At 70.4% G+C, this 57671-nt stretch carries 42 protein-coding genes and 3 pseudogenes (1 of these 45 only partly in view); 20 read left to right on the forward strand and 25 right to left on the reverse strand.

Going from position 1 to position 57671, the window contains the following annotated elements:
- Positions 1-151: 151 nt before the first annotated feature.
- A pseudogene (locus PV734_RS04225) lies at positions 152-1061 on the forward strand (S1 family peptidase).
- Between the two features lie 872 nt (positions 1062-1933).
- Here the strand turns inward: PV734_RS04225 and PV734_RS04230 are convergent.
- Entirely contained in the window at positions 1934-3364 is a 1431-nt protein-coding gene (locus tag PV734_RS04230; protein WP_319098504.1) for a family 43 glycosylhydrolase, read from the reverse strand.
- Positions 3365-4137: 773 nt separating this feature from the next.
- Here PV734_RS04230 and PV734_RS04235 point away from each other — a divergent pair.
- The 8 genes from PV734_RS04235 (at position 4138) to PV734_RS04270 (ending at position 17242) form a co-directional block, all read left to right on the forward strand.
- A complete protein-coding gene (locus tag PV734_RS04235; RefSeq protein WP_319098503.1) occupies positions 4138-5136 on the forward strand; it encodes a LacI family DNA-binding transcriptional regulator in 999 nt (332 codons plus the stop codon).
- Between the two features lie 204 nt (positions 5137-5340).
- Entirely contained in the window at positions 5341-6642 is a 1302-nt protein-coding gene (locus PV734_RS04240) for an ABC transporter substrate-binding protein (RefSeq protein WP_319098502.1), read from the forward strand.
- Positions 6643-6692: 50 nt separating this feature from the next.
- On the forward strand, positions 6693-7577 hold the full coding sequence (locus tag PV734_RS04245; RefSeq protein WP_319098501.1) for a sugar ABC transporter permease: 885 nt from the start codon (positions 6693-6695) through the stop codon (positions 7575-7577).
- A gap of 6 nt (positions 7578-7583) precedes the next feature.
- Positions 7584-8480, forward strand: coding sequence for a carbohydrate ABC transporter permease (locus PV734_RS04250; RefSeq protein ID WP_319288790.1), 897 nt, complete (start codon positions 7584-7586; stop codon positions 8478-8480).
- Positions 8477-11086, forward strand: coding sequence for a family 78 glycoside hydrolase catalytic domain (locus PV734_RS04255; protein WP_319288791.1), 2610 nt, complete (start codon positions 8477-8479; stop codon positions 11084-11086). The genes PV734_RS04250 and PV734_RS04255 overlap by 4 nt, the downstream gene beginning before the upstream one ends.
- Positions 11087-11121: 35 nt before the next feature.
- A complete protein-coding gene (locus PV734_RS04260; protein ID WP_319288792.1) occupies positions 11122-12552 on the forward strand; it encodes a family 43 glycosylhydrolase in 1431 nt (476 codons plus the stop codon).
- Between the two features lie 227 nt (positions 12553-12779).
- Positions 12780-16244, forward strand: coding sequence for a DNA polymerase III subunit alpha (locus PV734_RS04265; protein ID WP_319288793.1), 3465 nt, complete (start codon positions 12780-12782; stop codon positions 16242-16244).
- A complete protein-coding gene (locus PV734_RS04270; RefSeq protein ID WP_319288794.1) occupies positions 16241-17242 on the forward strand; it encodes a DNA polymerase thumb domain-containing protein in 1002 nt (333 codons plus the stop codon). The genes PV734_RS04265 and PV734_RS04270 overlap by 4 nt, the downstream gene beginning before the upstream one ends.
- Positions 17243-17423: 181 nt before the next feature.
- Here PV734_RS04270 and PV734_RS04280 read toward each other — a convergent pair whose 3' ends face one another.
- The 5 genes from PV734_RS04280 to PV734_RS04300 form a co-directional block, all read right to left on the reverse strand.
- Complete coding sequence (locus tag PV734_RS04280) at positions 17424-19136, reverse strand: sulfate permease (RefSeq protein ID WP_319288795.1); 1713 nt, start codon at positions 19134-19136, stop codon at positions 17424-17426.
- A 183-nt stretch (positions 19137-19319) separates the two neighbouring features.
- Complete coding sequence (ppk2, locus tag PV734_RS04285; protein ID WP_319288796.1) at positions 19320-20123, reverse strand: polyphosphate kinase 2; 804 nt, start codon at positions 20121-20123, stop codon at positions 19320-19322.
- Positions 20124-20310: 187 nt separating this feature from the next.
- Positions 20311-20967, reverse strand: coding sequence for a response regulator transcription factor (locus PV734_RS04290; protein WP_319098490.1), 657 nt, complete (start codon positions 20965-20967; stop codon positions 20311-20313).
- The gene (locus PV734_RS04295) at positions 20964-22301 is read right to left on the reverse strand and encodes a sensor histidine kinase (protein ID WP_319288797.1); all 1338 of its coding nucleotides are present in this window, start codon (positions 22299-22301) and stop codon (positions 20964-20966) included. The genes PV734_RS04290 and PV734_RS04295 overlap by 4 nt, the downstream gene beginning before the upstream one ends.
- A 163-nt stretch (positions 22302-22464) precedes the next feature.
- Entirely contained in the window at positions 22465-24726 is a 2262-nt protein-coding gene (locus PV734_RS04300) for an MMPL family transporter (protein ID WP_319288798.1), read from the reverse strand.
- Between the two features lie 334 nt (positions 24727-25060).
- On the opposite strand from PV734_RS04300, the gene PV734_RS04305 reads away from it, so the two are divergent.
- Positions 25061-25969, forward strand: coding sequence for an esterase/lipase family protein (locus tag PV734_RS04305; protein ID WP_319098485.1), 909 nt, complete (start codon positions 25061-25063; stop codon positions 25967-25969).
- Between the two features lie 63 nt (positions 25970-26032).
- Here the strand turns inward: PV734_RS04305 and PV734_RS04310 are convergent.
- Both PV734_RS04310 and PV734_RS04315 read right to left on the reverse strand, forming a co-directional pair.
- Positions 26033-26804: pseudogene (locus PV734_RS04310) on the reverse strand (lytic polysaccharide monooxygenase).
- A 155-nt stretch (positions 26805-26959) separates the two neighbouring features.
- Entirely contained in the window at positions 26960-27094 is a 135-nt protein-coding gene (locus PV734_RS04315) for a hypothetical protein (RefSeq protein WP_319098483.1), read from the reverse strand.
- A 137-nt stretch (positions 27095-27231) separates the two neighbouring features.
- Here PV734_RS04315 and PV734_RS04320 point away from each other — a divergent pair, with 137 nt between their 5' ends.
- Positions 27232-27819, forward strand: coding sequence for a class I SAM-dependent methyltransferase (locus tag PV734_RS04320; protein ID WP_319288799.1), 588 nt, complete (start codon positions 27232-27234; stop codon positions 27817-27819).
- Positions 27820-27842: 23 nt separating this feature from the next.
- On the opposite strand, the gene PV734_RS04325 is transcribed toward PV734_RS04320, so the two are convergent.
- Both PV734_RS04325 and PV734_RS04330 read right to left on the reverse strand, forming a co-directional pair.
- A complete protein-coding gene (locus tag PV734_RS04325) occupies positions 27843-28343 on the reverse strand; it encodes a DUF402 domain-containing protein (protein ID WP_319098481.1) in 501 nt (166 codons plus the stop codon).
- Positions 28324-29253 carry a GNAT family N-acetyltransferase gene (locus PV734_RS04330; RefSeq protein ID WP_319288800.1) on the reverse strand — a complete coding sequence of 310 codons (930 nt, stop codon included), beginning with the start codon at positions 29251-29253 and terminating at the stop codon, positions 28324-28326. The genes PV734_RS04325 and PV734_RS04330 overlap by 20 nt, the downstream gene beginning before the upstream one ends.
- Before the next feature lie 71 nt (positions 29254-29324).
- Here PV734_RS04330 and PV734_RS04335 point away from each other — a divergent pair, with 71 nt between their 5' ends.
- On the forward strand, positions 29325-29693 hold the full coding sequence (locus tag PV734_RS04335; RefSeq protein ID WP_319098479.1) for a GntR family transcriptional regulator: 369 nt from the start codon (positions 29325-29327) through the stop codon (positions 29691-29693).
- Positions 29694-29902: 209 nt separating this feature from the next.
- Here PV734_RS04335 and PV734_RS04340 read toward each other — a convergent pair whose 3' ends face one another.
- Positions 29903-30997: a DUF5925 domain-containing protein gene (locus tag PV734_RS04340; RefSeq protein WP_319198848.1), complete on the reverse strand. Its 1095-nt coding sequence runs from the start codon at positions 30995-30997 to the stop codon at positions 29903-29905.
- 175 nt (positions 30998-31172) lie between these two features.
- Here PV734_RS04340 and PV734_RS04345 point away from each other — a divergent pair, with 175 nt between their 5' ends.
- Positions 31173-32600: a GH39 family glycosyl hydrolase gene (locus PV734_RS04345; protein WP_319094233.1), complete on the forward strand. Its 1428-nt coding sequence runs from the start codon at positions 31173-31175 to the stop codon at positions 32598-32600.
- Between the two features lie 66 nt (positions 32601-32666).
- On the opposite strand, the gene PV734_RS04350 is transcribed toward PV734_RS04345, so the two are convergent.
- From PV734_RS04350 to PV734_RS04380, 7 genes are all read right to left on the reverse strand, one after another.
- Entirely contained in the window at positions 32667-36455 is a 3789-nt protein-coding gene (locus tag PV734_RS04350) for a lipopolysaccharide biosynthesis protein (RefSeq protein ID WP_319094232.1), read from the reverse strand.
- Positions 36448-37248, reverse strand: a complete 801-nt coding sequence (locus tag PV734_RS04355; protein ID WP_319094231.1) for a polysaccharide deacetylase family protein — start codon at positions 37246-37248, stop codon at positions 36448-36450. The genes PV734_RS04350 and PV734_RS04355 overlap by 8 nt, the downstream gene beginning before the upstream one ends.
- Positions 37245-38252, reverse strand: a complete 1008-nt coding sequence (locus tag PV734_RS04360) for a glycosyltransferase family 2 protein (RefSeq protein WP_319288801.1) — start codon at positions 38250-38252, stop codon at positions 37245-37247. Before PV734_RS04360 ends, PV734_RS04355 begins: the two co-directional genes overlap by 4 nt.
- Positions 38249-39088: a glycosyltransferase family 2 protein gene (locus tag PV734_RS04365; RefSeq protein WP_319288802.1), complete on the reverse strand. Its 840-nt coding sequence runs from the start codon at positions 39086-39088 to the stop codon at positions 38249-38251. The genes PV734_RS04360 and PV734_RS04365 overlap by 4 nt, the downstream gene beginning before the upstream one ends.
- 395 nt (positions 39089-39483) lie before the next feature.
- A complete protein-coding gene (locus PV734_RS04370; protein WP_415924149.1) occupies positions 39484-40623 on the reverse strand; it encodes a GNAT family N-acetyltransferase in 1140 nt (379 codons plus the stop codon).
- A 1-nt stretch (position 40624) separates the two neighbouring features.
- Positions 40625-40954 (reverse strand): hypothetical protein, encoded by a 330-nt coding sequence (locus PV734_RS04375; RefSeq protein WP_319288803.1) that lies wholly within the window; start codon positions 40952-40954, stop codon positions 40625-40627.
- 335 nt (positions 40955-41289) lie between these two features.
- A complete protein-coding gene (locus tag PV734_RS04380; protein WP_319288804.1) occupies positions 41290-42501 on the reverse strand; it encodes a S8 family peptidase in 1212 nt (403 codons plus the stop codon).
- Positions 42502-42822: 321 nt separating this feature from the next.
- On the opposite strand from PV734_RS04380, the gene PV734_RS04385 reads away from it, so the two are divergent.
- Complete coding sequence (locus PV734_RS04385; RefSeq protein ID WP_319094226.1) at positions 42823-43629, forward strand: SGNH/GDSL hydrolase family protein; 807 nt, start codon at positions 42823-42825, stop codon at positions 43627-43629.
- Between the two features lie 21 nt (positions 43630-43650).
- Here the strand turns inward: PV734_RS04385 and PV734_RS04390 are convergent, their stop codons facing one another.
- From PV734_RS04390 to PV734_RS04405, 4 genes are all read right to left on the reverse strand, one after another.
- Positions 43651-45309: a serine/threonine-protein kinase gene (locus tag PV734_RS04390; protein WP_319288805.1), complete on the reverse strand. Its 1659-nt coding sequence runs from the start codon at positions 45307-45309 to the stop codon at positions 43651-43653.
- 92 nt (positions 45310-45401) lie between these two features.
- Positions 45402-47192: a sulfite exporter TauE/SafE family protein gene (locus PV734_RS04395; protein WP_319288806.1), complete on the reverse strand. Its 1791-nt coding sequence runs from the start codon at positions 47190-47192 to the stop codon at positions 45402-45404.
- A complete protein-coding gene (locus PV734_RS04400; protein ID WP_319094223.1) occupies positions 47189-48967 on the reverse strand; it encodes a tetratricopeptide repeat protein in 1779 nt (592 codons plus the stop codon). Before PV734_RS04400 ends, PV734_RS04395 begins: the two co-directional genes overlap by 4 nt.
- Before the next feature lie 157 nt (positions 48968-49124).
- The gene (locus tag PV734_RS04405; RefSeq protein WP_319094222.1) at positions 49125-50666 is read right to left on the reverse strand and encodes a DUF4331 domain-containing protein; all 1542 of its coding nucleotides are present in this window, start codon (positions 50664-50666) and stop codon (positions 49125-49127) included.
- A 237-nt stretch (positions 50667-50903) separates the two neighbouring features.
- Here PV734_RS04405 and PV734_RS04410 point away from each other — a divergent pair, with 237 nt between their 5' ends.
- The 3 genes from PV734_RS04410 (at position 50904) to PV734_RS04420 (ending at position 52690) form a co-directional block, all read left to right on the forward strand.
- Complete coding sequence (locus tag PV734_RS04410; protein WP_319288807.1) at positions 50904-51446, forward strand: sigma-70 family RNA polymerase sigma factor; 543 nt, start codon at positions 50904-50906, stop codon at positions 51444-51446.
- On the forward strand, positions 51443-52294 hold the full coding sequence (locus PV734_RS04415) for an anti-sigma factor (RefSeq protein ID WP_319094221.1): 852 nt from the start codon (positions 51443-51445) through the stop codon (positions 52292-52294). The genes PV734_RS04410 and PV734_RS04415 overlap by 4 nt, the downstream gene beginning before the upstream one ends.
- Before the next feature lie 126 nt (positions 52295-52420).
- The gene (locus PV734_RS04420; protein ID WP_318320545.1) at positions 52421-52690 is read left to right on the forward strand and encodes a hypothetical protein; all 270 of its coding nucleotides are present in this window, start codon (positions 52421-52423) and stop codon (positions 52688-52690) included.
- A gap of 79 nt (positions 52691-52769) precedes the next feature.
- Here PV734_RS04420 and PV734_RS04425 read toward each other — a convergent pair whose 3' ends face one another.
- The 3 genes from PV734_RS04425 to PV734_RS04435 all read right to left on the reverse strand — a co-directional run bounded on the left by PV734_RS04425 (position 52770) and on the right by PV734_RS04435 (position 55837).
- The gene (locus PV734_RS04425) at positions 52770-53972 is read right to left on the reverse strand and encodes a CaiB/BaiF CoA transferase family protein (RefSeq protein WP_415924150.1); all 1203 of its coding nucleotides are present in this window, start codon (positions 53970-53972) and stop codon (positions 52770-52772) included.
- Between the two features lie 120 nt (positions 53973-54092).
- On the reverse strand, positions 54093-54845 hold the full coding sequence (locus PV734_RS04430; RefSeq protein ID WP_319094256.1) for an ABC transporter permease: 753 nt from the start codon (positions 54843-54845) through the stop codon (positions 54093-54095).
- A 47-nt stretch (positions 54846-54892) separates the two neighbouring features.
- Positions 54893-55837 (reverse strand): ATP-binding cassette domain-containing protein, encoded by a 945-nt coding sequence (locus tag PV734_RS04435; RefSeq protein WP_319094219.1) that lies wholly within the window; start codon positions 55835-55837, stop codon positions 54893-54895.
- Between the two features lie 64 nt (positions 55838-55901).
- Between PV734_RS04435 and PV734_RS04440 the strand changes: the two genes are divergently transcribed.
- The 3 genes and pseudogenes from PV734_RS04440 to PV734_RS04450 all read left to right on the forward strand — a co-directional run.
- A complete protein-coding gene (locus tag PV734_RS04440; protein WP_319094218.1) occupies positions 55902-56615 on the forward strand; it encodes a TetR/AcrR family transcriptional regulator in 714 nt (237 codons plus the stop codon).
- A gap of 70 nt (positions 56616-56685) precedes the next feature.
- A complete protein-coding gene (locus tag PV734_RS04445) occupies positions 56686-57261 on the forward strand; it encodes an IS607 family transposase (protein WP_319094255.1) in 576 nt (191 codons plus the stop codon).
- Positions 57254-57671 (forward strand): annotated as a pseudogene (locus PV734_RS04450) (IS200/IS605 family accessory protein TnpB-related protein); it runs 1214 nt beyond the window's last position. Before PV734_RS04445 ends, PV734_RS04450 begins: the two are co-directional and overlap by 8 nt.

The following is a 57671-nucleotide window of genomic DNA, read 5'->3' on the forward strand; positions in this document are numbered from 1 at the left end:
CTTGCGTCGACCGGTCGAACGGCCGAATACTCCCACCCAGCGCTTGTCAGGGTCACAGCATGTCCGGAATCCGGGCAGAACGGTCCCCGACTGCGCCTCACGGGCCCCGACCCCACGCGGGCCCCCGACTTCCCATGTGGAGGAACGACAAGTGAGGATCAAGCGCACCACCCCCCCGCAGTGGCATCACGAGACGGACCCGGCTGATCGCCGTCAGCACCGGACTCGTGGCCGCAGCCGCCATCGCCATCCCCAACGCGACAGCCGCCGACGTCACCACCTTCAGCACCGCCCAGCTCAACAAGGCGAGCGGCTCGGTACTCAAGGCCGATGTCCCGGGCACCGCCTGGGCCGTCGACGCCAGGACGAACCGCGTTGTCGTCACCGCCGACAGCACGGTCTCCAAGGCGGAGATCGCGAAGATCAAGCGGCAGGCGGGCAGCACCGCCGACGCCATCACCGTCAAGAGGACCCCGGGCAAGTTCAGCAAACTGATCTCCGGCGGCGACGCCATCTATGCGAGTAGCTGGCGCTGCTCCCTGGGCTTCAACGTCCGCAGCGGCTCCACCTACTACTTCCTGACCGCCGGTCACTGCACCGACGGCGCGGGCAACTGGTGGTCCAACTCCGCTCGTACGACGCTGCTCGGCGCGACCTCGGGCTCCAGCTTCCCGACGAACGACTACGGGATCGTCAAGTACGCGAGCAGCTACCCCGTCAGCTCGATCTCGGGCACCGTCGGCAGCGTCGACATCACCAGCGCCGCCACCCCGTCCGTGAACACCACGGTCTACCGTCGCGGTTCCACGACCGGCATCCACAGCGGCCGGGTCACCGCGCTGAACGCGACCGTCAACTACGGTGGCGGCGACGTCGTCTACGGCATGATCCAGACCACGGTCTGCGCCGAGCCCGGCGACTCCGGCGGCCCGCTCTACTCCAACAGCGGTGTCGCCTACGGTCTGACCTCGGGAGGCAGTGGCAACTGCTCCTCCGGAGGTACGACCTTCTTCCAGCCCGTCACGGAGGCCCTGAGCGCCTACGGCGTCAGCGTCTTCTAGGGCCTGTCCCACTGGGCCGCCCCACCGGCCCGTCGCACGGGTCCGCCCCACGGGTCCGTCACAGGGATCTGTTCCACGGCACCATCGGTTTTCGCACGGTCCGATCCTGCAGCCGGCCGGCAGCAGTCGGGCGAGCCCCCGCACGCGACTCGCGTGCGGGGGCTCGCCCTTGTCCGCCCGGCGGAGTCAGCTTCGAGGTACGGGAAGAAGTACAAGGGCTCGTCAACTGATGGCGGACACCGCGGACACCGCGGCCGAGTGCCGTCTGGACCCGGTGCCGGACCTCGGGCTCGGCGCCCGGCACTTCCCGGAACCGTCACTCTTCGGCGCCGGGCCCGGAGCGGACGGGGCCGCACAACTCCTGAAGTGCACGGTGCGGTTCAGACCGACCGAGGGTTCCGCCGAGGCGACAGCGGCGAGCTCGGTTCCGGTGCGGCGTCGAAAGCGGGTAGGCGCCGGGAGCCCTCCAGGAGTCTGTCGCGCAGCGCGACATCGTGCACCGCCTGGGCGATGGCGCACAGCCCCACGTGTGTTTCACGAGTCTCTTCGGCAGCCATCCCGCTCACGGTGCGGGCGAAGGGGCCTCCGAGGCCTGTTGACGTCTCAGCCGCCGATCCACCGCGTCCCGTGGGCGATTGCCATCGCCAACTGTCGCGTGGCGCGGACCGTAACTCGGTCGCGCTCCCTGTACGGCGCCGGGCGCGCGTGGCGCCGTACAGCACCCGCCGCGCCGCGCCGCGCCGTCGACGGCGACAGCGGGGTGGACGTGTGCGACGGCGGCAACCCGGGCGGGCGGAGCTGTCCCCGCCCGCCCGGGTTCGCACGTCTGGCAACGGCGGGGTGGCGTCCGGGGACGTTGCCCGCTGGAACTGTCAGACGACCATCCACTGGTGGTTCGTGCTGGTGGCGCAGGTCGACTGGTCCAGGGCCGCACCGTTGTCGCCGGACGCCCCGGCGACCTCCAGGCACTTTCCGCTGTTGACGTTGGTGAAGGTGACATAGCCGCCGATCACCGGGGTCTTCTTCCACAGCTGGTGGGAGGCGCCGGTGCACGTCGACTGGACGACCGCCGCGCCCTCGGCGGTGGAGGCGCCGGAGACCTGGAGGCACTTGCCGCTGTTGACGTTGACCAGTTCGTAGTTGCGGCCCACAGGGGTCGACACCCACTGCTGGTTGGCGCCGGAGTTGCAGTAGCCGGAGTTGACCGATGCCTCGTCCGCCGTGCTCAGGTACCAGACGTCCGCGCACTTGCCGGTGTTGCGGTTCAGCAGGTGGTTGTCGGTGGCTCCGAGCGGACTCGCGATGACCGGCCAGCCGCGCGCGAAGGTGACCCGACGGATGTCGAGGGTCTCCTGCCCGGAGTTGTCACCGTCGTAGTAGTGGTAAGCGAGGAAGTCGGACCTGCCGGCTTCGAAGGCGTCGGCACCACCCGCGGCGACCTTGGGGTAGGCGCCGGTGAGGACGGTGGTTCCGCCGTTGGCGGCCATGTCCGTGCCGCTCTGGTCGAGGTAGGGACCGGTGATGCTGGTGGACCGTCCGACCACCGTGTAGTAGGTGCTGTTGACCCCGCTGCAGCACCAGCCCTTGGAACCGAAGAGGTAGTAGTAGCCGCCGTTGTGGATGATCGTCGGGTTCTCGATGTTGATGGCGATGTGCGAGAGCTTCTTGTCCTTGGCGGACAGCTTGCCGGTCCTGGGGTCCAGGGCGTGCGTGTAGGTGCCGCTGCCGGTCCAGGAACCCCATGAGATGTACAGCCGTCCGTGGGATCCCTTCTCGACGTTGGGGTCGATCGGGTAGTTGACGTCGGTGACCATGCCCTGATCGGTCCACGGACCCTCGATGTGCTTGGCGGTGGCCAGGCCCATCACCGCGTAGTTCGTGCCCCATCGTGAACCGGCGTAGTACAGGTGGTACTTGCCGTTGAAGTACGCGATGTCGGGGGCCCAGATGTTCGGCGGGGTCGCGCCGAGCTTGCTGGTGATCCAGGACGGGGTCGTCTCCCAGACGTTGCCGACCTTCGTCCAGCCGGACGCCGCGGTGCGGCCGCACGTCTTGCGGATGGTGACGGACCCGCTGGGGTTGAGCGGGTCGTTCTCGAACCCGGTGGAGAAGCCGTAGTAGCAGTGCCCCACCTTGATGACGCTCGGGTCGTGCATCCGGATGTCACCGCTGAGCGCCTTCGCCTGGCCGGCGGTGACCAGCCCTATGACGGCCACGAGGGCGGCCAGGATCGCGGCAAGGGTGGGCGAGGCGCGACGTCTACGGACTTCGGGGTAGGCGCCTCCGGCGTGGTGGCTGTTCATACGAGACTCCTTTGTGTCGCTGATGGATGGGTGCGACCGCGCGGCCGGTGTTCGGCCGCCGGCTCACGGGCGTCCACAGCCCGGTGCGGCCCCGATGCGTGCCTGTCTCTTCACCGCCGCTCGGGCGTGGGGGACCCGGGCGGCGGTTGTCTGTACGAGCGACGGAGGGGTCGGCAGACGGTTCGGGGTGAGACGTCGGCGCCGGTTGTCATGGCTTCGCGACTGCCTCGGCGGTGAGAAGGACGGCGGGTGGGGCTCATGTGCGCGGGGGCCGACCATGTGCTCCGCCGCAGAGCCGGAGCACATGGTCAGGCCTGTGCATGGCCGGTACGGCTGCGGGGAGTTCGCCGCGTGGGCCAGCATTCAAGAGCCGAAGGGCGGATTGATACGCTTCAATCGCTTCAGCGGTGTGAGGCTGACACTGTCCGGGCCGGACGTCAAGGGCTCCCGCAGCATCCTGCAGACCGCGGCAAGTCCAGTGCCTGGCCACCGTTCCTGTGGTCGGACTCGCCGAGTAGGGGCTGCCCAGGAGTCCGGCAGCTCGGGGGGCGTATCAGCGAAACGCCGTGAACTGGCTGTATGTACTCGCATCCACCGAGTGTCGGGGCGCGCGGGCGTGCAGGCGTTGGAGCGCTTTAACGCAGACGTGTATCCTGCGTGTGTTCACAGCGGCTGGGCCCTGTCAGTGACGTGTCCAGTTCGAATGAGACCGGAAGCCGAGGAGCGTCGTGGCAGCCGCAGGTCCACGGGCAAACGGACATGCCGGTCCGAGCATGCAGGATGTCGCGAAGGCGGCGGGTGTCTCGCTCGGCACGGTTTCCAACGTCCTGAACCATCCGGCCAAGGTCAGCCCCGTGACGGCGCAGCGCGTACGTGAGGCCATAAGCCGACTGGGTTTCGTGCGCAACGACGCGGCCCGCTCGCTTGCCTCGGGGTCGAACGACAGCGTCGGCATGGTGCTCGCGGACATCGAGAACTCGCTGTTCATCGACATGGCGCACGGAGCGCAGGAGGCGGCCCGCGCGGCCGGCCTCAACCTGCTGCTCGCGAACACGACGTGCGACATGGGACTCCAGAACGACTACCTGGACGTGTTCGACGAGGCCCGGGTGACCGGCGTGCTGCTGGCTCCCATGGAGGACTCCACCGACGGCATCGCCCGGATGCGCTCGCACGGACGTCAGATCGTGCTCCTCAACTTCGCGCCCAGACCGGGCACATGCTGCTCGGTGCTGGTCAACAACGAGCACGTGGGATATCTCGCGGCCCGCCACCTCATCGACACGGGACGCACCAGGCTGGCGTACGTGGTCGCGCACGACGACTACCAGCCCGTGCGTGACCGGCGCAGAGGAGTACGCGCGGCGGTCGAGGAGGCCGGCGGGCGCGTGGCGCTGGAGGAGATCGACAGTGCGGGCCTGACCACGGCGCACGGGCACCTGGTCGGCCGGGCTCTCGCCGGACGCGAGCCGGACGACCTGCCGGACGGCCTCGTCGTCGTCGCCGACGAACTGGCCAACGGCATCATCCACGAACTGCACACGGTGGCGGGCATCGGCGTACCCGACCGGATCGCGATCGTCGGGTGCGAGAACAACCGGACAGCCGGTTCCGCCGCCGTTCCCCTGACCGCGGTGGACCTGCCGGGGCGGGCGATGGGGCAGGAAGCGATGCGGCTGCTGATGGACGAGGTGGCCTCGGGCGCGCAGCACCGACATGCCACCGTCGTACTCGAACCGGAGCTGATCGTCCGGGCCAGCGCACCGCGCTGATTCGCCGTACCGAGCACGCAGACCCGTCCCCCGGATCCGACTTGGGGGGACGGGTATGCGTGCTCGCCCGATTTCTGGCGCGGTGGGCACATTGCGGTTCGGAAATACCGGCGAATCATCCTTGACATGGTCGCGTAGCGGGCCGTAGGTTCCGGGGCAACATTGAAGCGCTTCAATGCGCTGTGCACCGCGAGGAGCAACCCCGTGCACCACACCCTCAAGCCCCGCAGTCTTGCCGTCCTGGCGACCGCCACCTCCGCCGGTCTTCTGCTGAGTGCATGCGGCGGCGGTTCGAACACGTCGAGCGGCGGCGCCAAGGACTTCAGCCTCACCATCAACGACGACAACCACATCGTGCAGCAGGAGCTCACCACCCTGGGCAAGGGCGCGTGCAAGACGCAGAACACGGCCCTGCCGCTGAAGATCCAGACCCTGCCGATCGGCAACGTCGACCAGAAGGTGCAACTGCTGGCCGGGCAGAACGCCCTGCCGGTACAGTTCGCGGCCGGCGGCACGCCTCAGCTCACCAAGACCCTGGACAAGGCGGGCCAGGTCCTGGACCTGGAGAAGACGCTCAAGGGCCTCGGCGTGTGGGACGACCTCCAGCCGGCGGCGATCAAGACGGTCGAGAACCTGTACGGCAAGTTCAACGTGATGCCGTACCAGTTCAACATCGAGGGCATCTGGTACAACAAGAAGCTCTTCGCCGAGCACAACGTCGCCGTCCCGACCACCTACGACGAACTGGTCGCAGCGGCGGCGAAGTTCAAGAGCGCCGACATCACCCCGTTCTCCGCGGACGGCAAGGACGGCTGGCCCCTGACCCGCCTCGTCAGCGGATACCTCTACCGCGACCTCGGCCCGGACGCCCTCCAGGACGTCGCGGACGGCAAGGCCAAGCTGACCGACCCGGCCTACGTGAAGGCCGCGCAGGCCATCGCCGACCTGGGAAAGGCGGGCTACTTCGGCAAGGGCGTCGGGTCGATCGACTACGACACCGCGACGCAGCAGTTCCTCACCGGCAAGGCCGCCATGTTCTACATGGGCAGCTGGGCGCTCGGCGACTTCAACGACAAGACCAAGAACAAGATCGGCGCGGACAACGTCGGCTTCATGCCGTTCCCGGCCGTCGCGGGCGGCAAGGGCAGCGCGGACCAGATCCCGGCCAACGTCGGTCTCCCGGTCGCCGTCTCCGCCAAGTCCTACGACGCCAAGGTCGGCGACTGGCTCTCCTGCATCACCAAGAACTACGGCGCCGCCTCCCTGAAGGACCAGGGCACCGTCTCCGGGTTCAAGCCCAACGGTGACACCGGCACCCTCCCGCCGCTCACCCAGACCGTCCAGGACACCATCACGAGGACCACGACCAGCACCCTCTGGTTCGAGGCGCTGTTCAACACCAAGGGCACAGAGACCAGCCAGACGAACGCCGCGCCGCTCGTCAACGGATCCCTCTCGGCCAAGGACTTCATGCAGAAGATCCAGACCGATCTCGACAACGGCTGATCCCGCCGCACCACCGCCGTCCGCACCGAACCCTTCGTGAGAGAGCCGTCATGCGTTCAGTTCTGGGAGACCGCCGTGCCATCGCCGTCCTGCTGGGCCCGGCGCTGCTGGTGTACACCCTGGTGATGCTGGTCCCGATGGGCTGGTCCCTCGGGTACACCTTCTTCAAGGGCAACGTCATCGAGGGCTTCACCTTCGGAGGGTTCGGCAACTTCGACAAGCTCTGGCACGATGCGCAGGCGCACTCCGCCCTGTGGTTCACCTTCAAATACGCGATCGCCGTCAGCGTGGGGCAGGTCCTCTGCGGCTACCTGCTCGCCCTGCTCTACGTGTTCGTCCTGCGCAGGTCGTCCGCGACCGTCCGGACACTCGTGTTCTTTCCCGTGATCCTGCCGACCGTCGCCGTCGCCCTGATGTTCCAGAAGCTCTTCGCCGTCGCGCCGCAGAACGGTCTGGCGAACGCGGCCATCGAGGGGCTCGGCCTGCACCACGGCGACTGGTTCGCGAGCGCCGGCGGGTCCTTCGCCGTCCTCGTCGTCATGGACGTATGGCGCTCCATGGGCTTCTACGGTGTCCTCATCTTCGCCGGGCTGCTCGACATCCCCGAGGAGACGCTCGAGTCGGCGCGGCTGGACGGCGCCACCGGCTGGCGGCTGATCCGGCACATCGTTCTGCCGCTGTCCGCACCGGTGCTGCTGTCCTCGGTCGTGTTCAGCATCAACGGCACGCTCAAGGTGTTCGACTCGGTCCTCGCCCTGACCAACGGCGGACCGGGCAGCGACACGACGCCCCTGACCCTCTATATGTTCCGCACCGCGTTCTCCTACGGCGACTACGGCTACGGCAGCACCATCGCCTCCCTGCTCACCGTGGTCTGCCTCGGCGTCACCCTCATCATCTTCCGCTTCTCGCGACGCGACCTGACCAAGGGCTGAACCCCCATGACCGACACCACGACGGCTCCGCCGCGGGAACTCCGGCCCAGCCCACGGTCCGCCACCGTCCGCAGGCCCGGGTACGCCCGGCGCCTGACCCGCAACCTGCTTGTCGCCCTGCTGGTGGTCGTCGAGCTGACGCCGCTGGCATGGCTGCTGCTCAGCTCCTTCAAGACCCAGTCCGAGTTCGTCAACGACCCCGCCTGGTCACTGCCCGGCAAGTGGGACTTCAGCAACTACGCCGAGGCGTGGACGACCGGCCATGTCGCCCTCTACGTCCGCAACAGCCTCCTGGCCACCGTGCCCTCCCTCGCGCTCATCATCGTGCTGGGCACCGCTGCGGGCTTCGCCCTGGAGGTGATGATCTGGCGCGGCCGCCACCAGGTCCTCCTGGTCTTCCTGCTGGGCATCATGGTGCCGAGCCAGATGATCCTGCTGCCCCTGTTCCGGGTGTACTTCCAGTCCGGACTGTCCGGCACGATGTGGCCGCTGATCATCACCTACACGGCGGTCGGCCTCCCGCTCACCGTCTTCATGATGGCCACCTACTTCCGGGCGGTCCCGCGCGAGATGTTCGAGGCCGCCACCCTCGACGGGGCCGGCATGCTCACCGCCTTCTGGCGGATCGGGTTCCCCGTCGTCCGCAACGCCGTCTTCACGGTCGCGCTGGTGCAGTTCTTCTTCATCTGGAACGACCTGCTCATCTCCCTCACCTTCACCACCGACGACGACCTGCGCACCATCCAGGTGGGACTGCTCAACTTCACCGGGCAGTACGGCGAGACGTCCTACGGCCCGCTGTTCGCCGCGATCAGCATCAACGTCGTAGGCGCGCTGGTGCTCTATCTGCTCATCAACCAGCGCATCATCAAGGGCCTGACCGCCGGGGCGGTGAAGGGATGACCCACGAGCCCACCCCGACCGTGGCCGCCCCGACCGCGGAGCACCACCGGGAGCCGTTCGGCATCGGCGAGTCCTCGCCCAGGCTTTCCTGGAAGACCGCGGCACCCACCGGCTGGACACAGCACGCCTACCAGATCGAGATCGCCCGCACCGGCGGAACGCATCGCGCCCCCTGGGTGACCTCCGAAGCATCCGTCCTCGTCGACTGGCCGGACCAGCCCCTGGTGTCGCGGGAATCCGCCGACATACGCGTCCGGGTCCGCGGAGCCGACGGCGCGGCCTCCGACTGGAGCCCGGCCCTGCGCCTGGAGACGGGCCTGACGGAGCCGACGGACTGGACCGCGCACGCGATCTCGCCACAACGCCGGCCGGTTGATCGACTCGACGCGGAGCGGCGTCCACCGCTGCTGCGCAAGGACTTCCAGGCCGGCGCGGAGGTGGAACGCGCCCGGCTGTACGTCACCGCCCACGGCCTGTACGAGATCGAGATCAACGGCCGTCGGGTCGGCGACCACACCCTCGCCCCCGGCTGGACCAGCTACGACCACCGGCTGCGCTACCAGACCCACGACGTCACCGAACACCTGCGCGCCGGCGACAACACCATCGGCGCCTGGCTGGCCGACGGCTGGTACCGCGGACGGCTGGGCTTCAACGGAGGCCATTCCGATCTCTACGGCGACCGCCTCGCGCTCCTCGCCCAGCTGGAGATCGTCCACCGGGACGGGACTGTCACCGTCGTCGGCACCGACACGTCCTGGCGGGCCGACCGGGGACCCGTCCTGTCCTCGGGCCTGCTCGACGGCGAGACGTACGACGCCCGGCAGGAACGGTCCGGCTGGTCGAGCCCCGGATACGACGACGGCCACTGGTCAGCGGTGGACGTCGTCCCGCGGGACCCGGCGACTCTGGTCGCGCCCACCGGCCCGCCGGTGCGCTGTACCGAGGAGATCGCCCCGGTACTGGTGACAGCCCTGGACGGCGACCGGCTCCTGGTGGACTTCGGGCAGAACCTCGTCGGCAGGATCCGTGTCACGGTCACCGGCCCGGCCGGGCACACGGTCGTCATCCGCCACGCCGAGGTGCTCCAGGACGGCGAACTGTGCGTACGCCCCCTGCGCGACGCGATCTCCACCGACCGGTACGTCCTGCGGGGCGAGGGCCGGGAAACCTGGGAGCCGCGCTTCACCATCCACGGCTTCCGCTACGCCGAGATCACCGGTTGGCGCGGCGGCGACCCCCACCTGGACATCACCGCCCGCGTCCACCACACCGACATGGCCCGCACCGGCTGGTTCGAGTGCTCCAACGAGCAGGTGAACCGACTCCACGAGAACGTGGTGTGGAGTCTGCGCGGCAACTTCGTCGACCTCCCCACCGACTGCCCGCAGCGCGACGAACGGCTCGGCTGGACCGGCGACATCCAGATCTTCGCCCCCACCGCGGCCTTCCTGTACGACTGCCACGGCATGCTCGCGTCCTGGCTGCGTGATGTCGCCGCGGAACAGCACGACGACGGGACCGTCCCGTGGTACGTCCCCGAGATACCGGGCGGCGAGCAGTGGACGCCGGCCCGGCCGGGCGCCGGCTGGGGCGACGTGGTGGCACTGACCCCGTGGGACCTCTACCGGGCCTCCGGTGACACCGGACTCCTCGCCGCGCAGTACGACAGCGCACGACGATGGGTCGACCTCATCACCGAGCTCGCCGACGAGTCGGGCCTGTGGAACCGCGGCTACCAACTCGGCGACTGGCTCGACCCGTTCGCACCCCCGGATGACCCGGGCGCGGGCCGCACCGACCGCCACCTCATCGCCGGCGCGTACTACGCGTGGTCCCTGCGACATGTGGCGTGGACCGCCGCTGTCCTGGGGCGTGAGGACGAACGCCGCCGTTACGAGGAACTCGCTGATCGTGTCCGGCGGACCTTCGTCGCCGAGTACGTCGGCCCCGGCGGCCTGATGACCAGCGACACCCAGACCGCCTACGCCGTCGCCCTGCAGTTCGATCTCCTTCCGGGCCCGGCGACCCGGGCCGCGGCGGGGCGCCGCCTGGCCGACCTGGTCGCGGCGGGCGGTCACACCATCCAGACCGGCTTCATCGGAACCCCGCTGGTGGCACCCGCCCTGAGCGCCACCCGCCACGACGACAGCGCCTACGCCCTGCTCCTCCAGCAGGAGTGCCCCTCATGGCTCTACGCGCTCAAGCACGACGCCACCACCGTCTGGGAACGCTGGGACAGCATGCTGCCCGACGGCACCGTCAATCCGGGCGAGATGACCTCGTTCAACCACTACGCCCTCGGCGCCGTCGCCCAGTGGCTGCACACCACTGTCGCCGGGCTCGACGCGAGCGCACCCGGATACCGCGAGATCGTCTTCCGGCCCCGGCCGGGCGGTGGCCTCACCTGGGCGAGCGCCGTCCACGAGTCCCCGTACGGGCGCGTGGCGATCCGATGGGAGCTCGGACAGACGGAACTCACCGTGAAGACCACGGTGCCCACCGGCGCGACAGGACGCATCGAGTGGCCCGACGGAGGCGTGACCTTCCTGCCGACCGGGACCACCAGCACGCGTCGGCACCACCTTGCCTCCGACCCGACATGACCCTACTGAGCCGCAGCGACACAAAGGAGTCTCGCGTGACCAGACATGACACCGAAGAGCGCCGCCCCGGCAGACGCGGCAGGGCCCCACGTCCTGCCCTCGCGTCGATCCTGGTCGCACTGCTCACCCTTCTGGGCCTGGTCACCGCCGGGCCCGCGCAGGCGCTCAGCGGTGACCTGCGCATGCACGACCCCAGTCTCATCAAGGTCGGCAGCTGCTACTACGGGTTCTCCACCGGCTTCGAGAACGACTCGCTCAATCCCAGCGGGTCCATCACCATCCGCAAGACGTGCGCCGCCACCGCGGCGTCCGGCTGGACGAAGGTCGGCAACGTCTGGGGATCGACGCCGTCCTGGATCACCGCCAAGCTCGGCTCGACCCCGCCGAACATCTGGGCCCCCGACGTCAAGTACTTCAACGGCAAGTACCACCTGTACTACGCCGGTTCGCTCTGGGGCTCCGCCTACGCCGTCATGGGTCTGGCCACCGCCACCAACATCGAAGGCCCCTGGACCGACCAGGGCATGGTCACTGACGTCAACTACCCGATCGACCCCAACGTCGACTGGGGACCCGACGGCCGGCTGTACATCACCTGGGGCTCCTTCACCGGCCCCGGCACCTACATGCACGTCCTGGACGAGGCCACCGGCAAGTTGTCGACCACCGACAACAACCTCTGGCACCTCGCCGTCGGCATGGAGAACCCGACGATCATCCTGGACGGCGGCTACTACTACCTCTTCGGCTCCAAGGGGCTGTGCTGCAGCGGAACCAACAGCAACTACTACACGGTGGTCGGGCGGTCCACCAGCATCACCGGCCCCTACCTCGACCAGAGCGGCGTCAACATGCTCTCGAACGGCGGGACCACCGTCCTCACCGGCGCCCGCCCCAAGGTGGCGGCCGGCGGCGCGGACGCCTACGACGACGGCGCCTCCAAGTTCCTCGCCTACCACTACTACGACGCCGACAACGCCGGACGCGAGACGCTCGACATCCGTCAGGTGACCTTCGCGAACGGCTGGCCCGTCCTCGCGGGTCCGCTCGGGGCCGCGAACAACCACCTCCTCAACCGCAACGCCGACAAATGCGCCGACGTATGGTCCGCGAGCACGGCCGACGGCGCATCGGTGAACTCGGGGAACTGCAACTCCGGTACCAACCAGCAGTGGGTCTCCACCGCCGTCGGCTCCGACTACCGACTCGTCAACGTCAACAGCGGCAAGTGCCTGCAGATCGCCGGCGCCTCCACCGCCAACGGGGCCCTGGCCGTCCAGTCGACCTGCACCGGCGCCTCGCACCAGCTGTGGAAGAAGACCGCCGTGATCGGCGGCTACGTCACCTACACCAACGTCAACAGCGGCAAGTGCCTGGAAGTCGCCGGGGCGTCCACCGCCAACGGCGCGGCCCTGGACCAGTCCACCTGCAACGCCGGTGTCAACCAGCAGTGGATGGTCGTCTGACACTTGAACACACCCTGTGCCGCCGGGCGTGAGGAGGATGTGCTCCTCACGCCCGGCGGCGTCTCGCCGCCCCGGCCCCGCACGGGCGGTATCGACCTCCCGCATGCCCGAGGCGGCATCTCTCGAATCGCATAAATGTTCGATGCTGGTCTAGGGTGGTGACTGTACTCCGGAGGGGCCGGAGTGCAGTGCGGAGACAGGGGGCAGTAAGTGGCGAGGTGGTCCAGATGCGCGGTTTTACGCATCTGCACGCCGTCTCCGGGTTCTCCCTGCGGTACGGCGCCTCGCACCCCGAGCAGCTTGCGGAGCGGGCCGTCGAGCGGGGGATGGACGCGGTCGCCCTGACCGACCGGGACACCCTCGGCGGGGCCGTCCGTTTCGCCAAGGCCGCAGGCCGGGCCGGTGTCCGCCCCCTGTTCGGAGTGGATCTCGCGGTGGAGGCGCCTCCCGAAGCGGCCGGACGCACAGAGCGGCGACGCGCACCGGCCCGCGGCGGCGCCTTCGTCGACGAGTCGGCCCAGCGCGCGGTTTTCCTTGCCCGGGACGGAGCCCGCGGCTGGTCCGAACTGTGCCGGCTGGTGAGTGCCGCGCACGCGGACACCGCGGGAGACCGGCGCCCCCTGCTGTCCTGGGACGCCCTCGGCGGGGAACACCTCACCGTGCTGCTCGGCCCCGCCTCTGACGTCGGCCGCGCCCTGGCGGCGGGGCGGCCGGACCGTGCCGCCCAGCTGCTCGCACCCTGGCGGGAGCGGTACGAGGACGCGGCGCTGCGCATCGAGGTCGTCTGCCACGGCCGTGGTGGCACCGGTTCCGGTTCGCTGCGGCTCGCGGCCCGCGCCCTCGGCTTCGCCGCCGATCAGCGGATCACCCCCGTCCTGAGCAACGCCGTGCGGTACGCCGATCCCGGCCAGGGCCCGGTCGCGGACGTCCTGGACTCCGCGCGCCGCCTGGTGCCGATCGACCCACGCGGCGAACGCGACTGCGGCGAGCGCTGGCTCAAGCCGGCCACGGACATGGCACGCATTGCCGAGCAGGTCGCCGAGGCCGCCGGGTACGGTGCGAACACCGCCCGCAGACTGCTGGAGGTCACCGAGGAGACCGCCGCCGCCTGCCGGGTCGATCCCGAGGACGACCTGGGACTCGGCCGCGTGCACTTCCCCGAGCCGGAACTCGTCGGTGCCCGTCGGCACAGCCCCGAACAGGTGCTGCGTTCGAAGTGCGCCGCCGCGATGCTGCCGCACCGCTACGACCGCGACCGCCGCCGCTGGGAGCGCCTCGATGACGAACTGCGGCTGATCGAGAGACTGGGATACGCCTCGTACTTCCTCACCGTTGCCCAGGTCGTCGCCGACACCCGTGAACTCGGCATCCGGGTCGCCGCCCGCGGTTCCGGCGCGGGTTCCCTGGTCAACCATCTCCTCGGGATCGCCACCGCCGATCCGGTCGAGCACGGTCTGCTCATGGAGCGCTTCCTGTCCGACCGGCGTACGGAACTGCCCGACATCGACATCGACGTGGAGTCCGCCCGCCGCCTGGACGTCTACCGGGCGATCATCGACCGCTTCGGCCCGGAGCGGGTGGCCACCGTGTCCATGCCGGAGACCTACCGCGTACGGCATGCCGTGCGCGATGTCGGCCTTGCCCTCGGTCTGGATCCGGCCGAGGTGGACCGGCTTGCAAAATCGTTTCCTCATATCCGGGCCCGGGATGCCAGAGCCGCCCTGCAGGAGTTGCCGGAACTGCGCGGCATCGACCCGGAGGCGTACGGCCCGCACATGTGGGACCTGGTCGAGGCCCTGGACGCGCTCCCGCGCGGCATCGCCATGCACCCGTGCGGTGTCCTGCTCTCCGACGCGACGCTGCTGCACCGCACCCCGGTCGTGCCGACCAGCGGCGAGGGCTTCCCGATGTCCCAGTTCGACAAGGAGGACGTGGAGGACCTCGGGCTGCTCAAGCTCGACGTGCTCGGCGTACGCATGCAGTCCGCCATGGCGCACGCCGTCACCGAGATCGAGCGGTCCACCGGGCACCGTGTCGACCTGGACGACGCCACCCAGGTGCCGCCGGACGACCCGAAGACGTTCCAGCTGATCAAGTCCTCGCAGACGCTGGGCTGTTTCCAGACCGAGTCACCCGGTCAGCGCGACCTCATCGCCCGGTTGCAGCCCGAGACCTTCCATGACCTCGTCGTCGACATCTCGCTCTTCAGGCCAGGACCTGTCGCGGCCAACATGGTCGATCCGTTCATCAAGGCCAGGCACGGGCGCCAGGCACCCCGCTGTCCGCACCCCGACCTGGAGCCCGCGCTGCGGGAGACGTACGGCGTGGTGGTCTTCCATGAACAGATCATCCGGATCCTGTCCGTCATGACCGGCTGCACCCTGGCCTTCGGCGACTACACACGGCGGGCGCTGTCGGACGCCGACCGGGTCGGACGCGTACGGGCGTGGTTCGCGCAGGAGGCCCGCAAGAGGGGGTACGAGGAGGAGGTCGTCGAGCGGACCTGGGAGATCGTCGAGGCGTTCGGGGCGTACGGCTTCTGCAAGGCGCACGCGGTGGCCTTCGCGGTGCCCTCGTACCAGTCGGCGTGGCTGAAGACCCATCATCCGGCCGCCTTCTACGCGGGGCTTCTCACGCACGACCCGGGGATGTATCCGAAGCGGCTGCTGCTCGCGGATGCCCGTCGGCGGGGCGTACCGATCCTGCCGCTCGATGTGAACGCGTCGGACGCCGCCTATCGAATCGAACTGGTGTCTGATATGGAGAGTGGTCGGCCCGTTCACGGGGTCCGGCTCGCTCTGTGTGACGTGCGCGGGATGAGTGGGAGCGAGGCGGCGCGCATCGTCGCCGGGCGCCCCTACAGCTCGCTCCAGGACTTCGCTTCTCGGGCCCGGCCGTCCCGGCCCGTCGCCGAACGCCTCGCCCAGGTCGGCGCGTTGGACACCTTCGGCCGCAACCGCCGCGACCTGCTGCTGCACCTCGCTGAGCTGCATCACAGCCAACGGGGCTCCGCACAGGGCCAGTTGACGCTGGGGGAGACCGACGCGGCCCACCGTACGGTCGCCCCCGCCGGTCTGCCCGACCTGGACGACGCCGAGCGGCTCGGAGCCGAACTCGGGGTGCTCGGCATGGACACCTCGCGTCATCTCATGGGCGATCACCGGGAGTTGCTGGGAGAGCTCGGCGCCATTCCCGCGAAGCGGCTGAAGGACCTGCCGCACGGACAGGTGGTGCTGGTCGCCGGTGCGAAAGGGGCCGTACAGACCCCGCCGATCCGCTCCGGCAAGCGGGTCATCTTCACGACACTCGACGACACGACCGGCCTGGTGGACTGCGCGTTCTTCGAGGACAGCCACGACGCCAGCGCGCACACCGTCTTCCACTCCTGGCTGCTGCTCGTGCGCGGAGTGGTGCAGCGCCGTGGCGGAGGCAGCGGAAAGGCGCTGTCGGTGACCGGCTCCGCCGCCTGGGACCTCACCGAACTGGCCGAACTGCGCCGCGAGGGCGGCCTGTCGGCGGTCACGGAACGACTCACCCAGGCCGATGCACCATCGGGCGGAGCCGCGGACAGCCGCAGTCTCCGGCTGGAAACCGGCTACGCGCTGCATCCCTGGGCGGATCTGCAGCCGCCCGGCGAATCCGTCAAACAGAGCCGCAAGCTGTGGCACCAGAGCCCCGGGAGCGCGGGATGAACATCCTCTACATCCACTTCCACGACCTGCGGGACGAGCAGATCTACAGCAGGCTTCTCGCCCTGCTGGCCGAGTACACCCCCCTGGTGCAGGCCCTGCCACCGGATGCCGCACTGGCCGACGTCTCCGGCAGCCTGCGCTACTTCGGCACGGACGCCACGGCACTGGCCGAGCGCATCCGAGCACGCACCGGCGGGCTGTACGGACTCCGCTCGACGGCCGGTGTCGCCGCGAACCCGCTGCTTGCCCGTATGGTCGCGGCCGACGGCCCGCCCTCGACGGTCCGCACCCTGCCCGACGACATCGACACGGTCACCGCCTTCCTCGCGAAGAAACCCACCGGCGCCCTGCAAGGCGTGGGACCGGCGACCGCCCGCACCCTGTCCTCGTACGGCCTGGACAGCGTCGGCAGGATCGCCGCCGCACCACTCGGCACACTGCAGCGCATCCTGGGCGTCACCGCCGGCCGCAACCTCCACGACGCGGCCCACGGCCTCGACCCGACACCAGTGATCCCCTCGGCCCCGCCCCGCGCGATGAGCGTCGAACACCGCTTCGCTCAGGACGAGTTGGACCGGGACCGGCAGCGTGCCGCCCTGCTCGCGCTCACCGACCGCCTCGGCCTGCGACTGCGTGGCGAATCCCAGGCGGCCTGCGCCCTCACTCTCACCATCCGCTACGCGGACCGCTCGACGACAACGCGCACCCGCAAACTGCACGAACCCACCGCCCACACACGCTCCCTGACGGCACTCGCCTACGACCTCCATGACCGACTCGCTCTTCAACGCGCCCGCGTCCGCGTCATCTCTCTGCGGGCGGAGAACCTGATCGCCGCCGAACAGGCCCCCCGCCAACTGCTCTTCGAGCCGACCGACGAGAAAGCCCGCCGCATCGAGGCCGCCGCCGATCGGGCCCGGGACCGGTTCGGCGCGGAGGCGGTGCAGCCGGCAGGAGTGGCGACGCCGCCCGCGCGGCAACTGCCCAGGGTCTGCTGAACGACCTCGGGCCGCAGCGGGCGAGAGTTCGCGCCTTCGTGATCCGTGCCGATGCCCTGCTCTCCACGGACCCGGGCGACGATCGCGCCCGCGTGGCCGAAGCCGCCGCTGACCGCGCCCGCCGCCGCTTCGGACCCGGGGCATCCGCTCGGGTACAGGCCGGGCCACCCGGGCGCCACGTCTACTGGCGGCTGAGCCACGCGCGGTAGGCGGTTACGGCGGTGGGGAGCGTCGGGAACATCAGGTCCTCGCCGACCGAGTCCACCAGGCCGTACGCCAACAGGTCGTGCCGCAGATCCTGTTTCACCCGGGCGAGGGCGAACACGACGCCCCGGCCGGTCAGTTCGCGGCGCAGTTCGTCGACCGCGTCGAGGGCGGTGATGTCGACCTCGACATTGGCCTCGGTGTTGAGCACGAACCAGCGGACGGGGTCGGACTGTCGGTCGACGGCGGCCAGGGCGCGGCGCCGGAAGTCCTCCGCGTTGGCGAAGAACAGCGGCGAGTCGTAGCGGTAGACGAGCAGACCGGGGATCGTACGGGCCTGCGGGTAGTCGTCGATGTCGTGCATGCCGGCCACCCCGGGGACCAGCCCCTCGACGGCGTCGTGCGGACGCGCCACCCGTGTCAGCAGCTCGGCCACCGACAGTCCGACGGCCACGATCACCCCGTACAGGATGTCCAGGGCGAGCACCCCGACGAGACAGCCCAGTGCCAGGAGCAACTCCCGGCGGCGGAACGAGGCCAGTCGGCGGAAGCCGGCGAGGTCGATCATCCGGACCGCGGCGTAGACGACGAGCGCGCCGAGCACGGCGGACGGTGTGTGCGTCAGCAGCGGGCTCAGGAAGAGCAGTACGGCGAGTACCACCGCCCCGGCCACCAGCGAGTACGCCTGGCTGCGGGCGCCCGCCGACGAGGCCAGCGCGGTCCGGCTCGCACTGCTGCTCACCGGGAAGCCGTGCAGTGCCCCGGCGCCCAGGTTGGCCGCGCCGAGGGCGAGGAACTCCTGGTTGGCGTCGAGCCCCGGACCCTTGTCGTCGTGGTCGGCGAACGCCCGGGCGGTGAGGATGAAGTCGGTGTAGGCGACCAGGAGCACGCCGAGCGCGGGCAGCACCAGGTGTGGCAGCTCGGTCAGGTCCGGGACGGCGACGCTCGGCAGACCGGAGGGGACCTCGCCGATCACCTTGAGCTCGTACCGGCTGTCGAGGTCGAGAACCGTGACGGCGGCGGTGGCGAGGACGAACGCCACCAGGGGGCCCGGCACGGCGGGCACGAAACGGACCATCGTGAACAGGAGCCCGAGGACGACGGCCGAGAAGACGACGGTGGCCAGGTGCGCGTCCGCCAAGTGGCTCAGGAAGGACCACAGTTGGGGGAAGAACTCGGTCCCGGTCGTCCGTACCCCGGTGAGTTTGGGCAGCTGGTCCACCATCATGATGAGGGCCACGCCCGCCAGATAGCCGATCAGCACCGGGCGGGACAGCAGGTCCGCGAGGAAGCCGAGGCGCATCGCCCGGGCGGCCAGACAGAGCAGCCCGACCGTGACCGCGAGGGCCGCGGCCAGCGACGCGTAGCGTCCGGCGTCCCCGGCGGCGAGGGGTGCGACCACGGCGGCCGTCATGAGGGCGGTCGTGGACTCGGGCCCGACCGACAGCCGCCGTGCGGAACCGAACAGGGCGTACATCGCCAGGGCCGGCAGGATCGCCCACAGCCCGCTGACCGGCGGCAGCCCGGCCACCCCCGCGTAGGCCATGACCTGCGGAACCAGGTACGCGGCCACGGTCACCCCGGCGAGCAGGTCGCCCGGGAGCCACGCCCGCCGGTAGCCGAGCAGCACGACGAGTCCGGGCGCCAGCCGGCGCAACCGGGGGAGATGTCTGGCCGAGCCCTGGGACATGTGTCGCCTTCCGTCGTCTGCCCCCATGATCCACCGGCGCGGAAGCAGAGCGAGAGCCCTTGGGGCCCTGCGGGCCACACCCGGCCCAACGGCCCCTGGGGACAGGGCCGTTCGGGCCTGCGGCAACAGAAACCCCTCGGCCGGGGCAGGGCACCCGAGAAGGTGCGAGAGGTGACCGGTCGCTCAGAGGCTCGCCGCGTGGTCGGGGACGTAGGTCTGCAGATCGCGCGGCGGGCGCTGGTAGCCGGTCGACGGCGGTCGCTCCGGCAGCTTCAGCACCGGTGGCGGTACCTCGTGGTAGGGCACGGACGACAGCAGGTGGGCGATCATGTTCAGCCGCGCCCGACGTTTGTCGTCGCTCTCCACCACGTACCAGGGGGCCTCGGCGATGTCGGTGTGGACCAGCATCTCGTCCTTGGCGCGGGAGTACGCCTCCCAGTGGGTGATCGACTCCAGGTCCATCGGCGAGAGCTTCCAGCGCCGCAGCGGGTCCTCAAGGCGCTTGCGGAACCGCTCCTGCTGTTCGGTGTCGCTCACCGAGAACCAGTACTTGCGCAGCAGGACCCCGGCTTCGACCAGCATGCGTTCGAAGATCGGGCACTGACGGAGGAAGAGCTGGTGCTCCTCCTTCGTGCAGAAGCCCATCACGTGCTCGACCCCGGCCCGGTTGTACCAGGACCGGTCGAACAGCACGATCTCCCCGGCCGACGGGAGCTGCTCGACGTACCGCTGGAAGTACCACTGCGTGCGTTCACGCTCGGTCGGTTTCGGGAGCGCCGCGATCCTGGCCACGCGCGGGTTGAGGTGCTCGGCGACCCGTTTGATCGTGCCGCCCTTGCCCGCCGCGTCCCGCCCCTCGAAGACCACCACCAGCCGGGTGCCGGTCGCCCGCACCCACTCCTGCAGCTTCACCAACTCGGTCTGCAGACGCAGCAGTTCCTTCTCGTACTCCTTGCGCGGCAGCGCCGCCGCCTTCTTGCCGGCCATGCCGCCTCCACCGCCCGATAGCCCCTACGCCGACGACTTCCGGAGCCTCCCCCAGGTCCGAGGTCGAACACCAGGACGCCACCGTACTTTCCGACGGCGAGCCGCGCACCCGCTCCGGGGTCCGGGACCGGTGCCGGAACGCGGCTTCACGACGACGACCGTCCACCCCGGCCGGTGAGGCGTCCCGTCAGGCCGGGCGCACCAGACCGGCGTCGTACGCGAAGATCACCGCCTGTACCCGGTCGCGGGCGCCGATCTTGGCGAGGATTCGGCTGACGTGGGACTTCACGGTGGACTCGGCGAGGTGGAGGCTCTCCGCGATCTCCGTGTTGTTGGAGCCGACCGCCATGGCGGTCAGGACCTCGCGTTCGCGGTCGGTGAGGTCGGCGAGCCGGCGTTCGTGCTCGGGGGCGCTGCCGGTGCGCCGGCTGGTGAAGGTGTCGATGAGCTTGCGGGTGATACCGGGGGAGATCACCGAGTCCCCGGCGGCCACCGCGCGGATGCCGACGACGAGTTCCTCGGGACGCGCGTCCTTGAGGAAGAAGCCGCTCGCTCCGGCGCGCAGCGCGTCGTACGCGTACTCGTCGAGATCGAAGGTGGTCAGCACCAGGACACGGGAGCGACCCCCGGACTCGACGATGCGCCGGGTGGCCTCGATACCGTCCATACCGGGCATCCGTACGTCCATCAGGACGACGTCGGGACGCAGCTCGGCGGCCTTGCGGACCGCTTCGCTGCCGTTGGTGGCCTCGTCGACCACGGTCATGTCGGCTTCCGCCTCCAGCAGCATGCGGAAGCCGAGGCGTTGCAGGGTCTGGTCGTCGACGATCAGGACGGTGGTCATGCCGGGAGGTTCTCCGTGGGGTTGCCGGTGGTGCCGGACGGGGGATCGGGGAAGAGGACCGCGCGGACACTCCAGCCGCCGTTGCGGTTGGGGCCCGCGTTGACGCTGCCGTCGTAGAGGGCGGCGCGTTGCCGCATGCCGACCAGGCCCCGGCCGCTGCCTGCCTTCGCGGGGCCCGCCTTCCGGGGGCGCGACGGGCCGCTGTCCTCGACGGTGACGCGGAGCGCGCCGGAACGGTCGGTGACAGAGGCGGCGAGAGAGACGGTGACGGTGACGTCGGTTTCGGGAACCGAGTGCTTGAGGGTGTTGGTCAGGGCCTCCTGGACGATGCGGTAGACGGCCAGCTGAACGCCCTGGCTCAGTCCGGTCAGCTCTCCCTCGGTGTGCAGGGCGGCGGTCGGGCCGGCGGCCCGGACCCGTTCCAGCAGGGCCTCCAGATCGGCGAGACCCGGCTGCGGGGCGAGCGGGGCCTCGTTCCGGGGGTCCTGCTCGTCCCCGATGACGGCGAGCAGCCGGCGCAGTTCGCCCAGCGCGTCCCGGCCGCTGTCGCCGATGATGCGGAGTGTCTCCGCACCGCGTTCCGGTTTGGTCCGGGAGAGGGAGGCGCCGCCGTCGGCGAGGCCGACGATGACGGCGAGGGTGTGACCCAGGATGTCGTGCATCTCCCGGGAGACCCGGGCCCGCTCCCGGGCGGCGGACAGCCGGGCCTGCTGGTCGCGGTCCGTCTCCAGAGCGGCGATCACGGTGTTCACCAGGCGCCCGGACAGGCCCAGACAGGCGAACGCCGTCACGACGACCAGCGACATCGTCAGCACCACCCAGGGGCGGGTGGCCTGCGCGATCTGGTCGGCGTTCCAGAAGAGGGGGCCCGCCACGGTGATCTGCGTCAGGGTGACGGCGGTCGCCAGCGCCGCCTGCCGGAGGGTGGCGTAGCGGCCCGTGTTGTACAGGGCCACGATCCACGCCCCGCTCGCGCCGGTGAGCATTCCCAGGGAGGTGACGACGACGGAGACGACCGTGATGACGGCCCAGACCAGCACGGGCCTCCGCTCCCGCCACAGCAGCGGGACGGTGAGCGCCAGAGTGAGAGCCGCCTTCACCGGGAGGCTGGGACCGACGTCCGCGTCGAACACCTCGGAGCCGCCCAGCAGGGTGCAGAAGACGGGTACCGCCCAGCGCCGGAAGCCAGGATGTGCCTGGTCGGCGTGGTGCCATCCGGCCACCCGGGTGATGATCGGCGCGAGCGCGCGCTGCTCGGCGTCGTCCGGCGACGGTGGGGCGGACCGGCGGCTGTCGGACACCGCCGCCAGTACGGCTGCGTTCGGTGCGCTCACTCTGTACGCCCTTCACGGTGCGGGCAGGCCCGTCCGCCGGCCTCGGGGGAGTGGACCGGCGGACGGGGACTCGGGCACGGCCGCCGGGTCCCAAACGCCCAGATGGGGATCGTACGGCCGAGCGGTCCGCGCTTCCTGACAGGACTTTCCTCAGGGCTTCCTGTCAGGGCTTGCGGGCCAGGTTCCTGCCGGTCTTCCGGGGCTCCTCGGTCTCCTCGGTCTCCTCGGCCACGGGGCCGTCCGGGGCTGGCGTCCGCTGTGCCTCCAGTGCGTGGCGCAGCCTCTCGCCCTCGACGTCCACGTTCGGCATGATCCGGTCGAGCCACCCGGGCAGGGCCCAGGCGCGGCGGCCCAGCAGGGTCATCACCGCCGGGACGATGGTCATCCGGACGACGAAGGCGTCGAAGAGGACGGCGGAGGCGAGACCCAGGCCGATCGACTTGACCAGCGCGGTGTCGTCCAGCAGGAACCCGGCGAAGACGGAGATCATGATGATCGCCGCGGCGGAGACCACCCGGCCGCCGTGCCTGAAGCCCGCGATGATCGCCTCCGTGGGTTCGGCGCCGTGGACGTACTCCTCCCGCATCCGGGTGACGAGGAAGACCTCGTAGTCCATGGCGAGACCGAAGACAATGCCGATCAGCAGGATGGGCAGGACGCTGACGATCGGCTGGGTCTGGTCGATGCCGAAGAGGTCCTTCAGCCAGCCCCACTGGAAGACCGCGACCAGCACACCGAGGGTGGCCACCACGCTGAGCAGGAAACCGAGGGCGGCCTTGAGCGGTACCAGGATCGAGCGGAACACCAGCAGGAGCAGGATCAGTGCCAGACCGACCACGATGGCCAGGTAGGGCAGCATGGCCTCGCCCAGCTTGGTGGAGACGTCGATGTTGACGGCGGTCGTGCCGGTGACCATCAGATCGGCGCCGGTGTCCTTCTCCAGGGCGGCACTGTGGTCACGGATGTCGGCGACCAGGTCCTTCGTGGCCTCGCTGGTCGGGGAACTCTTCGGGATCACCCCGATCAGCGCCACGTCACCGGCTTCGTTGAAGGCGGCCGGGCGGGCGGCGGCCATGTCGGGCAGCCTGCTGATCGTGTCGTACGCGTTCTGGGCCGCGGTCTTCGGGTCGTCGCTGCCGCGGGCGTCGACGACCACTGTCAGCGGACCGTTGAAGCCGGGCCCGAAGCCCTTGCTCAGGGTGTCGTAGGCGATGCGCTGGGTGGAGCCGGGGGAGGCCATGCTGTCGTCGGGCAGGGTGAGGCGCAGAGACATCGCCGGAATGGCCAGCAGCCCCAGGCCCGCCACCGAGACGACGAGCATCTTGACCGGGTTACGGGTGACGAACCGGCCCCAGCGCACGCCCATCGCCTCGCGCTCGCCGCGCTCCTCGGCGCGATGGCGCTCGGTGGTGAGCTTGCCCTTCATGATCCGCATACCGGCGAATCCCAGCACCGCGGGCAGCAGCGTCAGCGCGATGACCACGGCGACGGCGACCGCGAAGGCCGCGGCCAGGCCCATCGTGGTGAGCATCTTGATGCCGATGACGCTCAGCCCGGCCAGCGCGATGATCACCGTCAGTCCGGCGAAGACGACCGCCGATCCGGCGGTGCCCAGGGCGCGTCCGGCGGCCTCCTCCGGCTCGTGCCCGTCCCGGATCTCGCTGCGGTAGCGGGAGACGATGAACAGGGCGTAGTCGATCGCCACGGCCAGACCGAGCATCAGTGCCAGGGTCGAGGAGGCGGACGCCATGTCGAAGAACCGGGTGGAGACGGTGATGCACAGGATCGCCACGCCCACGCCGAGGAGCGCGGTCAGCAGCGGCAGCCCGGCGGCGATCATCGAGCCGAAGGTGATGACCAGCGCGACGGCGGCGACCGCGAGGCCGATCAGCTCGGCGGCCTTGCTCGCGGCCTTCTCCTGTACGGCGCTGCCGCCCAGGCTCACGGTCAGCCCGGCCTTCTCGCCCTTCGCGGCGACCTGGTTCAGCGCCTCGGACGCGGCGTCGGTGATGTCGGCCTTGGGCGCCTTGTAGGTGACCTGGGCGTAGGCGATCGTGCCGTCCTTGCTGACCTGGCCTCCGCTGAAGGGCTCGGTGACGTTCGCGACCTGCGGCGCCTTCCTGAGGTCGGCCATGAGGGAGGTGATCTCGGCCTTGTTGGCGCTGGAGGTCAGCTTCTGCCCGGCGGGCGCCTCGAAGACGACCCGCGCGTTGGCCCCGTCCGCGGAGGCCTGCGGGAACTCCTTGCCGAGCAGGTCGATCGCCTTCTGGGACTGCGTGCCGGGCAGGGTGAAGTCGTCCGTCGTCTTGCCGGAGACGCCGGCGGCGCCTGTACCGACGACGGCGAGTACGACGATCCAGAACATCAGGAAGAGCCGTCGGCGTCGGAAGGCGAGCCGGCCCAGTCGATACAGGAACGTGGCCACGGAAGTACTCCCAGCAGGAGATGGATCATTGCGCGAACAGGGCTTGATCGACCCTGTGTTCACGCTATGAGCGCTGTTCCGCGCGCCCCCGGCACCGCGGGACCCAATCCGGCGGCCGGGCAGTACCCCGGTACTGGTCGGGCTCATCCTCCGGGGAGGGGGTTTCGGAGCCCCTTTATCACGGCCTCCGGTCTGCTGTCAGAAGTTTTTACTGACGCGTAACTTCCCCGTCGCGCTACTCGCTCGTAACTTGACGAGTGAACAGCATCCTCGTGATCCGGATCACAGGGCGTAGAGCCGTCGCAACTCCCTTGAGCCGCAAGGAGATCACTCGATGCTGCCCTGGAAACGCGCACTCAGACCTCTCGCCGCACTGCTGCTGGCCGCCGCGGCCACCATCGTGCCCGTCGCCACCGCACAGGCCGGGACGCAGTCGGAAACGCAGGCAGACACGCAGGCAGAGGCGCAGGTCGAATCCGCCGCCGGCAGCGGCTGGAACGACTACTCCTGCAAGCCGTCCGCCGCACATCCCCGCCCCGTCGTCCTCGTCCACGGCACCTTCGCCAACGGGGTCGACAACTGGCTCGCCCTCGCGCCGTACCTGACCAACCGCGGCTACTGCGTCTTCTCGTTCGACTACGGCCAACTGCCCGGCGTACCCCTCTTCTACGGCCTCGGTCCCATCGACAGGTCGGCCCAGCAGCTCGCCGTCCTCGTCGACAAGGTGCTCGCCGCGACCGGCGCCGCCGAGACCGACATCGTCGGCCACTCGCAGGGCGGCATGATGCCCCGCTACTACCTCAAGTTCCTCGGCGGCGCCGCCGAGGTGCACACCCTCGTCGGCATCGCGCCCAGCAACCACGGCACCACCCTGAACGGTCTGACGAACCTGCTGGCCTACTTCCCCGGGGCCGCCGACCTGCTCTCCACCGCCACCCCCGCCCTCGCCGACCAGGTGGCGGGGTCCGCCTTCCTCACCAAGCTCAACGCGGGCGGTGACACCGTCCCGGGCGTCCACTACACGGTCCTCGCGACCAGGTACGACGAGGTGGTCACGCCTTACCGCAGCCAGTTCCTGAGCGGCTCCGACGTGCACAACGTCCTGATCCAGGACCTGTGCCCGCTGGACCTCTCCGAGCACGCCGCCATCGGCGTGCTCGACCGGATCGCGTTCCACGAGGTGACGAACGCCCTCGACCCGGCGCACGCCACCGCCACCGGCTGTCTGTCGGCGGTCGGCTGACCCGGCCGGGAACCATCCGCCGGGGTCCGGCAGGCCTGAGCCGCCGGCCGGGCCCCGGCGAGTTCAGTGACCGGGCCGGCCGGCGCCTGCCGCGCGACGCCGGACCGAGAGCAACAGGGCCGTCGCGCCCAGCGCGAGGGCGCCCGCGCCGCCCACCGCGAGGTACCGGGTGCCGGAAGTGCCGCCGGTCTCGGCGAGGTTCACGGCGGCGCCCGCCGCCTCCGGCCGCACCAGCGGCGTACGAGGGGCCGTACCGGCGGACGGCGTGGCCGATCGCGCGGGGGACGGAGTGGCGGAGGGCGTGGCGGACGGAGCGCGGGGCGCGTCGGACCGGGTCCGTGGCCGTCGCGACCGGGTGTTCGAGGTCCAGGTCGGCCCAGGAAAGGGGCTTGGCCGCGTCGTAGCCCGGCTTGGTGAGGTAGATCTCGAAGGTGCCCTTGTGCGGGGCGGTCACGCGGTACCTGAAGGGGTACGAGCCGCTGTGCACCCCGGTCGCCGGCCAGTCCGCGCGAGCCAGGTCGAGGCCCTTGAACTCGTCGTTGCCCGCGCCGCACAGCTCGCCGTCCGGGATCAGCGCCCGGTGCCGCCCGCCCGCGTCACCGATACGGATGCCGTTCCAGTCGTACAGCGCCTGCGTGCCGCCTGCGGTCACGGCCGCCCGGCATGCCGCCGACGCGGGGCTCTCGGGGCCCTCGGCGTAGCACTGGGCGACCCTGCTGACCGGGTCGCCCAGGGAGCCGTGCGCCGACGCGGGCGTGGCGCTCAGGGTGAGCGCGGCGATCCCGAGGGCGGTGACGGCGGTGACCACGGCGGCGGGGCGGCGGCGTGCGGGCATGCGGGATCTCCTCGCAACGGTCGTTCGGGGGGCGATCAGCAAACTAGCCCCAAGAAACCGCGAAATCGCCTGCTGGAGGCGGGTGAGGGAGATCCTTATGGTCGGCTTAAGGAAGGCTTCGGACTGCGCTCAGGTACGCGCCAGGCCGGCCGGCCTCAGCCGTCGGGCCACCACGTACGTGCGATGTCCTTGCGGACCTCCGGACGTGCGGTGGTGCGTTCGTCGGTTTCTTCCCGCACTCGTCGGGCGTCCGACTTCTTCAAAGGCTTCTGCACGGTTACGCGGCGCATGGCTGCCTCCTTCGGTCCACCGGGTTCCGCGTTTTCACGGAGACAGACCATTTCCGGGAGGGTGACTCATCGGCGCCGGTCTGTCAGTGGCGGCCGTCACGATTCGATTGTCAGTGGCGGGTGTCACTCTTGGCCGCATGACGAACACCGACTGGGACGCGGAAGCCGCCACCTTCGACGACGAACCCGACCACGGCCTGCGGGATCCCGTCGTCCGCGAGGCATGGGCGGACCGGCTGCGGTCCTGGCTGCCGGATCACCCGGCCGACATCCTCGACCTGGGCTGCGGCACCGGCAGCCTGTCGCTGCTCGCGTCCGAACAGGGGCACCGCGTCACCGGGGTGGACACCTCCCGGGCCATGGTCGAGCACGCCCGGAGCAAGCTGGCCGGCCGCGCCGCCGTGTTCCTCGTCGGCGACGCGGCGGCGCCACCGGTGGGGGAGGAGCGCTTCGACGTCGTGCTCGTACGGCATGTCCTGTGGACGCTGCCCGACCCCGCGCGCGTGCTGCGTCGCTGGCACGGGCTGCTCAGGGCCGGAGGGCGGCTGGTGCTGGTCGAGGGCGTGTGGGGCACGGTCAGCCCGGCCGGCATACCCGCCGACACACTCACCGAACTGCTCGCGCCCCTCGCCGCCGATGTCCGCGTGGAGCGGCTGTCCGGCGACGCCCGGCTGTGGGGACGCGAGGTCGAGGACGAGCGGTACGCGGTACTGGCCCGCCCGTAAGCCCGTGCTGCCCGCATGCCCGGTCAGGCCAGCAGCTTCTCGAAGCCGCCCTCGCGCGCCAGCGAATCCAGCTCGTCGAGGGCCGCCACTGCGGCGGACGCGGCCTGCGGATCCGACTCCGTCAGGCCGCTCTCCTCGAACTCGTCCTCGTCGAGCCGTCGTACGTCCCTGCCGTCGGCGGAGCGCCAGAGGTCCAGGTCGAGATCCTCGACGACCAGGTCGGTGCCGTCGAGGATCGCCGGGCGGGCGATGTCGCAGTACCAGCCCTTCAGCGTGCCCGCCGAGTCCCGGACCTCCTTCACCGAGTACCAGCGGTCCCGCCAGTAGTACTCCGTGAACACGTCACCGGGTTCGAAGCGGACGAAGCCGAAGTCACGGATTCCGGCCCCGGCCCAGGCGGCGCGCACGGCGAGGCGTGTGCCGTCGTCGTGGAGCAGCTCGGCGGGGTAACTGATCTTCGTGCGGCCGGCCTTGACGAGCACGACGTTCAGTGTGGGTGTGGTCTCAGGCGAGTTCGCGGACATACCGCACCTCCGTTGCGCAGATCTCGTAGCCGAACCAGTTGTTGATCGCGATCATCGGGCCGTTCCCCGCGTCGTTGCCCGTCAGTGCCTCCGTGTACCCGGCGGCGCGGGCGCGGTGCAGGGAGTCGTTCTTGGCGAGCTTCGCGAGGCCGCGGCCGCGGAAGTCACGGGCGGTGCCGGTCATCATCGTGCCGTAGCGGGTGTCGCCGTCGGTGCGGACCAGGCTGAAGGCGGCTGGGCGTCCGTCGACGACCGCGACCGAGGTCAGCTCGGGGCTGGTCAGGGGGTGCTGCCAGGTCTCGCGGAGCCAGGCCTCGTAGTCGGTGAACTCGTAGGAGACATCGCTGGGTTCGTCCGGCATGGTCTCCGCGTCCAGGGTGAACAGGGGGCGCGGGTCGGCGGCGAAGTCGGCACCCGTGCGGAGTTCGACGCCGGGCGGGGCGTCCTGGAGCGGGGGCAGTTCGCCGTTCGCCAGGTCCAGACGCATGAAGTGCGCGGTACGGCTGGAGCGGTAGCCGTGGCGCTCGGCGAAGGCGCGGTTCCCGGGGGCGTCCAGCACCCAGGCGAAGGACCTGGTCACCCCGGCCGCGGCGAGGTGCCGCTCGGCGGTACGGACAAGGAGCGCACCGGCGCCACGGCGGGTGCGATCCGGGTGCACGTACACGTTGACGTATCCCTGGCCTTGCTCCGGGCTGTCGTGGACGACCCCGGTCTGGGCGGTGCCGAGGATCTCGCCGTTTTCCTCGGCGACGAGCGCCCGGTAGTGCGCGTCGGGGTGGGCGTGCGCGATGTCGTAGGCGACGGCCTCCGAGGTGAACAGCATGAAGGGCAGGGCGCGGTGCCGGACGCGGGCGAACGCCTCGACGCCGGGCCGGTCTTCGGTGCGGAGGGCACGCACGGTCACTGTCATGAGCTCGGACGTTACGTGGGGAGATACGCCGGGTGCCTCTCATTTTCCGGCCGGTACGGGACAATCGCAGCGTGACCCTGAAGATCCGCATCGACGACAGCGCGCCGCCCTACGAGCAGGTGCGCGCCCAGATCTCCGAGCAGGCCCGGGCCGGGACGCTGCCCGTGGGGTACCGGCTGCCTACCGTGCGGGGGCTCGCCGAGTCGCTCGGTCTCGCCGCGAACACGGTGGCGAAGGCGTACCGGGCGCTGGAGTCGGACGGGGTGATCGAGACGCGGGGGCGCAACGGAACGTACATCGCTGCCGCGGGCTCGGCTGCGGAGAGGGGGGCGGCGGTTGCCGCACAGGCTTACGCGGAACAGGTTCGGCGGCTGGGGCTGGGGGAGGGGGCGGCACTCGACGCCGTCAGGGATGCCCTGCGGGCGGCTTATCAGGGGTGAGAGGGGTCGTGATTCGGCTGCGGCGCCGTGGGGGCTTGTCGCGCAGTTCCCCGCGCCCCTCAAAAGCCTGCGGTTGTCGGTGTGTTCAACGTGGCGCGGGTCCTCGTGTCGCTCAAATGCCTGCGGTTGTCGGTGTGTTCAACGTGGCGCGGGTCCGTGCGCCGCTCGAAAGCCTGCGGTTTGCTGCGCCCCTGTGCGCGCCCCGGCGACTACAGGTACAGGCCCGCGTCCGCTCCCTCTCTCTGGTCCGGGACCATGGTGGGAGTTGTGCCTCTGCGTAGGGCGTAGAGCTCGGCCAGGGTGGCGCCCTCTCGGGGGATTCCCTTTTCCGTGCCCAGCCAGGTCGTCGCCTCTCGGCGGGTCAGGGGGCCCACCTCGATGCGGGCCAGGCAGCGGCCGGGGCGGACGACGGCCGGGTGGAGGCGTTCCAGGTCCTCGTTGGTCGTCACACCCACCAGGACGTTGCGGCCCTGGCCGAGGAGACCGTCCGTCAGGTTGAGGAGGCGGGAGAGGGCCTGGCCCGCCGTGTGCTTCGCCTCGCCCCTGATCAGCTCGTCGCAGTCCTCCAGCAGGAGCAGCCGCCAGCGGCCCTTGCCCGTGCTGTCCTCCTCGCCGATCGCGATGTCCATCAGATAGCCGACGTCGGAGAACAGGCGCTCGGGGTCCAGTACGCAGTCCACCTGGCACCAGTCCCGCCAGGAACGGGCCAGCGTGCGCAGCGCGGACGTCTTGCCGGTCCCGGGCGGCCCGTGGAGCAGGAGGAGGCGGCCCGCGATGTCCTCCGGGGTCGTCTTCATCAGGCCGTCCATCGCGTCGGCCACCGGCGCGGTGTAGTTGGCGCGGACCTCGTCCCAGGTGCCCGCCGAGATCTGGCGGGTCGTGCGGTGCGGGCCCCGGCGCGGGGACACGTACCAGAAGCCCATCGTCACGTTCTCCGGCTGGGGTTCGGGCTCGTCCGTCGCTCCGTCCGTCGTCTGGCCGAGGACCTTCGCGGCCAGCTCGGAACTGGTCGCCGTCACCGTGACGTCGGCGCCGTGGTTCCAGCGGGACACCAGGAGGGTCCAGCCGTCGCCCTCCGCCAGCGTGGCACTGCGGTCGTCGTCGCGGGCGGAGCGCAGCACACGGGCGCCCGGCGGGAGGAGGGTCGCCCCGGACCGTACGCGGTCGATGTTCGCCGCGTGGGAGTACGGCTGCTCGCCCGTCGCGAAGCGGCCGAGGAACAGCGCGTCGACGACGTCGGACGGGGAGTCGCTGTCGTCGACGTTGAGCCGGATCGGCAGCGCGTCGTGTGGGTTAGCAGGCATGCGGCAATGATCCGGCACCAGGGCGCCCGGTGCACCCGGTTTCCGTGGTGCGCGCCGATTGCCGCCGAGTGCGGCGCCTTCGGCCCGCGCGTCCGTTACGTCCGCCTTCTGTTACCGGGCTGTGTGCCGCGGAGGCCTGCCCTCCGCCCGTGCCCCGCGGTTACTGTTGCCCTTGATGGGACGTCATGGGTGGAATTCGGGCGCTCGGCGGTGGCAGCTCACCGCCCTGCTCGGGGTGGGGGCCGCCGCGCTGGCCCTGGTCCTGACCCTGCTCCACACGCTGCCGTCGAACGGCGGCAGCACCGCGGGCACCTCCCGCGACGGCGACAAGGTGCACGGCACACCGTCCGCCTCCTCGCCCGCCTGGTCGAAGCCGGACGTCGGGTGGGGCTTCACCCACACCCAGTTCAGCGCCGACGAGGGCGACGGGTCGGCCACCGAGCGGGTCGAGGGGCTGCTGTCGAAGGACGCCGGGCTGCCGCAGAACCAGCACATCATGGGCTGGGGCGCCGGCAACCCCGAGCCGGTGAAGGGGCGTTACGACTTCACCGAGATGGATCGCCGTATCGACTTCATGCGGGCCTCCGGCGCCACCCCCGTGGTCACCCTGTGCTGCGCCCCGGACTGGATGAAGGGCGGCAGGTCCGGCTCGGACAACACCGACTGGAGCCAGTCCGCCCTGGAGACCGCCCCGGAGCGCGCCCACTACAAGGACTTCGCGGCGCTCGCCGCGACCGTCGCCAGGCGTTATCCCGACGTACGCCACTTCATCGTGTGGAACGAGTTCAAGGGCTTCTGGAACAACACCGCGGCCCGCTGGGACTACGAGGGGTACACCGAGCTGTACAACCTCGTCTACAAGGCTCTGAAGAAGGTCGACAAGGACATCATGGTCGGCGGGCCGTACCTCGTCATGGACAGTCTCGACCCACGGCAGAAACAGGATGCCTCCACGACCTTCAAGGGGCCCTGGGGCGCCATGGACCAGCGGATTCTCGACGCCTTCGACTACTGGAACACCAACAAGGCGGGGGCCGATTTCGTCGTCGTGGACGGCTCCAGTTACACCCAGGACGACGAACTGCTGCCCGACGAGTTCGCGGCGACCGACAAGTTCACCGCCGTCGGTGAGTGGGTGCGCGCCCGTACACGCGGACTGCCGCTGTGGTGGGCCGAGTACTACGTCGAGCCCGCCGACGCCGACGACGACCGCGCGGGCTGGTCCGAGACCCACCGAGAGGCCGTCCAGGCCGCCGGTCTGATCGCGATGGCCGAGGGCGGCGCCTCCTCCGGCTTCTACTGGAACCCCGAGGAGGAGAAAGGCGCCGGATGCGCCGGCTGTCTGTGGACTCCTACCTCAACCGGCAGCGGGGGCGCGGCACTTCCCATGTACGACCTGGTCTCCCGGTTCGGCGCCGCCTTCCCGCCGGGCACGGAGTACCGGACCGTGCCGGTGGCCCCGGACGACGTGCCCAACGTGCGGGTGCTCGCCGACGACAGGGCCGTCCTCGTCGTCAACGTCCTGGACCGGAAGATAGACGCACAGGTCGACGGGAAGAGGTTCACTATGGGCGCGTACGAGGTGAAGTGGCTCAGCCGTTGATCCGCCGTTGACCCGCTGAGCCATCTCACCCACGTCTCCCTCTCGCCGACCTCCCTTTCCGCACGGCTACTTCATCGTCAGGAACCGCTGCACCAGTGAGGCCAGCAGCACCGCCAGCAGTGGCAGCGAGAACCAGAAGCTGCTCTGCAGCAGGCGGAGTTGCCGGATCCCCGGCCGTACCGCGACCCGTACCGCCTCCCGGGCCGTGAGGAGCAGGATCAGGGCGACGGCCGCCAGGCCGCCCACCACCGACCACGGCGTCCATGTCACCTGGGGACCGATCGGCCCGGGATCGGCCTTCGCGACCGGGCCCTCCGGTGGTTGCCGCAGCGCGTACATCGTGACGTCGGAGTTGACGAACACCTTCTTCAACTCGTCCCGCCCGTCCAGGTTCTGGAGCAGCCGTTTCTCCCAGGTCGCCGAGTAGCCCACGTCCAGCCGGAGATAGACGACCTGGCTGCGGTTGACCATCAGATACGAGTTGGGGCCCGCGTCCTTGAGTGCCTTCACCAGCCCCGACACCAGCACCGGGTCGGCCGGCGCCGGCGTCGGCTCGTAGCGCACCTTCTCCATGTCCCGGGCGCCCCAGGGCAGCGCCGGTGTCACGTTGTCGAGGAGGTCGTTGCTCAGCCACAGCAGCCGTACGGTCGGATCGTCGTGCGCGTAGACGTAGTTCATCGCGGCGACCTCGCCGGGGCGGGTCCGTTCGAAGGGCTCGTTGCCCCAACGGGCCACCAGGAAGCCGCCCATGAGGACCAGGCCCGCCATCAGTGCCGCCAGTGGGGCGAGGCTGATCCGGTCCCGTTCCCGTTCTTTCGGGGTGACCCCGGTGCGCGGGAAGAGGGCGAGCGCGGCGAGCAGGGCCGCTCCGGGCAGGGCGAACATGAAGACGCGCAGGGCCATTTCACCGCCGTACGACTGCATGCCGAAGCCCAGGAACGGGACGAAGGTGAGGACGAGCAGCGAGCGTTCCCGGTACTTGTGGTCGCGGCGGCGCCACCAGCCGTAGCAGGCGAGGGTCATGACCCCGCCGGCCAGCAGGACACGCGTGTAGAGGACCAGCTTGTGCGTCGAACTGCCGCCCTGGATACGGCCGGAGACGCTCGACGACACATTGCCGCCCACGCCGCCCATCCCGCCGAAGAGTTCGTCGAAGTGCCCCGACCAGTAGGGCTCGGCCATGAAACCGACCCAGACCGCGACGATGACACCGAACAGGATGGGCAGGCCCCGCAGTTCGGACTTCCCGATCAGGACCAGGACTCCCAGCACGCCCAGCATCACGAACGGCGTCAGCTGGTGGGCCGGCACCGTCGCCGCGAACAGTGCGATCAACACGGTCAACAGCACGGCCTGTTGGCGGCGGTTCGTCGGCTCGACCTCGGCCTCGCCGGGCCGCACCTTCGCCCACAGCACCCGGGGCGCCCGGAACCACACCAGCAGGATCGCCACGAACACCAGATAGAGGAGATAGGTGAAGCCCTGCGGGGAGAAGTAGTCCTGGCCCACCCAGCCGCTCAGGACGAAGATCCACACGCCGGTCCACTTGGCGCGCCAGCTCGCCCGCACTGAGCGCGTCAGCAGGAACAGCGGCGCCAGATAGAGGAGTTGCATGGTCAGCGGCCACCAGCGGATGACCTCGGTGAGATCACCGACTCCGCAGGCCTTCGCCACGAACGCGGCACCGGCGAAGAATCCCGGCCAGCTCCAGCGCGCGTCCAGGTCCGGTACGGCGGTCCCGGTCCGGTCGATGTAGTCGATGAACCCGAGGTGCTGCCAGGCCGTCGCGAACCGTGGTTCGGCCTCGATCACCGCGGGCAGCGCGTGCAGTGACACGACGGTCGCGAGCAGCGTGAGGGCCAGCAGCGTCCGGTGTTCCCGGTTCCCCCACAGCAGCGACGCGAACACCACGACCAGCAGCGCGGCCCCGGCCAGCGTCGGCAGCGGCAGCACGGAGACCAGCCCGAGCCCGCCCATCCGGTCGAGGTCCGCCTCGTCGAGGCGGGACGCGGGCAGCCAGTACAGCAGGAGTGCGGCGATCAGCAGACCGCCGAGGAACACTCCGCCGAGGGTGGGCCGCAGACGTGCGCGCGGTGAGAGCGGAGGCGGTGGCGGCGGGGCCGGTGAGGTGTGTGGGGTGCGCAACTCCCGTATGAGGGAGGCCTGTGCGGCGCGTACGAGTTCGGCGTCCGAGTCCGCCGGGACGGCTGGCCCCTGGGACGCGCCGGGGGCCGGCAGCCCCAGGGCCTCGGGCCCCACCTGTTTCAGGGCCCAGGTCGGCCGGTGGTCCGCACGCGGCGCCGGTGTTCCGGTGGGCGGGGTCCCCGGCCCCGGGCGGACGTCCGGGCGGCGTTCCTGGTGGTCGAAGTCGGGACGGACGCCGAGCGCGAGCGTGTCCGAGTCCGGTGAACGCGCCGCCCACCCCTGTCCGCGCCCCCGGGAGACCGCCGCCAGGTCGGCCAGGTCGCCGTCCGGCGCCGTGTCCTCGGGGACGGGGTCGGCCGGCGCAGCCCTGACCGTCCGGTACAGCCGGGGTGCGGCGAGCGTGACGATCACCGCGAGGGACGAGATCTCCGCGACGCCCGCTCCGGTCAGCCCCATCCGGGGGAGCAGCAGCAGTGTCAGACCGAGCACCAGGACGCACAACAGGCCCTGCATCCAGGCGAGTCCGGCCGTACGGCTCTGAGCACGCAGCACCGCGAAGTACGTCTCCATGACGACCCGCAGCACCGCGCCGACCGCGAACCAGCGCAGCAGCGAGGTCGCCGCGTCCGCGTAGCCCGAGCCGAAGACAGCCAGGATCCGGGGCGCCCCGAAGAACAGCACCCCCGCGACCGGCAGCATGATCCGCGCCATACGTCTGAGCGCGGCCCGGGTGTTGGCGGCGAGCCGGGCCGGATCGTGCGAGCCCTCGACGGTCAGGGAGGCGCCCATGTTGATGGCGAGCAGGTTGACCGTGCCGCCGATGGTGGTGGTGATGTAGAAGTAGGCGTTGTCGGCGGAGCTGACCTGCGAGGCGACGATCACCGGCACCAGGTAGACCACCGCCAGGGAGAACAGCGACCCCGTGTAGTCACCCGCCAGGAACCGGCCGATCTCCTTCAGCGTCGGCGGTTTCGCGTGCTCCTCGGTCGCCTTGACGTGCCGGGGCACCAGCCTGCGGAACACCAGCCAGCCGAGCGGAAGTACGGACATGGCGATGGCGGCGACCCAGGAGACGAAGACACCGCTCGTCGGGATCGCCGCCGCGAAGGCGACCAGCAGCCCCAGCTTGACCGCCGAGAACGCCGTGTTGCCGACAGGCACCCACAGCGCGCTGCGCAGCCCGGTCAGCACCCCGTCCTGGAGAGTGAGCAGGTTCCACAGGACGACGGCGCCGACGAACCCGAGGGCGGGCACCGGCCCGTGCAGGAACCGGTACGACGGCCCCCAGCTGTCCAGCGTGAGCAGGAAGACGCCACCCGCCAGCGCCACGATCACCGAACTGCCCGCGTACGTACGGAAGATGAGCCGTCCGGTGGCGCGGCCCGCGACCGGGATGAAGCGGGCCAGCGCGCCCGTCAGCGTCACCGCCGTGAGACCGGCGAGGAGCTTCATCGCGGCGATCGCGGCGGAGCTCTGGCCGACCGCCGACTCGGAGTAGTAGCGGGCGGCGGCCAGCCAGAAGCCGAGCCCGAGCACGGCGGAGATGCCGGTGTTGAGCATCAGCGCGTAGGCGTTGCGGAACAGCTGGCTGCCGCCCCTCCGGCCCCTGCCGAGGCCGGGCAGCCGCAGCCGCCGCCCCGGACGCCGCTCGGGTGTCGTCGCCTTGGGCGAGGCGGCCTCGGTCTCGGGTGTGGTCGTCGTGTCAGACACGGGAACGGATGGCCTTCCGGCGGACCTGACGTGCTCTGCGGACCATGGCGTACCCCTTGGTGAGGGCGCGGTCCCGGGCGAAGTCGCGGGCGACGGACCGGCCTTCGGCCAGCCGCGCGAACTCCTCGATACCGGTGGAGCGGCGCACGGTGACGCGTCGCAGGGCGTACGGGCCCTGCTCCCGGCGCGCCAGACCGTTGCCGACGGCGAGCGCCTGGGCGAACCCGGCCGCCCGCACCGCCGCCCGCACCCGGCGGCTGGAGTAGCCGTACGGGTACGCGAACGACGCGGGTACGGCGCCGAGTTGGTCGGCGACGAGGTCCCGGCAGCGGGTCAGCTCGAAGCGCAGCGCGTCGTCGTCGAGCTGGTCCAGCTGCGGGTGCGTATGGCTGTGGCCGCCCATCTCGACGCCGCTGCCCGCGAGTTCGCGCACCTGATCCCAGTCGAGCATGGTGTCGAGGCCGCCTCCGGTGTCGTACGGGCCCTTCAGCCAGCCCGTCGACACGAACAGCGTGGCCGGGAAACCGTGCTTGGCGAGCACCGGCAGCGCGTGTCTGTGCACCCCCTCGTAGCCGTCGTCGAAGGTGATCAGCACCGGGCGCGCGGGAAGTGGCCGCCCTGACCGCCAACTCGCCGCCAGTTCAGCCGTGTCGAGCGGGGTGAAGCCTCGCTCGGCCAGCCATGCCAGCTGTTCGGCGAACGCCTCGGGGGTCACCGACAGGGTCCTGGTGGCGTCGTTCGGCTCGGTGGCGACGGAGTGGTACATGAGGATCGGTACGCGTGTGTCGGTCATCGCGGGTCCCCTCCCTCGGTCCGCACCGCGCTCTCGATCTCCACGACCGTGAACGTGGCCCCGGCCCGGCGCGCCCGCAGGCTCCCCAGGACGTACCCGCCCGCCGCCGTCAGTACCCCGGCGACGATCGCGCCCGCCCGGCCCGCGCCGCCCGGCCGGGCCAGCAGGGCGTCGCGCAGACCGCGCGCGACCCCGGCGGGCAGCACCCGGGTGGTGTACCTGCGTTCGGACTCAAGTCCCTTGTCCGCACCCACACTTCGGGCGACCAGCGCCTTCGACAGGCCCTCGGCGTAGGTGCGGGCGCGGAAGTACCCGAAGTGCTCACGTACCTCGGGTACCCGGTGGTGGATCACCGCACGGTCGTCGATCAGCAGCACCGCGTCCGGTCTGGCCCGGGCGAGCCGGATGCACAGCTCCGTCTCCTCACCGCCCAGCGGCCTCTTGTCGCCGTCCCGGCCGATACCGGTGGCGAAACCGCCGGCCGCGTCGAAGGCCGTACGCCGGAAGGAGGCGTTCCCGCCGAGCACGTTGCGGACCCGCACCCGCCCCGGCGGCAGCCCCTTGTACGTGCAGCCCACCACCCAGTCGAACTCCTCGGGGAACCAGGCCGGGCGGCGGCCCGACGCCCAGATCGGCATCGTACGGCCGCCGACGGCCATCACCAGGGGGTCCGCGTACCCCTCGGCGAAATGGCGCAGCCAGTCGCGTTCGGCCACGGCGTCGTCGTCCAGGAAGGCGATGATCCCGCCGTGCGAGGCGGCGATCCCGGTGTTGCGGCCGGCCGACAGGCCGCGCGGGCCCGCGTTGGCGAGCACCCGTACCTCGGCGGTCTCCTTGTACTCCTTGGCCAGCCGCTCCAGCAGAGCCCGGTTGTGGTCGACGACCAGAAGTGTCTCCAGGGCCGGCCGTGACTGCGCCCGCACCGAGGCGACCGCCGCGAGGATGTCCTCCCAGCGGTCCTCGGTGTAGACGCAGACGACCACCGAGACGTGCGGCTCGTTCAAGACGCCTCTCCCTGGCTCGCGCTGAGCACACGGGAGTGCGAACGGCCGCGCAGGTCACGCCGGTTGGAGCGCTCCTTCAGGATCACCCGCAGGACACGCAGTCCGTCGCGCACGGCCCGGAGATTGCTCGCGCCGTGGATACGGAGGTACTCGTGGCTCGGGATCTCCTGCACCTTGAGCCCCGCCTTGACCACCCGGATGTTGATCAGGGTCTCGATCTCGAATCCGGTGCAGTCGAGGTCGATCTTGTCGAGGCAGTGTCGCCAGAACGCGTTGTAGCCGTAGCAGAGATCGGTGTAGCGGGCGCCGAACTTCTTGTTGACGACCGTGCACAGCGCCCAGTTGCCGAGCTTGCGGACGGGCGTCATGTCGTCGGTGCCGCCGCCGTTGGCGAAGCGGGAGCCCTTGGCGAAGTCGGCGCCCGAGACGAGCGCGGAGACGTACGACACGATCTCGTTGCCGTCCGCCGAGCCGTCCGCGTCGACCATCACGATGATGTCGCCGGTGCAGGCCTCGAACCCGGTGATCAGGGCGTCCCCCTTGCCCTTGCCCCGCTGCTCGACCACCTTGACGTCGGGCCACAGCCCGCGGGCGACCTCGACGGTGTCGTCGGTGGAGTTGCCGTCGACCAGGACCACTTCGTGGATCCAGTCGGGCAGCGTCTTGAAGACGTACGGCAGGTTCTCCGCCTCGTTCATGGCGGGGATCACCACACTCACCGGTGGCGTGATCGCCAGGTGGGAGGAGATCGGCCGGTACACGTCGGCCGTGATCGGTTGCGGGTCGGCGGTCGCGGGCTCCTGGCCCGGTATCGCCGGTCGCAGAACGGAACTCATGAGTCTGGTCCCTCTCGTCCGGTGGACCGCCCTCCCCCGGGCGGCCCGGCTCTTTGTCCGGTTCGAAAGGGGGGTTCTCACCTACGGCATGCGAATGGATCCTCCGTATCGGTCTCCTGATGTCTCATGTGCATGCCGGTGAGCTGGCAAAACTGGCCGAACACCCTTGCCCGGTGGTCGGTTTCGCGGCACGGCCCGGCGGAACTCGCGTCCCCCGAGCACGGCACCCCCCTACCGCGTCCCGCTCCGACGGCCGTCGTGGACCCTGAGCCCTCCCCTGAGTCACAGGACGACGTACCGATGCGGGTGAGATGTACGACGGTATTGACGAATACGTCCTTATGGCAAGACCTGAAACAAGGTCACACGTTTTTGTTGGTTTGACCGTTACGCAACTACTTTGATCCATTTTTGGAACGGAGCTGCCCCATCCGTTTCAGCGCCCTGTCCGCCGGCTCGAAGAGCTCCGGCCGGGACAGCACCACATTGCGCAGCGCCCGCACCGGAGCACGTCGCGCCCGGTGCCCGACCGCCACCGGATGGAGTCGTGTCACCCATCCCTCGGACACCAGGAGTTCACGGGTCTTCAGGGAGTCCTTGTACTCCTTCTGCCCCCGGCCCAGATCCAGGTACGCGATTCCGTCGGCGGCGGCCGCCTCGGCCATCCGCAGATGCAGGATCAGCCCCGGCGAGTACTTCGAGTACGCCGGGTCGTACGCCGGGAACCAGCAGGCCAGCACGCGTTCCGTACGCAGCCCGAAGTGGGCGGCGACCGGCTTCCCGCCGGCGTAGAGCACCGACAGGACACCCGCGAACGGGTCGGAACGGGTGTGGAAGAGCTGTTGCACGAGCCGGGTGATCCAGGGGTGCGCGAACCGGTCGCTGCGCCCGGTCCTGCGGTACTGGGCGGACTTCCAGGCCATCAGCACGGCCAGCGCCTCGGGATCCCGCTCGTCGTGGACGTAGCGGACCTCGCCGGCGTCCCGGCCGAGCCGGCGCTCCTTGGCGAGCGTCGTACGCGTGAACTTGGGGGAGCGCGCCCTGAGGCCGGCCAGATAGGTCTCGTAGCCCTGGTCGACGTCCATCACCGGTGACGGGAAGGTGCCGGAGGCCCCGGCCTCGAACGGTGCCTGGCCGCCCACCAGATGGTCGAACTCCCACACCGCGAGCCCGCAGCCCCGCAGCAACTCCCGTGCCTCCCAGGCGAATCCGGGGCGGTGCACCAGCCCCTGGCAGTCGGAGACGCCGAGCCCGATCGCCCGGCCGACGCCGGTGGCGGATCTCTGGAACGGGAAGAACGCGGCCGGCTCCCCGTCCTCGTGGAGCACCGCGATACGTACGCCACGTCTGCAGCGGCCGACGGCGAGCGTGAACTCCGGGGACAGGAAGGGATTCGCCAGTTCGGGAGTGCCGTGCAGATGGGCCTTGGCCTGCAGCGCCGTCCAGGCGGCCCGGTCCGCGGCGGTCAGTTCGCCGGGGCGGTGCACGGTGAGGGTCACATCGGGTGTCGGGTTACGGGTCACGTCACCAGCCACGTCAGGAGGTCCGTCTTCTCGCCGTACGGCCGCGTCGTCGTACCAGAACCAGCAGGAGGATCAGTGAGCTGATCACGGTCACGGTCACGACTCCACCGCGGACCGACCACCGGTGGGTGGCCAACATGCCCTGGGCGACCAGGAGATCGAGGGCGACCGCCGCCGCCACGGAGGTCACGATCCGGCCCAGCGGCTCCAGTCCGCGCAGGGCGGCTCCCACGGCGAACGCCGGTGCGGCGAGGAGGAAGAACAGCGTGAAGGGGCCGCGCAGCGGTGAGACGGTGTCGGTCAGCGCGAGGACCGCACCGACAGCCGCGACGGCCACGGCCACGCCCGTGATCAGCGGGAACAGGTCTTTCCCCAGCCCCTGTTCCGATGGCTCACCGCTACCCGATCCGCTCCCGGAAGGAGATGGCTTGATGCGTATGGTCTGCATTGGCGACTTTGCCCCCCGACGCGCCGGATGCCGGGCTTCAATGTCGCGCAGCGGGACGGGCGAGTCAAGACGCGGAACTTCCGCGCGAACTCGCCCGAATGCGTACACGACGTTCCCCGCAGGGGAACGAAGGGGCGGACGGACGAGTTCCCCGGAGGCGCCGGCTGCCTCCGGGGAACTGCCGTTCAGGTCGGACGGGTCACCGAAGTGAACCGGGTGTCAACCGGGTGTCAGGAGACGAGCTTCAGCAGACGGTTCGGGGAACCGCTGCCCGGGCTGGTGACGACGCCGGTGGTGGCGCCGCCGGTGAGGGCCGTGGCCACCTGCGCCGGGGTGGCGGAGGTGTGGCCCGCGAGGTAGACGGCCGCGGCGCCCGCGACGTGCGGGGTGGCCATCGACGTACCGGAGATCGTGTTGGTCGCGGTGTCGCTGGTGTTCCAGCCGGCCGTGATCGACGAACCCGGGGCGAAGATGTCCAGGACCGAGCCGTAGTTGGAGTAGCTGGCCCGGGCGTCCGTGCTGGTGGTGGCGCCGACCGTGATGGCCGCCGCGACCCGGGCGGGGGAGTAGGAGGAGGCGTTGGCGCTGCTGTTGCCGGCCGCGACCGCGTAGGTCACGCCGCTGGCTATGGAGTTGGATACGGCCGTGTCCAGCGAGGTGGAGGCGCCGCCGCCGAGGGACAGGTTGGCGACCGAGGGGCCGCTGTGGTTCGCGGTCACCCAGTCGATACCCGCGATGACACCGGCCGTGGTGCCGGAGCCGGCGTTGTCGAGCACGCGGACCGCCACGATCTTCGCCGCCTTGGCGACACCGTAGGTCGAGCCCGCGATGGTGGTGGCGACATGCGTGCCGTGGCCGTTGCCGTCCTGGGCGACGTTGTCGCCGTCCACGGCGTCGTAGCCGTTGGTGGCCCGGCCGCTGATCTGGGAGTGCGTGATGCGTACGCCGGTGTCGATGACGTACGCCGTCACTCCGGCCCCCGCGGTGTCCGGGTAGGTGTAGGTACCGGACAGCGGCAGGGCGGCCTGGTCGATGCGGTCCAGGCCCCAGGGGGCGCTGGTCTGCGTGGCGTCGACGTGCACCGTCTGGTTCTGCTCGACGGTGGCCACCGCCGGGTCTGCGGCGAGTCTGCGGGCCTCGGCCGCGGAGAGGGTCGCCGTGTAGCCGTTCAGCGCGGTGCTGAACGTCTTCTTCACCGTGCCGCCGTACCCCTTGATCAGGCTCTTGCCGGCGCTCGACGCGGACTTGAGGCCCGCCGTCTTCCTGAGCGTGACGATGTAGCTGTCCTTGACGGCTGTGGGGGAGCCGGCGGCCAGCACCTGGCCCTCGGCGGGTGCCGGGGCTGCCTGGGCGGGGAGTGCGGTCAGTCCGCCGACGAGAGCGGCGGCTGCCACGACGGTGGTCGCGGCGGTCCTGATCTTGCTGCTGCGTGGTTGTGCCATGACGAGGGAGTCCTCCTCTTAGGCAGCACGCGCCTGGATGCGGGCGCGTCTGTGGGGGGTGCCCGCGGACCGCGGACACAACCCGGAGCGTCACGTTCCGGCCGGGTCGAGGTAAAGACTCGGTCATGCGCGGGAGTTGCTCAAGGGGTCGCGCGCGTTTTCACGCGCGTGTCATGAGCACGCAATCGGACGTAACACGAGTGCGGGTTGTCCGCCCCCGAAGGAGTCGAAACGCGCCGGAAAGTCTTGGCATGGACACTTCCGATCAACATGCGTCATTGGTACGAACGTTGTGGCAGAGATCCTGCTAAAGGAGGTTCCATGAGACGTTCCCGAATTACGGCATACGTGACCTCGCTCCTCCTCGCCGCCGGCGCCGCCCTCACCGGGGCCACGTCCGCGCAGGCGTCCCAACTCGCCGCCCCCACCGGCTATGTGGCCCTCGGTGACTCCTACTCCTCGGGAGTCGGATCCGGCAGCTACATCAGTTCCAGCGGCGACTGCAAGCGCAGCACGAAGGCCTACCCGTACCTCTGGGCGGCCGCCCACTCACCCTCCACCTTCAACTTCACCGCCTGCTCGGGCGCTCGAACGGGTGATGTTCTGGCGAACCAGCTGACCCCGCTCGGCTCCTCCACCGGCCTCGTCTCGATCAGCATCGGCGGCAACGACGCGGGCTTCGCCGACGTCATGTCGACCTGTGTGCTCCAGTCCGACAGCACCTGCATCTCCCGCATCAACACCGCGAAGGGGTACGTCGACTCGACCCTCCCCGGTCAGCTCGACAGCGTCTACGACGCCATCACCTCACGGGCACCGGGCGCCCATGTGGTCGTCCTGGGCTATCCGCGCTTCTACAAGCTCGGCCAGGCATGCCTCGGCCTCTCCGAGGCCAAGCGCTCCGCGATCAACAGCGCGTCCGACTATCTGAACAGCGCGCTCGCCAAACGGGCGGCGGACCACGGCTTCACCTTCGGTGACGTCAAGCCGGCCTTCACCGGTCACGAGATCTGCTCGGGCAGCTCGTGGCTGCACAGCCTCAACCTGCTCAACATCGGTGAGTCGTACCACCCCACGGCCGCCGGACAGTCGGGCGGCTATCTGCCGGCGTTCACCGGCGCCGCCTGACCGACCCCGCACCTCGTCCCCTCAGGGCGTACCGGAGGAAGTGACACTGGGAGAGGAGGCCCCGTCCGAAGGGGTCTCCTTCTCGCATGTCACCGTGAACGGCACGGAGTTGGACTTCACGTTCACCGGGTCGCGGACCTCCACGCCGATCGCGTTCTCGATCGTCCCGCTCTCGTCGTACGTCGTCACGAAGACCTTGTTCTCCTTGGTCTTCCCGCCGCCCGCCGGGAACGACAGCGTCCGCCAGCCCTGTTCCGGTGCGTCGCCCGTCTGCGTCACCCAACGGTAGGAGATCTTCGCGGGCACATCGCCCACCGTGAAGGTCGCTGTGAAGGCGGGTGCCTCGGCGTCGGCCGGCGGACAGGTCCCCGAGTAGTCGGTGCCCTCGCCGGCGACATGGACCTCGACGGTCTGCGCCGGCCGCGTTGACGCGCCACTGTCGCCACCGCTCGGGGTGGCGCTCTTCTCGTCCTCGGATTCGCTGGGGCTGTTCTTCGGCGAACTCGGGCCGCCCGTGGCGTTGTTGCTCTGCCGGGTGCTGCTCCCGGGGCCGGCGGTGTCGTCCCCGCCCTTGTCGCGGTTCAGCAGCGCGTACGTCAGTCCGGCCAGCGCCAGTGCGACGGCGGCGAGCCCCGCGACCAGGACGACGGCCGCCCGGCGGTTGCGGGCCGGTTCCGCGGTGCGGGTCGCGTAGGTGTCGGGCGGCGGTGACGCGTCCCAACTCGCCGCCGCGGGGACGGGAATCGGCCGAGGGGGCGTCGGCGGGTGCTGCGGGAAGGCCGCCCCGGCCGTCGGTGCGTACGGGACCGTCGGTCCGGTGTCCGCCCGCACGGGGCCCGCTCCGGAAAGCGTGCCCCCGGCCCCGATGATCCGCAGATCGTGCTCGGCCTGCTCGGCGGAGACCCGGTCGGCCGGGTCCTTGCGCAGCAGCCCCTCGATGACCGGCGTCAGCGGCCCCGCCCTGAGCGGCGGCGGCAACTCCTCGTCCACGATGGCGCGCAGGGTGCTGAGCGGGGTGTTCTGCCGGAAGGGGGAGTTGCCCTCGACCGCCGCGTACAACAGCACGCCCAGTGACCACAGGTCGGATTCGGGGCCGGGGGTGCGCCCCAACGCCCGCTCGGGCGCGAGGAATTCGGGGGAGCCGATGAGCTCGCCGGTCATGGTGAGGGCCGAGCTGCCCTCGACCGTCGCGATCCCGAAGTCGGTGAGCACCACCCGGCCGTCGTTGGACAGCAGCACGTTGGCCGGCTTCACGTCCCGGTGCAGCACCCCGGCCTCGTGCGCGGCCCGCAGGGCGGCGAGCACCTCGGCGCCGATGTGCGCGGCCCGCTGGGGGGACAGCGGCCCCTCGGCGTCCAGCTGATCGGCGAGCGAGAGCCCGCGGACCACCTCCATGACGATCCAGGGCCGGCCGTCCTCGGTCGCCACGTCGTACACCGTCACGACGTTCCGGTTGGAGACGCGGGCGGCGGCCCAGGCCTCACGCTCCAGCCGGGCGTACAACCGCTCGATCTCGGAGGTCGGCAGTCCGGCGGGCGCGCGCACCTCCTTGACGGCGACCTCGCGGTACAGCAGCTCGTCACGGGCCAGCCACACCGTGCCCATACCGCCCTCGCCGAGCGGTGAGAGCAGTCGGTAGCGTCCCGCGATCACGCGGTCACTGCCTGGTTCTTCGGACACGGGCGTCCCCCCATCGCAGCCGCGCGTTCACGGATTCGGTCTCATTGCACGCCGGTTTTCCGCACTCCGCCTGATTTCTTCCCAAAAGTAGCTCAGCCGAGCGCGGAAGCCGCCCCCTTGAGTACCAATCCGACTCCCAGTGCGACAACGAGAAACGCGGACGCCAGCGGCGCGGTACGCCGTACGAGCGCGAGCATCGGGCCTCCGGCGAGCCCCGGCCGCCGGTCCAGCAGCCGGTTCGCCCCGCTCCCCAGCCGTACGACGAGGAACCCGGCCCCGGTGAGGGTCAGCGCGAGCCCGACCCCGTAGGCCAGCACGAGCAGGAACCCGAACCACGCCTTGCCCAGCGCGGCGGCACCGACCAGCACGACCACCGCGGACGGGCTCGGCACCAGCCCACCGGCGAACCCGAGGAGGATCGTGCCGCGCAGGGTGGGCGCGATGTCATGCGTGTGGGTGAAGCCGCCGTGGGTGTGTTCGAGGGTGGTGGAGGCGTGCTTGTGCTCGTGCTTGCGGTCGTGGTGCTCGTGGGAGTGGTCGTGATCGTGCCCATGCCCGTGATCGTGCCCGTGATCGTGCTGGTGGTCATGGTCATGGTCGTGCACATGTGCGGGAGCCGCGGTGGGTGCGGGCGCGAGCGCGGGGTCCGAGTGCGCGTGGGACGCGTGGGCGAGGACCAGTTCGCGTGCCGGGGCCCTGTCGGCGGCGTGGGTGTGGCTGTGAGGGTGCTCGTGATCGTGGTGCTGGTCATGGGAGTGACCGTGATCGTCGTGGTCGTGACCGTGGTCCTCGTGCGGATGAGGGTGCGGATGGGCGGCGAGGTGTGTGCGCTCGTGCGCGCGCTGACGCCAGGCCCGCCGCGTGAGGGTCAGACCCGCCCCCGTCACCAGCACACCGCTCGCCGCGCCCAGCCAGGCGATCACCGAGGGCGCCGCCGCCGAACCGGCCGTCACCAGCAGGCCCAGGGCCACCACGCCCAGCGTGTGGGTGACCGTCACCGAGGCGGCCAGCGGCATGACGTCGCGCAGCCGGGCCTTGCCGCCCCGGGCGGCCGCCGTGGCCGCCATCAGGGTCTTGCCGTGGCCCGGGGCGAGCGCGTGCATCGCGCCGAGGAAGACCGCGATGACCAGGGCCAGTGCGGCGAAGCCGATCGTCAGGTCGTGCCGGGCCACCAGGGAGTCCAGCGCGCGTGTCCAGCGGTCGGCGCCGCGCGGCAGCACGGAGGAGGCCGGGGCCGCCTTCTCGCCGCTCTCGACGAGGGCCGGCCCGCCCGGCCTCACCTGCAGGGCGGCCGTCGCGGTGTCGGCCGGTGAGGACAGCAACTCCTGCGGGTATCCGGTCAGTTCACCGGACACCGACTTCCGCGGTACGTCGGACTGGGCGAGCGTCATCCGGTCGCCGCGCGCGGTGATCTCCCGCCAGCCGGGGCCCGACTCGACGCCCGCGCTGTGGAAGCCGAGGGAAACGGTGTCCCCTTCGGCGACCCCGGGGAGGGCGGCAGTGAGCCCGCACTCCACGCGCAGGGTGTTGAGGCCGGCCTGACCGGGCCGTGTGCTCGCCTTGGCGCTGCCGACGGACAGGGGGACCGCACGGCCCGCGACGGTGACCTTGCTGCCCTTCGCGGCGGTCGCGCACCGCTGCCCGGCCCAGTCGGTCAGACCCAGCTTCTCGATGTCGGGCTTGGCCTGGGTCGCCGGGATCTCGGCGAGGTCCTCGACATGGGCGACCCGGAGCTCTCCCGGGGCGACGACGAGACCGTCGTACCGGTTGACGGTGAAGTTGCCGAGGGGATGCGCGCTCGCGGCGCCGGCGGGAACCAGCACGAGCGCGCAGGCTGCCGTGAACAGGGCGGCGCCGGAGGCGGCCACACGACGGGGCTTCACTTCGCCGCCTCCAGGGACTTGAGAGCCGTACGGGCCTTGCGGGCGCCCAACGGGGAGAAACCGGGGTTGAGTTCGAGGGCGGCGGAGAGCGAGGCGCGGGCTTCCTTCGGGTGGCCCGTGGCCTGCTCGATCATGCCGCGGTGGTAGAGGAAGGAGGCGTTGCGGTAGCCGGTCGCGGTGGCCCGGCGGGCGTACGGGAGGGCTTCCTTGTCCTGGCCGTTGACGTGCAGGGCCCACGCGAGGGCGTCGGCCGTGTGCACGGTCTCGCGGCGGGCCCACTCGGCGCGGGCCGCGCGCAACGCCGACTTCTTGTCGCCGTGGTCGGCGGCGGCGAGTGCGGTGTCCAGGTCGGCGTTGACGCCGTTGGCGCGGGCGATCGCCGTCCAGGCGTTGACCAGCGCGTACTGGTCGCGGGCCTTGGCCAAGTCACCTTCGCCGCCGCGGACCTCGTACAGCTCGCCGAGTTCGACGAGCGGACCGGGCAGCGGGTAGCGGGACACGACGTCCTCCATGCCCTTGATCGCACCGGCCCGGTCGCCGTCGGCGAACTGGGCGCGCGAGCGGCCCTCCAGCGCCGGGAGGTAGGCGTCGTCGGCGGCCAGGGCGCGGGCGTAGAACTCCAGGGCGGACTTGTACTGGCCCTGGTTCCAGGCGAGTTGCCCGAGCGCGCTGGACACGTAGGCGATGTCGCCGCGAGAGGTGGCGGAGCCGAGCGCCTGCTCCAGCACCCGCCGGGCGACGCTGACCTCGCCGCGCAGCTCACGCACATACGCGTACCGGGTGAAGACAGGCACCCCGGGCCGCTTGGCGTCGGCCTCGTCGGTGGCCTTCAACGCCTCGTCGTAGCGCCCGAGTTCGACCAGGGCGTCGATACGGGTGGACAGGGCGCGCTCGCTGTAGGGGTTCTGCGCGAGGGCCTGGTCCGAGTACTTGAGGGCACCGGGAAAGTCATGGCGGGCGGCGGCGAGGGCCGCGCGCCCGGCGAGAGCGGGGTCGTTGTCGGGCTTCAGCTCCAGGGACCGGGCCAGGGCCTGCTGGGCCTGCGGATACCGGGAGGGGTCACCCTTGGTGCGGGCCTGCTCGACATAGGCGAGTCCGAGCGTCGCCCAGCTGCCGAAGTCCTTGGGCTGCGCCCGGAGATGTGCCTGAAGGGAGGCGATGCTCGCGCCGATGTCCCCGCTCGCGAGGAGCGCGGGGGACATGGCGGCCGGCGCCGACGAGACGGTGGCGGTGCCGCTCCCGTCCCGAACGGCGCCCAGCACCACGGCTCCGGCGGTGAACGCCACGGCCAACGCGGCGGCGCAGGCCCCGAGTTGCACCGCCCGCCAGCGCCGCGACGACTCCCCGAGCCGCCGGACAGCGGCGACCCGCTCGTCGGAGGCGGCGGGGGAGGACTCGTCGGAGGACACCTCCGGAGCGCCTTCGGGAGAGGCCTCGGTGCCGGACGCCTCACCGACGCCGGGCGCGAGGTCGGCCGCAGCCGCCTTCCCGGCCTCCGCGGCTGCTCCGGCCTCCGGCGCCGCACGGTCGTTCGTGTCGGCGGCAGGTGCGGGAGTGGGCTCGGTGTCCGGCCCGGTGTCGCCCGTCTCGGCGACGACCGGTGCGGGTGCCGCGCCGGGGCGCCCGTCGGTGCCGTCGGAATCCTCCGTGCCGAGGATGTCGGCTGCCCCCGCCGTGTCGGTCGGCCGGGTGCCGAGCTCACGGCCCGGTCGCGTGAGCGGCGGCTGCGGCGCCTGCTCGCGGTCCGGTGCGTTGTCGTTCGTACGCGGGGCCATGCCCTCTCCTCAAGGTCCTGGGCGGGTCATCTTCGGGGATCTGCTGTCAACCGCCCGGGTGGGGCCGGGAGTCGACGGGGGAGCGGCGCGGCCCGCGCCGTGGGGGATGGATACGAGCGGGCCGCGCCGGATTGTGGGGGTGAGGAAGGAACGCGGATCAGTACGCCCGGTTCCCCATGTTCCGGCGCCACCACACCACACCGGCGGTGAGGAGCAGGAACCCGGCCGCACCGGCCGCCGCCGAACCGGCGATCAGCATGGTGTCGGTGCCGCCGCCGGAGGTGCCGGCGGGCTGCAGAGCGTCACCGAGCTGGCTGCGGACGTCGTTGGTGCCGCTGGTGCCCTTGGCGAGCGGACCGCGCGAACCCTCGGTCGGCAGCGCCACGTACGGGAAGTACTTCTCGAAGCCCTTGTCGTTCTTGTCGACCGCGTCACCGAGGTCGTTCTTCGCGCCGACCAGCTCACCCTCGACGACCTGGAGCGAGGCGTCGATCACGTCGTCCGTCAGACGACGGCCGTTCGGGAAGCCCGCGTTGTCACCGTCGAGGACACCGAGACGCTTGGGGTGCATGGACGGGGCGATCGAGGTGTTGAGACGCAGTTCCTCGGCCGGGGTCACGTACGGAGGCTGGTTGAGACCCTTCACACCCTTGAGGAAGACATCCACCAGGTCGTTGCGCGGCTCCTTGGGCGCCGGGATCTTGTAGATCGCCTCGATGAGCTTCGGCAGCTCGGGGTTGGTCACGTTCTTCAGGAACTGGGCGTCGTCCCACGGCGAGGACGCGTTGAACTTGTCCTTGTCCTTGATGGGGTTGACGACCTCGTTGACGAGCGGCATGCCCAGCCGCGAGACCTGCGAGTAGTAGCCGCTCGCGTTCTTGCGCTGGGTCGTCGACCAGATGCCGACGACCGGCTGCTTCGACGACTCCACGATCATGTGCGTCGGCACCTGGAGCGCGATCGTGTTGACGTTGTAGCCCTTGAGCGTGTCGTTGCCGACCTCGGAGAGGTTCCCGCCGTACAGCAGGTCGAAGACCCGCAGGTCCGCGAAGAACGGGTCGTCGGCCTGGCCGGCGAACGTCGTCGAACCGTTCGTCAGCTTGTGGATGGCCTGGTAGCGCAGCTTCGCGTAGTTCGGCATCGACGCCTTGCCGACGTTGGACGGAGCCACCGGCACATCGTCGGCGATCTTCGTCTTCGACACCTCGTACTTCTTCTTGAGCTTGATCAGCTCGATGTCGTACGTCTGCGTGACGTTGAGGTCCTTGTCGTACAGGCTGTCCACCGCGCCCGTGTTGTACAGGAACGACTTCTTGTTCTTCACGTGCGTCTTGAAGGTGTAGCGGAAGATGAAGTCGTCCTGCGCGTCACCGTTGTTGTCGATGTGCAGGTCGTACTGGGCGTCCTCGGCGAACTGGTAGAAGTTCGGGCCGCCGCCCGGCTCCTCGAACGGGATCCAGTTCGCGACGATCGTCGTCGTGTCCTTCTTGTCCGGGCTCACGAACGCGTACAGGTCCGTGTTGTCGAACTGCGGTGTGCCCGAGATCAGCGGAGCCTCGCGGTGGCTGGAGGCGGAAGCCGTAACCGGTACGAGCGCGGCGACACTGGCGGCCGCGAGCCCCCCGGTGGCCAGCGCACCGCAGATAAGGGTCGCGATGCGCCTGCGCCGCGCGCCGCCCTTGGAGATGGTTGTCGTCATGCCGTCCGTCCTCACCGTGTCAACTTGCCTGACGACGGGGATTCGGAGCCCTCCCGGAGACGGATTGGTCGAATCTGAAAACTTTCTTGAAAACGTTTGGGACCCGGCAGACCCGCGCTTCGAAGGCGGTTGATCCGTACCCATCCGGAGGCAGGTCGGCTACGAATGCCTAAGGTGACGGTGACAAGTGTGATGGAGCGGGGAGGGGCCGTGTGCGGCCATAGAGAGGGGACGCGGGTGGGAGCGGACGAGCTTCTGGTTCTCGTGGCCGGGGGAGACCAGAAAGCCTTCGAAGAGCTGTACGGGATCGTGTCCGGGCCGGTGTTCGGGTTGGTGCGGCGCGTGGTGCGGGACCCGGCGCAGTCGGAGGAGGTGTCACAGGAGGTTCTGCTCGAACTCTGGCGCTCGTCACCGCGGTTCGACCCCAGGAAGGGCAGCGCCCTGTCCTGGATACTCACGCTCGCGCACCGCCGGGCCGTCGACCGGGTACGCAGTGCCCGCGCGGCCGGGGAGCGCGAGCAGCGCGAGGCCCAGCGCTCCCACCGTCCCGCCTTCGACCACGTGGCCGAAGAGGTCGAGGCCGGCATGGAACGCGAGTGGGTGCGCCGCTGCCTGGACCGGCTGACCACCCTGCAACGCCAGTCGGTCACCCTCGCCTACTACGACGGCTACACATACCGTGAGGTGGCGGAGCAGCTCTCGCTCCCGCTGGGCACGGTGAAGACACGGATGCGCGACGGACTGACCCGGCTGCGCGAATGCCTGGGAGGTGTCGCATGAGCGTGCTCGGCAGACTGTTCCGCCGCGAGGATCTCCACTCCCTCGCCGCCCCCTACGCCCTCGACGCCCTGGGCCCCGACGAGCGGCGCCGCTTCGAGAAGCACCTGGCCGGCTGTGACGCCTGCACCTCGGAGGTGCGCCTACTGTCCGAGGACACGGTCCGGCTGGCCTGGTCCACGGCCGCGCCGCCCCCCTTCGCCATGCGCGACCGGGTCCTGTCCGCCGTACGCGCGACTCCGCAGGAGTCCCAGGGCCACTCCCCGGCACACGCCCCCGGCCGGTCCGCCGAAGCGCCCCGGAGGCGGAGCCACCAGCTGCCGGCGCACGTGTGGGGCACCGAACCGCTGCCGCCCGTCCGCCGTGCGCCCCGCATGCGCCCCATGTTCGCCCCGCTCGCCACACTGACGGCGGCAGCCGCACTCGTCGTCGCCGCGCTGTTCGCCGTGCAGTACACCCGGACCCAGGACAAGCTGGACACCGCGCAGGCCCAGGCACGTGACATTGCCGACGTTCTGTCGGCTCCCGACGCGCGGGCGACCGCCGACCGGGACGCGCGGGGCCAGGGAATCACCGCCATCGCCTCCGCGTCCGAGGGCCGTGCGGTAGTGACCCTCAGTGGGTACGGAGAGCTGCCGAGCGACCGCGTGCACCAACTGTGGCTCATGCGCCCTGATGTGCAACCACGCTCTCTGGGACTCTTCAAGGGCGACACGCCCTTGGTCGCGACCGGTCTCGACAAGTCGGCCACATCACTCGCTGTGACCGTCGAACCCGACGGAGGCTCAGAGCAGCCCACCAGTGCACCAGTTGTCCAACTCGCCCTGGAATCGGTTGGATTCGGAGAGTAGTCATCGGGGAGTCGTCAACACCCTTGTGGGGAAGGTGAATCCTGTGACCGAGATACACGAGTGCCCCGAGGGAGCGATAGGGTTAACCTGCCCGGGCCGGGTGGACTCGTACGGGTGGGGAGTGACATGGAACAGATAACGATGCACAGCAGGGCACGCGTCCCTGCGATCACGTGCGGGAGCAGTGCGACCAAGGCGCGCCTCGACCGCCATCTCTCGGTGCTGTCGGGACCCGCGGTCCCCCAGCGCGAGACGGCGGAGGCGACCTCGCTGATGCGCGAACTCACCTCACGGGACACCGTGAAGCAGCGCAGCGACCTCGGCAAGCGAGTCAGCAGGCTCTCGCTCTTCGCTCCGCTGCGCCGCCTGAGCCGCACCCTGTTCGGCGGGCGCTGAGCGGACGGCCGTATCGGCGCCCCACGCCGATCACGGTTCACGCCGTCTCCGTAACCGTCCGGCCGCTTCAGGCCCGTGCTCAGGCTGTCACACCGTCCCGGCGCAGTGCTGCGATCTCCTCGTCCGTCATCCCCACGGCAAGCAGCAGCGCCTCGGTGTGTTCCCCGAGCGCGGGCACATCACCCATCCGCGCCTCGACCCCGCCCGGCAGCGTGATCGGGGGCAGCAGCGCACGCAACGGCCCCACCGGTGATCCCACCTCCCGCCACCGGTCCCGCGCCGCGAACTGCGGATGGTCCGCCACCTCCTGTACGTCCCTCAGTCGCGCGCACGCGATTCCGGCGCCCTCCAGCCGTGCCAGCGCCTCGTCGACGTCCAGCGCGCCGAGCGACGCGGCCACATGCGCGTCGGTCCGCTCCCGGTTCCCGACCCGTGCCGCGTTCGTCGCGTACGCCGGATCGGACGCCAACTCGGGACGCTCCAGAACCTGTTCGGCCAGCCGCCGCCACTCGCGGTCGTTCTGGACCGACAGCAGCACCCGTCCGCCGTCCGCCGTCGCGTAGGCGTCGTACGGGGCGATGACGGCGTGCGCGAGGCCGGTGCGCGCCGGGGGAGTGCCGTCGTGCATCGCGTGGTGGAGGGGGTGCCCCATCCACTCGGCGAGCGCGTCCAGCATCGACACCTCCACCGGCCCGCCCCGCCCGGTCACGCCCCGCCGTACGAGGGCCGCCAGCACCCCGGAGAACGCGTACATGCCGGCCGCGATGTCCGCCGCCGGGATCCCGGCCTTCACCGGCTGCTCCGGCGTCCCGGTCACCGACACCAGCCCTGCCTCGCACTGCACGAGCATGTCGTACGCCCGCTTGCCCGCGTACGGTCCCGACGGGCCGTACCCCGAGATGTCCACGGCGACCAGCCGGGGGTGCGCGGCGCAGAGGGTGGACGCGTCGAGGCCGAGCCGGGCGGCGGCGCCCTGGGCGAGGTTCTGCACGAACACGTCGGCGTCCGCGATCAGTCGCCGCAGGACGGCGAGCCCGCGCGGGTCCTTGACGTCGAGGGCGAGGGACTCCTTGCCCCGGTTGCACCACACGAAGTGCGAGGCGAGACCGTGTGCGGCGGTGTCGTAGTCGCGGGCGAAGTCGCCGCCGTCGACGCGTTCCACCTTGATGACCCGGGCGCCGAGGTCGGCGAGTTGGCGGGTGGCGAAGGGGGCGGCGACGGCTTGTTCGAGGGCGACGACGGTGAGGCCGGTGAGGGGGAGGGGTTCCATGTGGGGGATCATGACGGTTTTTCGCCCCCGCCGCCCCTACCCGTCCCATCCCTGGGGGCTGCGCCCCCAGACCCCCCTGTCGCGCTGAACGCGCTCGTCCTCAAACGCCGGACGGGCTGACAGTCGGCCGGGTCAGCCCTCGCCCTCCCCGTACCGCCGCACCGCCAGCGGCAGGAACACGGCGATCAGCACCACACACCAGGCCACCGCCCCGGCGACGGGGTGGACGACCGGCCACGCCCCGTCCGCCGGGACCGGCGCGTTTCCGAACAGGCTCCGCATCGCCGTGGCCACCGCGCTGATCGGGTTCCACTCCGCCAACGTCCGCAACCATCCCGGCAGACCCTCCGTCGGGATGTACGCGTTCGACAGCAAGGGCAGGAGGAAGGTCGCCCCACCGAGCTGACCGGCCGCCTCCTCGCTCCGGGAGAGCAGCCCGAGGTAGATCCCGATCCACGTCGTCGCGAACCGGAACAGCAGCAGCAGGCCCACCGCTCCCGCCGCCCGGAGCGCCGACCCCTCGATCCGCCATCCCACCGCGAGCCCCACCAGGAGGAACGGCACGGTCCCGGCAGCGGTCAGCACCAGGTCCGCGAGGGCCTGTCCCAGGGGTACGGCGGCCCGGCTGATCGGCAGGGTGCGCAGCCGGTCGGTCACGCCCCGGTGGGTGTCCTGGGCCGCCTGGAACATCCCGGTCATGATGCCGTTGGCGGCGGTCGCCACCAGCAACCCCGGTACCAGGAACGCGCGGTAGTCCTCGCCGGGCATCGCGAGAGCGCTGCCGAAGACGTAGCCGAAGAACAGCAGCATCGTGACCGGCATGGACTGGGTGAGGATCAACAGTCCCGGGTTGTGCCGCACCCGCCGCAGATGCCGGCCCAGCATGGCCGTGCCGTCATAGGCCAAGGCGGACGTCGGGGAGGTCGATGTGCTCACGCGGCAAGCTCCTTACGCTCGGTCAGGCGGAGGAAGACGTCGTCGAGGGTCGGCGGGCGCAGGCTCACGTCGAGCAACGCGACGCCCGCCGCGTCGAGTTCGCGCACCAGTCGGGGAAGGGTGATCGTCGGATCTGTGGTGACCGCGCCGACGGTGAGCCGGTCACGGTCCAACACCGGTTCGGAGCCGGTGAGTTGGTCGAGGACTCCGGCGGCTCCGGGCAGTGCGCCGGAGTCGGCGACCACGACCTCGGCGTACGAGCCGATGAGCGCCTTGAGCTGGGCGGGCGACCCGGTGTGCGCGACCCGGCCGTGCTCCACGAGGGCTATCTCGTCGGCGAGTTGGTCGGCCTCCTCCAGATACTGGGTGGTCAGCAGCACCGTCGTCCCCTCGTCCTTCAGCGCGCGCACGGCCGCCCAGATCTGGTTGCGGGCCGCCGGGTCGAGCCCCGTCGTGGGCTCGTCGAGGAAGAGCACCTCGGGCCGCTTCACCAGGCTCGCCGCGAGGTCGAGACGGCGGCGCATCCCGCCCGAGTAGGTGGACGCGGGCCGGTCGGCGGCCTCCGCGATCCCGAAGCGCCTCAGCAGCTCGTCGGCCCGTGCCGCGGGCCCTCGGACCCGGTGCAGCCGGGCGAACAGCCGTAGGTTCTCGCGGCCGGTGAGGTCCCCGTCGACCGACGCGTACTGCCCGGTGACGCCGATCCGGCGCCGTACGGCGGCCCCCTCCCGGGCGAGGTCGTGCCCCGCGACGCGCGCCGAGCCCGCGTCGGGCCGCAGCAGGGTGGTGAGGAGCCGTACGGCCGTGGTCTTGCCCGCCCCGTTCGACCCCAGCAGCCCGCACACGGTCCCCTCGGCCACGGCCAGGTCCAGCCCGCGTACGGCATGGATCTTCCCGAAGGACTTCGCCAGACCCTCACTAAGTACAGCGTACGTAGTAGTCATGGGGTGACCATAGCGCACTACGTACGCCGTACGTAACTACGATGGGTGGTCGAGGTGATGATCAATGGCCGGCCGAGCCGCCGTACCCGAAGTGATCTGGTCGCGTCCCGAGCGTGCGGGCCGCGGTCCGAAGGCCGCCTACAGCCGCGCCGACATCGCGTCGGCCGCGGTGCGGATCGCGGACGCGGAGGGGCTCGACGCGGCCTCGATGCGGCGCGTCGCGGCCGAACTGGGCTGCGGCACGATGTCGCTCTACAACTACGTCCCCCGCAAGGAGGACCTCTACGAGCTGATGGTTGACGCCATCAGTGGCGAGCACGAGTTGTGGGAGCCCTCGGGCGACTGGCGCGCCGACATGCTCCGGGTGGCTCACCAGACCCGCGCCCTCATGTACCGCCACCCCTGGCTGCCGCGTCTGATGTCCCCGGTCCACGGGTTCAGCCCCAACGCCCTGCGCTATCTCGAACACTGTCTGAGCTGCCTCGACCCGTTCGACGGCACCTACGGCACGAAGTTCGAGCTGATCGCCATGCTCAACGGCCTGGTGACGACGTATGTCGGCAACGAGCTGGGGACGGCCGAGCGGGCCAGGTCCCTGCCCTGGTCGGAGGAGCAGGAGAACGCCGTGCGGATCGGGTATCTCGGCGGTCAGGTGGCGAGCGGGGCGTATCCGCGGCTGGCGGCGGCGTTCATGGAGGACGCGGGGCCGATCGATCTGGAGGCGGTGTTCGAGCGGATGCTGTCGCGGGTGTTGGACGGGTTCGCGCCGCAGGGGTAGCTATAACTGTTCGCGTTGAAGGTTGTTTGCGTGAGCGTGACTTCGATTGGGTGAGCATCGTTGTGTGGGTGTGAAGCTGACGGAGTGGGCGAAGGCGCAGGGTGTGCATCCGCAGACGGCGTATCGCTGGTTTCGCGAGGGCACCTTGCCGGTACCCGCGCAGCGGGTCGGCCCGCGCATGATCCTGGTGAATGTTGTGGCCAACGCGGCTCCTGAGGTTGTCGGTGGGGTGGGTCTGTATGCCCGGGTGTCCTCCCGGGATCAGAAGGCGGATCTGGAACGTCAGGTCGCCCGGCTGTCCGCGTGGGCGGCGGGGGCCGGCCACCGTGTTGTACGGGTGGAGGCGGAGACCGGTTCGGGGATGAACGGGGCGCGTTCCAAGGCGCGGCGTCTGCTGGCCGATCCCGAGGTGACCACGGTCGTGGTGGAGCACCGGGACCGGCTCGGCCGGATGAACACGGAGCTGGTCGAGGCGGCTTTGGAAGCATCCGGGCGCCGCCTCGCTGTGCTGGATGATCGGGAGGTCGAAGACGACCTGGTCCGGGACATGGTGGAGGTGCTGACTTCCTTCTGCGCCCGCTTGTACGGGCGCAGGTCGGCGAAGGACCGTGCGCATAAGGCGCTTCAGGCTGCCGAACATGGCTGATCTGCGCCCGATCGCGGAGCCGTTCGTCGTGTCCGGGCCGTCCGGTGTGGCTGTTCGGACCCGTCTGAAGCATCTGACGGCGTGTGATGAGGAGGTGTTGCGTCTGGTGGGCGGGCATCTGGGGTCGCTGGCATCGAAGGACCTCAAGGCGCGTTGCCGGGACGGCCTCACACATTCCGGTGAGGCGTGGGCGGTGCGTAAGCGGGAGCTGACACCGTTGTCGTCGTCGCGGTGGGCGGGCAGTGTCACCAAGGCCACGCATGATCAGTGGGCGCTGGCCCGGCGTGGCCAGCTCGCGCACCTCCACCACCTCGAAGCGGGCATCCGCACCGTCGAGGCCCGCCTGTCCCAGCCGCTCGGGCAGAAGGGGACCAAGGGCAAGCCCGGCGGGTACCGGTCCCGGCGGGAGT

This window comes from Streptomyces sp. AK08-02, assembly GCF_033795085.1.
Lineage (GTDB): Bacteria > Actinomycetota > Actinomycetes > Streptomycetales > Streptomycetaceae > Streptomyces > Streptomyces echiniscabiei.

Coding starts and splice junctions, on each gene's coding strand:
- PV734_RS04230 (WP_319098504.1), bottom strand. CDS start 3,364: ATGAACAGCCACCACGCCGGAGGCGCCTACCCCGAAGTCCGTAGACGT.
- PV734_RS04235 (WP_319098503.1), top strand. CDS start 4,138: ATGCAGGATGTCGCGAAGGCGGCGGGTGTCTCGCTCGGCACGGTTTCC.
- PV734_RS04245 (WP_319098501.1), top strand. CDS start 6,693: ATGCGTTCAGTTCTGGGAGACCGCCGTGCCATCGCCGTCCTGCTGGGC.
- PV734_RS04250 (WP_319288790.1), top strand. CDS start 7,584: ATGACCGACACCACGACGGCTCCGCCGCGGGAACTCCGGCCCAGCCCA.
- PV734_RS04255 (WP_319288791.1), top strand. CDS start 8,477: ATGACCCACGAGCCCACCCCGACCGTGGCCGCCCCGACCGCGGAGCAC.
- PV734_RS04265 (WP_319288793.1), top strand. CDS start 12,780: ATGCGCGGTTTTACGCATCTGCACGCCGTCTCCGGGTTCTCCCTGCGG.
- PV734_RS04270 (WP_319288794.1), top strand. CDS start 16,241: ATGAACATCCTCTACATCCACTTCCACGACCTGCGGGACGAGCAGATC.
- PV734_RS04280 (WP_319288795.1), bottom strand. CDS start 19,136: ATGTCCCAGGGCTCGGCCAGACATCTCCCCCGGTTGCGCCGGCTGGCG.
- ppk2 (WP_319288796.1), bottom strand. CDS start 20,123: ATGGCCGGCAAGAAGGCGGCGGCGCTGCCGCGCAAGGAGTACGAGAAG.
- PV734_RS04290 (WP_319098490.1), bottom strand. CDS start 20,967: ATGACCACCGTCCTGATCGTCGACGACCAGACCCTGCAACGCCTCGGC.
- PV734_RS04305 (WP_319098485.1), top strand. CDS start 25,061: ATGCTGCCCTGGAAACGCGCACTCAGACCTCTCGCCGCACTGCTGCTG.
- PV734_RS04315 (WP_319098483.1), bottom strand. CDS start 27,094: ATGCGCCGCGTAACCGTGCAGAAGCCTTTGAAGAAGTCGGACGCCCGA.
- PV734_RS04320 (WP_319288799.1), top strand. CDS start 27,232: ATGACGAACACCGACTGGGACGCGGAAGCCGCCACCTTCGACGACGAA.
- PV734_RS04325 (WP_319098481.1), bottom strand. CDS start 28,343: ATGTCCGCGAACTCGCCTGAGACCACACCCACACTGAACGTCGTGCTC.
- PV734_RS04330 (WP_319288800.1), bottom strand. CDS start 29,253: ATGACAGTGACCGTGCGTGCCCTCCGCACCGAAGACCGGCCCGGCGTC.
- PV734_RS04340 (WP_319198848.1), bottom strand. CDS start 30,997: ATGCCTGCTAACCCACACGACGCGCTGCCGATCCGGCTCAACGTCGAC.
- PV734_RS04345 (WP_319094233.1), top strand. CDS start 31,173: ATGGGACGTCATGGGTGGAATTCGGGCGCTCGGCGGTGGCAGCTCACC.
- PV734_RS04355 (WP_319094231.1), bottom strand. CDS start 37,248: ATGACCGACACACGCGTACCGATCCTCATGTACCACTCCGTCGCCACC.
- PV734_RS04365 (WP_319288802.1), bottom strand. CDS start 39,088: ATGAGTTCCGTTCTGCGACCGGCGATACCGGGCCAGGAGCCCGCGACC.
- PV734_RS04380 (WP_319288804.1), bottom strand. CDS start 42,501: ATGGCACAACCACGCAGCAGCAAGATCAGGACCGCCGCGACCACCGTC.
- PV734_RS04385 (WP_319094226.1), top strand. CDS start 42,823: ATGAGACGTTCCCGAATTACGGCATACGTGACCTCGCTCCTCCTCGCC.
- PV734_RS04400 (WP_319094223.1), bottom strand. CDS start 48,967: ATGGCCCCGCGTACGAACGACAACGCACCGGACCGCGAGCAGGCGCCG.
- PV734_RS04405 (WP_319094222.1), bottom strand. CDS start 50,666: ATGACGACAACCATCTCCAAGGGCGGCGCGCGGCGCAGGCGCATCGCG.
- PV734_RS04415 (WP_319094221.1), top strand. CDS start 51,443: ATGAGCGTGCTCGGCAGACTGTTCCGCCGCGAGGATCTCCACTCCCTC.
- PV734_RS04420 (WP_318320545.1), top strand. CDS start 52,421: ATGGAACAGATAACGATGCACAGCAGGGCACGCGTCCCTGCGATCACG.
- PV734_RS04425 (WP_415924150.1), bottom strand. CDS start 53,972: ATGATCCCCCACATGGAACCCCTCCCCCTCACCGGCCTCACCGTCGTC.
- PV734_RS04430 (WP_319094256.1), bottom strand. CDS start 54,845: ATGCTGGGCCGGCATCTGCGGCGGGTGCGGCACAACCCGGGACTGTTG.
- PV734_RS04435 (WP_319094219.1), bottom strand. CDS start 55,837: ATGACTACTACGTACGCTGTACTTAGTGAGGGTCTGGCGAAGTCCTTC.
- PV734_RS04440 (WP_319094218.1), top strand. CDS start 55,902: ATGGCCGGCCGAGCCGCCGTACCCGAAGTGATCTGGTCGCGTCCCGAG.